Annotated in this window: 53 protein-coding genes and 2 tRNA genes (2 of these 55 running past the window's edge); 24 read left to right on the forward strand and 31 right to left on the reverse strand. The window is 69.8% G+C overall.

Features of this window, described 5'->3' with window-relative positions:
• Together Q7X29_RS29945 and Q7X29_RS29950 are read left to right on the forward strand one after the other, a co-directional pair.
• Positions 1-820, forward strand: partial view of an amino acid permease gene (locus Q7X29_RS29945; RefSeq protein ID WP_218719481.1) — the 3' portion only. Its footprint begins 689 nt before the window's first position; only the last 820 of its 1509 coding nucleotides appear in the window; its start codon lies off the left edge, out of view; its stop codon occupies positions 818-820.
• A 115-nt stretch (positions 821-935) separates the two neighbouring features.
• Positions 936-1009, forward strand: a tRNA-Leu gene (locus Q7X29_RS29950).
• Between the two features lie 45 nt (positions 1010-1054).
• On the opposite strand, the gene Q7X29_RS29955 is transcribed toward Q7X29_RS29950, so the two are convergent.
• Complete coding sequence (locus tag Q7X29_RS29955) at positions 1055-1477, reverse strand: hypothetical protein (protein ID WP_316576050.1); 423 nt, start codon at positions 1475-1477, stop codon at positions 1055-1057.
• A 245-nt stretch (positions 1478-1722) separates the two neighbouring features.
• Here Q7X29_RS29955 and Q7X29_RS29960 point away from each other — a divergent pair, with 245 nt between their 5' ends.
• Entirely contained in the window at positions 1723-2961 is a 1239-nt protein-coding gene (locus Q7X29_RS29960) for a hypothetical protein (protein ID WP_316576051.1), read from the forward strand.
• 115 nt (positions 2962-3076) lie between these two features.
• Here the strand turns inward: Q7X29_RS29960 and Q7X29_RS29965 are convergent, their stop codons facing one another.
• The gene (locus Q7X29_RS29965) at positions 3077-3523 is read right to left on the reverse strand and encodes a cupin domain-containing protein (protein WP_316576052.1); all 447 of its coding nucleotides are present in this window, start codon (positions 3521-3523) and stop codon (positions 3077-3079) included.
• A gap of 43 nt (positions 3524-3566) precedes the next feature.
• Positions 3567-4793 carry an acyl-CoA dehydrogenase family protein gene (locus Q7X29_RS29970; protein ID WP_218719465.1) on the reverse strand — a complete coding sequence of 409 codons (1227 nt, stop codon included), beginning with the start codon at positions 4791-4793 and terminating at the stop codon, positions 3567-3569.
• Between the two features lie 115 nt (positions 4794-4908).
• Between Q7X29_RS29970 and Q7X29_RS29975 the strand changes: the two genes are divergently transcribed.
• Positions 4909-5475, forward strand: coding sequence for a carboxymuconolactone decarboxylase family protein (locus Q7X29_RS29975; RefSeq protein ID WP_218719464.1), 567 nt, complete (start codon positions 4909-4911; stop codon positions 5473-5475).
• A gap of 18 nt (positions 5476-5493) precedes the next feature.
• On the opposite strand, the gene Q7X29_RS29980 is transcribed toward Q7X29_RS29975, so the two are convergent.
• Both Q7X29_RS29980 and Q7X29_RS29985 read right to left on the reverse strand, forming a co-directional pair.
• The gene (locus Q7X29_RS29980) at positions 5494-6078 is read right to left on the reverse strand and encodes a TetR/AcrR family transcriptional regulator (RefSeq protein WP_316576053.1); all 585 of its coding nucleotides are present in this window, start codon (positions 6076-6078) and stop codon (positions 5494-5496) included.
• Positions 6075-7310, reverse strand: coding sequence for a cytochrome P450 (locus Q7X29_RS29985; protein WP_218719462.1), 1236 nt, complete (start codon positions 7308-7310; stop codon positions 6075-6077). Before Q7X29_RS29985 ends, Q7X29_RS29980 begins: the two co-directional genes overlap by 4 nt.
• A 205-nt stretch (positions 7311-7515) precedes the next feature.
• Between Q7X29_RS29985 and Q7X29_RS29990 the strand changes: the two genes are divergently transcribed.
• Positions 7516-8541: a TfoX/Sxy family DNA transformation protein gene (locus tag Q7X29_RS29990; RefSeq protein ID WP_316576054.1), complete on the forward strand. Its 1026-nt coding sequence runs from the start codon at positions 7516-7518 to the stop codon at positions 8539-8541.
• A 155-nt stretch (positions 8542-8696) separates the two neighbouring features.
• Positions 8697-9347 carry a hypothetical protein gene (locus Q7X29_RS29995; RefSeq protein ID WP_218719460.1) on the forward strand — a complete coding sequence of 217 codons (651 nt, stop codon included), beginning with the start codon at positions 8697-8699 and terminating at the stop codon, positions 9345-9347.
• Between the two features lie 127 nt (positions 9348-9474).
• On the opposite strand, the gene Q7X29_RS30000 is transcribed toward Q7X29_RS29995, so the two are convergent.
• The 8 genes from Q7X29_RS30000 to Q7X29_RS30035 all read right to left on the reverse strand — a co-directional run bounded on the left by Q7X29_RS30000 (position 9475) and on the right by Q7X29_RS30035 (position 19161).
• Positions 9475-10425: a Ppx/GppA phosphatase family protein gene (locus Q7X29_RS30000; protein ID WP_218719459.1), complete on the reverse strand. Its 951-nt coding sequence runs from the start codon at positions 10423-10425 to the stop codon at positions 9475-9477.
• 67 nt (positions 10426-10492) lie between these two features.
• Positions 10493-11014: a DUF501 domain-containing protein gene (locus Q7X29_RS30005; RefSeq protein ID WP_218719458.1), complete on the reverse strand. Its 522-nt coding sequence runs from the start codon at positions 11012-11014 to the stop codon at positions 10493-10495.
• Positions 11011-11604, reverse strand: coding sequence for an FtsB family cell division protein (locus Q7X29_RS30010; protein WP_316576055.1), 594 nt, complete (start codon positions 11602-11604; stop codon positions 11011-11013). The genes Q7X29_RS30005 and Q7X29_RS30010 overlap by 4 nt, the downstream gene beginning before the upstream one ends.
• A 49-nt stretch (positions 11605-11653) precedes the next feature.
• Positions 11654-12940, reverse strand: a complete 1287-nt coding sequence (gene eno, locus Q7X29_RS30015; RefSeq protein ID WP_218719456.1) for a phosphopyruvate hydratase — start codon at positions 12938-12940, stop codon at positions 11654-11656.
• A gap of 115 nt (positions 12941-13055) precedes the next feature.
• Complete coding sequence (locus tag Q7X29_RS30020; RefSeq protein WP_316576366.1) at positions 13056-13781, reverse strand: lytic transglycosylase domain-containing protein; 726 nt, start codon at positions 13779-13781, stop codon at positions 13056-13058.
• A gap of 106 nt (positions 13782-13887) precedes the next feature.
• Positions 13888-16590 (reverse strand): ABC transporter ATP-binding protein/permease, encoded by a 2703-nt coding sequence (locus Q7X29_RS30025; RefSeq protein WP_316576056.1) that lies wholly within the window; start codon positions 16588-16590, stop codon positions 13888-13890.
• Positions 16591-16714: 124 nt separating this feature from the next.
• Positions 16715-17653, reverse strand: a complete 939-nt coding sequence (locus Q7X29_RS30030) for an ABC transporter permease (protein WP_316576057.1) — start codon at positions 17651-17653, stop codon at positions 16715-16717.
• Positions 17650-19161 carry an ABC transporter substrate-binding protein gene (locus Q7X29_RS30035; RefSeq protein WP_316576058.1) on the reverse strand — a complete coding sequence of 504 codons (1512 nt, stop codon included), beginning with the start codon at positions 19159-19161 and terminating at the stop codon, positions 17650-17652. The genes Q7X29_RS30030 and Q7X29_RS30035 overlap by 4 nt, the downstream gene beginning before the upstream one ends.
• 327 nt (positions 19162-19488) lie before the next feature.
• Here Q7X29_RS30035 and Q7X29_RS30040 point away from each other — a divergent pair, with 327 nt between their 5' ends.
• The 5 genes from Q7X29_RS30040 to Q7X29_RS30060 are packed head-to-tail and all read left to right on the forward strand — an operon-like array spanning position 19489 to position 25477.
• On the forward strand, positions 19489-20580 hold the full coding sequence (locus tag Q7X29_RS30040; protein WP_316576059.1) for a TauD/TfdA family dioxygenase: 1092 nt from the start codon (positions 19489-19491) through the stop codon (positions 20578-20580).
• Positions 20552-21562, forward strand: a complete 1011-nt coding sequence (locus tag Q7X29_RS30045; protein WP_218716045.1) for an ornithine cyclodeaminase family protein — start codon at positions 20552-20554, stop codon at positions 21560-21562. The genes Q7X29_RS30040 and Q7X29_RS30045 overlap by 29 nt, the downstream gene beginning before the upstream one ends.
• Complete coding sequence (locus tag Q7X29_RS30050) at positions 21553-22977, forward strand: type III PLP-dependent enzyme domain-containing protein (protein WP_316576060.1); 1425 nt, start codon at positions 21553-21555, stop codon at positions 22975-22977. The genes Q7X29_RS30045 and Q7X29_RS30050 overlap by 10 nt, the downstream gene beginning before the upstream one ends.
• A 36-nt stretch (positions 22978-23013) precedes the next feature.
• Positions 23014-24048, forward strand: coding sequence for a PLP-dependent cysteine synthase family protein (locus Q7X29_RS30055; protein ID WP_218716043.1), 1035 nt, complete (start codon positions 23014-23016; stop codon positions 24046-24048).
• A 37-nt stretch (positions 24049-24085) separates the two neighbouring features.
• The gene (locus Q7X29_RS30060; protein ID WP_316576061.1) at positions 24086-25477 is read left to right on the forward strand and encodes an MATE family efflux transporter; all 1392 of its coding nucleotides are present in this window, start codon (positions 24086-24088) and stop codon (positions 25475-25477) included.
• 75 nt (positions 25478-25552) lie between these two features.
• Here the strand turns inward: Q7X29_RS30060 and Q7X29_RS30065 are convergent, their stop codons facing one another.
• The 6 genes from Q7X29_RS30065 to mfd all read right to left on the reverse strand — a co-directional run bounded on the left by Q7X29_RS30065 (position 25553) and on the right by mfd (position 32238).
• Positions 25553-25822 carry a hypothetical protein gene (locus Q7X29_RS30065; protein WP_316576062.1) on the reverse strand — a complete coding sequence of 90 codons (270 nt, stop codon included), beginning with the start codon at positions 25820-25822 and terminating at the stop codon, positions 25553-25555.
• Between the two features lie 161 nt (positions 25823-25983).
• Positions 25984-26424 (reverse strand): prevent-host-death protein, encoded by a 441-nt coding sequence (locus tag Q7X29_RS30070; protein ID WP_316576063.1) that lies wholly within the window; start codon positions 26422-26424, stop codon positions 25984-25986.
• A gap of 243 nt (positions 26425-26667) precedes the next feature.
• Positions 26668-27243: a TerD family protein gene (locus Q7X29_RS30075; protein ID WP_316576064.1), complete on the reverse strand. Its 576-nt coding sequence runs from the start codon at positions 27241-27243 to the stop codon at positions 26668-26670.
• 27 nt (positions 27244-27270) lie between these two features.
• Complete coding sequence (locus Q7X29_RS30080) at positions 27271-27744, reverse strand: hypothetical protein (RefSeq protein WP_255586644.1); 474 nt, start codon at positions 27742-27744, stop codon at positions 27271-27273.
• A 157-nt stretch (positions 27745-27901) separates the two neighbouring features.
• Complete coding sequence (locus tag Q7X29_RS30085; protein WP_316576065.1) at positions 27902-28627, reverse strand: MazG family protein; 726 nt, start codon at positions 28625-28627, stop codon at positions 27902-27904.
• On the reverse strand, positions 28627-32238 hold the full coding sequence (gene mfd, locus Q7X29_RS30090; RefSeq protein ID WP_316576066.1) for a transcription-repair coupling factor: 3612 nt from the start codon (positions 32236-32238) through the stop codon (positions 28627-28629). Before mfd ends, Q7X29_RS30085 begins: the two co-directional genes overlap by 1 nt.
• 151 nt (positions 32239-32389) lie before the next feature.
• On the opposite strand from mfd, the gene Q7X29_RS30095 reads away from it, so the two are divergent.
• Entirely contained in the window at positions 32390-33013 is a 624-nt protein-coding gene (locus Q7X29_RS30095) for a TIGR03085 family metal-binding protein (protein ID WP_218716038.1), read from the forward strand.
• A gap of 8 nt (positions 33014-33021) precedes the next feature.
• On the opposite strand, the gene Q7X29_RS30100 is transcribed toward Q7X29_RS30095, so the two are convergent.
• Entirely contained in the window at positions 33022-33669 is a 648-nt protein-coding gene (locus Q7X29_RS30100) for a TetR/AcrR family transcriptional regulator (RefSeq protein ID WP_218716037.1), read from the reverse strand.
• Positions 33670-33839: 170 nt separating this feature from the next.
• Positions 33840-34466, reverse strand: coding sequence for a TetR/AcrR family transcriptional regulator (locus Q7X29_RS30105; protein ID WP_218716036.1), 627 nt, complete (start codon positions 34464-34466; stop codon positions 33840-33842).
• A 310-nt stretch (positions 34467-34776) separates the two neighbouring features.
• On the opposite strand from Q7X29_RS30105, the gene Q7X29_RS30110 reads away from it, so the two are divergent.
• The 6 genes from Q7X29_RS30110 to Q7X29_RS30135 all read left to right on the forward strand — a co-directional run bounded on the left by Q7X29_RS30110 (position 34777) and on the right by Q7X29_RS30135 (position 39645).
• Positions 34777-34847 (forward strand) — tRNA-Gln (locus tag Q7X29_RS30110).
• Between the two features lie 90 nt (positions 34848-34937).
• Entirely contained in the window at positions 34938-36428 is a 1491-nt protein-coding gene (gene glmU, locus Q7X29_RS30115; RefSeq protein WP_218716035.1) for a bifunctional UDP-N-acetylglucosamine diphosphorylase/glucosamine-1-phosphate N-acetyltransferase GlmU, read from the forward strand.
• Complete coding sequence (locus Q7X29_RS30120) at positions 36425-37405, forward strand: ribose-phosphate diphosphokinase (protein ID WP_218716034.1); 981 nt, start codon at positions 36425-36427, stop codon at positions 37403-37405. Before glmU ends, Q7X29_RS30120 begins: the two co-directional genes overlap by 4 nt.
• Positions 37406-37615: 210 nt before the next feature.
• The gene (locus Q7X29_RS30125; protein WP_316576067.1) at positions 37616-38215 is read left to right on the forward strand and encodes a hypothetical protein; all 600 of its coding nucleotides are present in this window, start codon (positions 37616-37618) and stop codon (positions 38213-38215) included.
• 356 nt (positions 38216-38571) lie between these two features.
• Complete coding sequence (locus tag Q7X29_RS30130) at positions 38572-39216, forward strand: DUF2461 domain-containing protein (protein ID WP_316576068.1); 645 nt, start codon at positions 38572-38574, stop codon at positions 39214-39216.
• 54 nt (positions 39217-39270) lie between these two features.
• Positions 39271-39645 (forward strand): hypothetical protein, encoded by a 375-nt coding sequence (locus Q7X29_RS30135; RefSeq protein ID WP_316576069.1) that lies wholly within the window; start codon positions 39271-39273, stop codon positions 39643-39645.
• Between the two features lies 1 nt (position 39646).
• Here the strand turns inward: Q7X29_RS30135 and egtD are convergent, their stop codons facing one another.
• The 4 genes from egtD to egtA all read right to left on the reverse strand — a co-directional run bounded on the left by egtD (position 39647) and on the right by egtA (position 44284).
• On the reverse strand, positions 39647-40618 hold the full coding sequence (gene egtD, locus Q7X29_RS30140) for an L-histidine N(alpha)-methyltransferase (RefSeq protein ID WP_218717229.1): 972 nt from the start codon (positions 40616-40618) through the stop codon (positions 39647-39649).
• Positions 40615-41457, reverse strand: coding sequence for an ergothioneine biosynthesis protein EgtC (gene egtC, locus Q7X29_RS30145; RefSeq protein ID WP_316576367.1), 843 nt, complete (start codon positions 41455-41457; stop codon positions 40615-40617). Before egtC ends, egtD begins: the two co-directional genes overlap by 4 nt.
• Positions 41458-41605: 148 nt before the next feature.
• Positions 41606-42898, reverse strand: coding sequence for an ergothioneine biosynthesis protein EgtB (gene egtB / locus Q7X29_RS30150; RefSeq protein ID WP_218717236.1), 1293 nt, complete (start codon positions 42896-42898; stop codon positions 41606-41608).
• A gap of 102 nt (positions 42899-43000) precedes the next feature.
• Entirely contained in the window at positions 43001-44284 is a 1284-nt protein-coding gene (gene egtA, locus Q7X29_RS30155; RefSeq protein WP_218717228.1) for an ergothioneine biosynthesis glutamate--cysteine ligase EgtA, read from the reverse strand.
• A 133-nt stretch (positions 44285-44417) separates the two neighbouring features.
• Here egtA and Q7X29_RS30160 point away from each other — a divergent pair, with 133 nt between their 5' ends.
• The gene (locus tag Q7X29_RS30160; RefSeq protein WP_316576070.1) at positions 44418-45596 is read left to right on the forward strand and encodes an aminotransferase class V-fold PLP-dependent enzyme; all 1179 of its coding nucleotides are present in this window, start codon (positions 44418-44420) and stop codon (positions 45594-45596) included.
• Here the strand turns inward: Q7X29_RS30160 and Q7X29_RS30165 are convergent.
• Positions 45593-46147 (reverse strand): TetR/AcrR family transcriptional regulator, encoded by a 555-nt coding sequence (locus Q7X29_RS30165; protein WP_316576071.1) that lies wholly within the window; start codon positions 46145-46147, stop codon positions 45593-45595. The genes Q7X29_RS30160 and Q7X29_RS30165 overlap by 4 nt on opposite strands.
• A gap of 97 nt (positions 46148-46244) precedes the next feature.
• Here Q7X29_RS30165 and Q7X29_RS30170 point away from each other — a divergent pair, with 97 nt between their 5' ends.
• Together Q7X29_RS30170 and Q7X29_RS30175 are read left to right on the forward strand one after the other, a co-directional pair.
• Entirely contained in the window at positions 46245-46907 is a 663-nt protein-coding gene (locus Q7X29_RS30170) for a lysophospholipid acyltransferase family protein (protein ID WP_316576072.1), read from the forward strand.
• Between the two features lie 109 nt (positions 46908-47016).
• Positions 47017-48660: a fatty acyl-AMP ligase gene (locus tag Q7X29_RS30175; RefSeq protein ID WP_316576073.1), complete on the forward strand. Its 1644-nt coding sequence runs from the start codon at positions 47017-47019 to the stop codon at positions 48658-48660.
• A gap of 173 nt (positions 48661-48833) precedes the next feature.
• Here the strand turns inward: Q7X29_RS30175 and pth are convergent, their stop codons facing one another.
• Positions 48834-49412, reverse strand: coding sequence for an aminoacyl-tRNA hydrolase (gene pth / locus Q7X29_RS30180; RefSeq protein ID WP_218717223.1), 579 nt, complete (start codon positions 49410-49412; stop codon positions 48834-48836).
• Between the two features lie 24 nt (positions 49413-49436).
• Positions 49437-50057 (reverse strand): 50S ribosomal protein L25/general stress protein Ctc, encoded by a 621-nt coding sequence (locus Q7X29_RS30185; protein WP_316576074.1) that lies wholly within the window; start codon positions 50055-50057, stop codon positions 49437-49439.
• A gap of 391 nt (positions 50058-50448) precedes the next feature.
• Here Q7X29_RS30185 and Q7X29_RS30190 point away from each other — a divergent pair, with 391 nt between their 5' ends.
• Positions 50449-52089: a peptide chain release factor 3 gene (locus Q7X29_RS30190; RefSeq protein ID WP_218717221.1), complete on the forward strand. Its 1641-nt coding sequence runs from the start codon at positions 50449-50451 to the stop codon at positions 52087-52089.
• 23 nt (positions 52090-52112) lie between these two features.
• Here the strand turns inward: Q7X29_RS30190 and Q7X29_RS30195 are convergent, their stop codons facing one another.
• The gene (locus Q7X29_RS30195; RefSeq protein WP_218717235.1) at positions 52113-52661 is read right to left on the reverse strand and encodes a nuclear transport factor 2 family protein; all 549 of its coding nucleotides are present in this window, start codon (positions 52659-52661) and stop codon (positions 52113-52115) included.
• A 267-nt stretch (positions 52662-52928) separates the two neighbouring features.
• Positions 52929-53801, reverse strand: coding sequence for an Abi-alpha family protein (locus tag Q7X29_RS30200; RefSeq protein ID WP_308248403.1), 873 nt, complete (start codon positions 53799-53801; stop codon positions 52929-52931).
• Between the two features lie 434 nt (positions 53802-54235).
• Here Q7X29_RS30200 and Q7X29_RS30205 point away from each other — a divergent pair, with 434 nt between their 5' ends.
• Together Q7X29_RS30205 and Q7X29_RS30210 are read left to right on the forward strand one after the other, a co-directional pair.
• Entirely contained in the window at positions 54236-55450 is a 1215-nt protein-coding gene (locus tag Q7X29_RS30205; RefSeq protein WP_255587347.1) for a DUF445 domain-containing protein, read from the forward strand.
• Positions 55441-56337 (forward strand): Abi-alpha family protein, encoded by an 897-nt coding sequence (locus Q7X29_RS30210; RefSeq protein ID WP_255587346.1) that lies wholly within the window; start codon positions 55441-55443, stop codon positions 56335-56337. The genes Q7X29_RS30205 and Q7X29_RS30210 overlap by 10 nt, the downstream gene beginning before the upstream one ends.
• A 58-nt stretch (positions 56338-56395) precedes the next feature.
• Here the strand turns inward: Q7X29_RS30210 and Q7X29_RS30215 are convergent, their stop codons facing one another.
• Positions 56396-56643, reverse strand: partial view of an ABC-F family ATP-binding cassette domain-containing protein gene (locus tag Q7X29_RS30215; RefSeq protein WP_218717219.1) — the 3' portion only. 1537 nt of this gene lie beyond the right edge of the window; 248 of the gene's 1785 nt are visible here — the last part of the coding sequence; the start codon falls outside the window, past its right edge — the gene reads right to left on this strand; its stop codon occupies positions 56396-56398.

Below are 56643 nucleotides of genomic sequence, written 5' to 3' on the forward strand. Positions count from 1 at the left end.
AGAGGGCGCCGGCGGCCTGCACCAGTCGCTGTTCTCGTTCCTCACCGGCGCGGGCAACAGCACCTTCGGCTGGTACGGCCTGCTCGCCGCGGCCAGCCTGGTGTTCTTCGCGTTCATCGGTTTCGACGTCGTCGCCACCGCCGCCGAGGAGACCAAGAACCCGCAGAAGGCGGTGCCGCGCGGCATCCTGGGCTCGCTGCTCATCGTGACCGTGCTCTACGTGGCGGTGTCGCTGGTGCTCACCGGCATGGTGCCCTACACCGATCTGGCGGGCGAGAACGCCACGCTGGCCACCGCCTTCGCCATCCACGGCGTCGACTGGGCCAAGAACGTCATCTCCATCGGCGCGCTGGCCGGTCTGACCACCGTCGTGATGGTGCTGTTCCTCGGCCAGACCCGCGTGCTGTTCGCGATGTCGCGCGACGGACTGCTGCCGCGCTGGCTGGCCCACACCGGTTCGCGTGGCACGCCGGTCCGGCTGACCGTCATCGTCGGCATCGTCTGCTGCGTGCTGGCCGGCTTCGTCGATTTCGGCACGCTCGAGGAAATGGTGAACATCGGCACCCTGTTCGCCTTCGTACTGGTCTCGGTCGGCGTGATCGTGCTGCGCCGCACCCGCCCCGACCTGCCCCGCGGCTTCCGCGTCCCGCTGGTCCCGCTGATCCCCATCCTGGCGGTGCTGTCGTGCCTGTGGCTGATGGTCAACCTCTCGGTGGAGACCTGGCTGCGTTTCATCGTCTGGATGGTCCTCGGCTTCGCCGTCTACTTCGCTTACGGCCGCCGCCACTCCGTCCTCGGTAATCGCCCGCCGACCGGCTGACCAGCCCCATCGGCGATAAGGTCGGTTCGGCGCTGTCATCGACGACACGCCGGGCCGACCTTGTCTACCGACACGATTCCGGTACACCCGTACGAGTCGCTAGGCTGTCCCGGACGCCCCTATAGCCCAATTGGCAGAGGCAGCGGACTTAAAATCCGCGCAGTCTGGGTTCGAGTCCCAGTGGGGGCACTCCATCGGGGCTGGTGGACGCCCTGTCGCCCCACCGAGCCCGCGCTATCGGCCCTTCAACGCGCGATCGGCGCGATTGACGAAGGCGGCGGTCGTGAACGTGCCGATGGTGAGCGCGACCATCAGAATCTTCGCGGGCCAGGGCCCTTCGATGAGGGCGCCCACCGTTGCCAGCAGAACAAGGCCACTGATGGTGACCAACATCGTGATCGCCCTGGTCGTTCCGTTGATCTCGCCCCGCAGAATCCGCCGCGACGCCGCGAGCAGGCTGAGGCCGGGGATGCCGGGCAACAGCGCGACCACGCAGACGACGATCAGGTATCGGGTATCGACCAGCCCGGCCACCACGAGCCCGGCAGCGCAGGCCACCAGCACGACACCCAGCGCGATTCCAGCGAATCCGGCAAGGCGGGTCACCCGCCGAACCGCGGGCTCGTTCGCGTACGGCGATGGCATCCCCGCCCGCATCGCATTGGTCTGAGACATTCGAAAACCCCCGTGTGACAAGTGAAATGGCAGGCGAGAACAGCATTCACAGCGCACGCCGATTGCCCGAATCCCCCGCCCGAAGGCTACCGCCCGTTCTCCCCACGAACAACCGGTGGCCGATCGCCGGCATGGGGTGGTCTATGTTGGTCGCGGGCCGACCACGGTGACGTGGACGGGCGGATTCTTCGGCAGTTCGGCAGTTCGAGCGCAGCGAAGGGATCGTCATGCAGTCGGTTGTGGCTTTGATCGTTCGTGTCGGATGTGTGGTGGCGACCGTGCTGGCCGCGGTGGGGTTCGGCGGGTCGGCCGTGGCGGGGCCGCCGGACTCGGCGTTGTGCGCGTGGCGGTTCATGTCGAACGACACCGTGTTGAATGTGGCTTTCCCCGATGCGAACTCGACGTACTGGCTGATGCCGTACGCGCTGGGACCGGGTGACTCGATCGAGTTGTCGGGGACCTATCCGGCCGCGCGGTACTTCTCGGTGAACACCTACGGGACGAATCTCGACACCGTGGACACGTTGCGCGACAACCAGATCGCGCCGGATCCGGGTAGCGGGAACCCGTACACCGACGCCTCCGCCGCCACGCTGCCCACGGCGCAGCAGCGGTGGCACGCCAAGCTGGTCAATGGCCCGGCCGACCACAGCCGCAACGAGATCCAGGCGGTCGCGAGTGGGCAGCGCGCCCCGATCGGGTTCGTCATCGTCCGGGTCTACGTGCCGACCGACCCGGCCTCACTCAGTGGTGGTGTGCCGCTGCCGGAGGTGAAACTCACCCTGGCGGGCAGCGAGGTTCCGACGCAGCCGTGCGCGCAGCCCTTCGACCCGGCCGGCTACACCGGCCCCGTCGCCGACGCCGCGAAAGCGGCCTTCGATCAGGGGATCGCCGCGGCCGCCTCCGGCGCCTTCCCCGGAGGCGCCCCGGAGGCCACCTTCGGCAATCCGGCCAGCACCGCCGGGCTGTTCCCGAACGGTGACAACAAGTACGTCGGGACCCGCGTCAGCTATCAGCCGGGCCGCCTGCTGGTGGTGCGCGGCAAAGCCCCGACCTTTCCGGATACCCGGGCCGGGCAGTCACCGACCGCGCCGACCCAACTGCGGTACTGGTCGATGTGCCAGAACGACCTGCGCACCCCCTACCCCGTCGTCGCCTGCGCCGCCGACTTCCAGACCGCGCTCGACGCGTCCGGCTACTACACCTACGTTCTCGCCGCCCCCGCGGACCTGCCGGCGAACCTCCCGCCGACCGTCACCACGATTGCGTGGGGCAGCACCGACGTGGACAAGGTGCTGTTCCTGCGGAACATGACCCCGAGCGCGGCGTTCTACCCGGACTCGGTCCAGGCCTCCCAGGACTCCGGCAGCGACCCGGCCATCACGATGGGTCCGTATTACCCGCACGCCGCCTATTGCAGCGCCGAGACGTTCTCCGCCGGCGGCGCCGACGCCTGCCTCGCCTGAAATCACCTGGTAGCCAGTCGGGCGGGCGAGCCATTTCGACGGTCGCGGCGAAATCGGCGGACAGGCTGGAGCGTCGACCGGTCGCCGCGTCTACGGAGGCCGTTTCGGCCCGCGGCTACGCGCAGTCCGGCGCCGCGGCGTCGACGAAGAGCGGTTCGTTCGCCCGGTTGATGTAGGCGACGTACAGCTCGGCGGGCCCGGTCCCGAGATTGCGGCCGACGTGGACATGGTCGGGGCCGACGGTCTCGGACAGCCCCTGACCCGCCGCGTACGTCGTCGGCACGCAGTCCGACTCGTAGCGCGTCACCTCGCCCCTGGTCACGAGGGCCAGCACAGTGCCGTCGTGATAGTGCCAGCCGAGGGTGCCGCCCGGCGCGATGGTGATACGCCGGAAGGTGAACACGCTCGGCAGTTCGGCGAACGGACCGAATCCGCTCACATCGACCTCGGTCAGTTGTTCGACAGTCACGCCCGAGGGCGGGGTGGCCGACGTCGAGGGCGCGAGAGCGACGATCGCGGTGGCGACCACGGCGCCGGCGAGGGCATTCCGGTGGTTTCGCATCTTCGTAGTATACGAGCGCGACCACCGGACCGACCCGCCGTTTCTACCCCGCGACCAGCCCCTTCGCGATGTGGGTGACCTGGATTTCGTTGCTGCCCGCGTAGATCATCAGCGACTTGGCGTCGCGGGCGAGCTGCTCGACCTTGTACTCGGCCATGTAGCCGTTGCCGCCGAACAGCTGCACGGCCTCCATCGCCACCTCGGTGGCGGCGCGCGAGGAGTAGAGCTTCATCGCCGAGGCTTCGGCGAGGGTCACCTTGTCACCGGCGGCGGTGCGCTCGATGGCGTTGAAGACCATGTTCTGCACATTGATTCGCGCGATCTCCATCTCGGCCAGCTTGAGCTGGATGAGCTGGAACTGCGCGATCTCCTTGCCCCACAGCGTGCGCGACTTGGCGTAATCGACGCACAGTCGGTGACATTCGTTGATGATGCCCAGTGCCAGCGACGCGATGCCGATGCGTTCGGCCGCGAAAGACTCCTTGGCACTGTCCTTTCCGTCGCCCTTGGCGGGGTTCTCGGTTTCGCCGAGCAGCCGGTCGGGGGTGATGCGGACGTTCTCGAAGAACAGTTCGCCGGTGGGCGAGGAGTTCATGCCCATCTTCTTGAACGGCGGGCTCTGCACGAAGCCGGGCATGTCCTTGTCCAGCACGAACGCGAGCACCTTGCGGTCGCGGCGGTCGGTGCCGTCGCCTTCGTCCAGCTTGGCGTAGACGACGGTGACGTCGGCGTACGGGCCGTTGGTGATGAACGTCTTGCGGCCGTTGAGGATGTAGTCCGCGCCGTCGCGGCGGACATAGGATTTCATCCCGCCGAAGGCGTCGGAGCCCGAGTCCGGCTCGGTGATGGCCCAGGCGCCGACCTTGGCCATGGTGACCAGCTCGGGCAGCCAGCGCTTCTTCTGCGCGAGGGTGCCGCGGCTGCGGATGGTGCCCGCGGTGAGGCCGAGGCTCACCCCCATGGACGCCACCAGGCCCAGGCTGACCCCGGCCAGCTCGCTGTTGAGGATGACGCCCATGCTGCCCGCGCCGCTGAAACCGCCGCCCGACTTGCCCGCACCGGTGGTGCCGGACTCCTCACGGGCGAGCGCCTTCTCCAGCCCCTCGCGCGCCATCTCGTCCAGCCCGAAGGTGGCGTAGAGCTTGCGGATGATGTCGAACGGCGGCAGCGCGCCGCTCTCCAGCTGGTCGACGTGCGGGGTGATCTCCTTGGCGATGAACCCGCGCACGGCGTCGCGGAACATCAGGTCTTCGTCGGACCACTGGTACATCTCTGGACTCCCGAGGGATAGCCGGAACTTTGACTCGAATATAGAACACGTTCTAGTCGACTCGGGGGCGTAGGTTCGGAGGCAGGGGAATCGTCGACACGAAGGGGTGTGAACGATGCGAGTGGTCGAACGGATCAGGGGATACGCGACCGTGATCGGACAGGCGCGACGTCATCGCGGCGATCTGGCCGGATGGCTGGGACGCCGGCCGCAGATCGGGGCGGCGACCATGGCCTATGAGACGGCCTTGCTCTTCAGCAACAAGCTCGATCCCCGGCTCAAAGAACTCGCCGAGCTCAAGACGGCGGGACTGGTCGCCTGCCAGTTCTGCCTCGACATCGGGTCGGCGCTGGCGCACACCTCCGGACTGACGCGGGAACAGATCACCGAGCTGCCACGCTACCGGACCAGCGACGCCTACACCGAGCTGGAGAAGCTGGTCATCGCGTTCGCCGAGGCGATGACGGCGACGCCGGCGGTCGACCTCGAGGAGCTGCGCACCACCCTGCTCACCCACCTGTCCAAGGCCCAGCTGACCGAGCTGGCCGCGACCATCGCGTGGGAGAATCAGCGGGCGCGGCTCAACCAGGGCCTCGGGGTGCAGCCGACCGGCATGGCCGACGGCATGGTGTGCGCGATGCCGGAGCCGCGCGTCGCCCACCTCGCGGACAAGCGCGGGTGATCGGCCCCGGCCGGTGATTCAGTGGTCGGTCAGGGTCGGGGCGGCGCGGGTGATGATCGGGGCGACGTACTCCCGCAGCATCGCGCGTTCGTCGGCGTCGTCGCGGCCGGGAGTGGCCAGGAACGAGACGATGACGCGGGTCAGCCAGCGGGCCAGCCTGCTGCGTTCGGGATCGCTCAGGTCGATGTCGGCGAAGATGGTCGCGGCCAGGGACTCGATGACGTCGGAGTCCTGGCTGATCCGACCGGCCGTGCCGGAATCGCCGGGGCGGAACCAGGCGATGAGCAGCGGGTCGGCGCGCACCGCGGCGATCGCGCCGAGCATCGCGGCGACGATCCGCTCCCCCGGGTCGGCGATGTCACGGACCTGATCGGTGAGCCCGGCGACGATGCGCCGGGTCTCGCGGTGCACGAACGCGATCCGCACGGCCTGGCGATTGTCGAAGTAGCGATACAGCGTGGCTCGCGAGCACCCGGCCGCCGCGGCGATATCGCGCATGCCGACCGCGGCCACCCCTCGTTCGGCGAACAGTTCGGCGGCCGCGTCGAGAATGCGCTCGGCGGCCAGGTCGGCGCGGTCGGTGGCCAGCCAGTCGCCGCTCATGCCACGGCCCGGAACGGCACCGCGACCGGCCAGCGCACGTAGTTGCCCTGCGACCAGCGCACGCCGTCGAGGTCGACGGTGAAGTCGGGGCAGCGGGCCAGCAGCTCCTCGAGCGCGACGCGCGCCTGCATCCGGGCGGCGGCCGCGCCGAGGCAGTGGTGATGCCCGTGGCTGAAGGTGAGGATGCGCTTGGGGTTGCGCCGGATGTCGAGTTCGGCGGCGGTCGCGCCGAACTCGCGCTCGTCGCGGTTGGCCGAGCCGTAGAGCAGCAGCACGCGCCTGCCGGCGGGGATGGTGGTGTCGTGCAGTTCGACGTCGCGGGTGGTGGTGCGGGCCAGGCCCTGCACCGGCGAGGTCATCCGCAGGAATTCCTCGATGGCGTCGGGGATGAGCGACGGGTCCTCGACGAGCAGTCGGCGCTGGTCGGGGTAGGCGGTGAGGAGCTGGACCGCGCCGCCCAGGTTGCCGGTGGTGGTGTCGTTGCCGCCGGTGATCATGGTGAAGGCGAAGCCGAGAATCGCGATCAGGCCCTCGTTGTCGCCGTCGGCACCGAGGCCGGAGGCCAACAGGTGCGAGATGGTGTCGTCGCCCGGTTCGACCCGGCGGCGGGCGATCAGTTCGGAGAAGTAGCCGACCAGCTCACCGACCGCGGTGAAGGCGTTCTGGTCTCCCGCGGCCAGCCCGGCCCCGGCGACCGCGCCGCCGACGATGTTCTCGGTCCACTCGTCGAACTTGCCGTGATCCTGTTCCGGCACACCGAGATAGTGCGCGACGACCATGGTGGGCAGCGGCTTGAACAGCTGCTCGACGATGTCACCCGCCCCCGCCGCGCGCAGCCGCTCGATCCGCTCGACGACGAACCGCCGCACCGCCGGTTCCACCGAATTCACCTGGCGCGGGGTGAATCCTGGCGCGACCCGGCGACGGAAGTCGGTGTGCTCGGGCGGGTCCATGAAGACGAACGGCTTGACGGCGCCGAACCCCGCGGCCGCCAGGTCCACGTAGTCGACGGTCAATCCCGCTGCGGAGGAAAAGGTTTCGGGCTCCTTGGCGGCAGCCCAGACGTCGGCATGGCGGGACAGCACGTAGAAGTCGTCGGCTTCCCGCCCCTCGGGAATCACCCGGTGAACCGGGTCCTGGTCACGCAGCGCGGAGTACATGGACCAGGGATCGCGCCAGGTTTCCCCGGACCGCAACTCGAACCCGACCGCATGAGACGTCGTTGAACTCATGCCTCCACGGTAAGACATCTTCCACCATATGTCTAACATCGGTTTCCGGCGGCGCCAGGACGCCGAGGGCGGGCGGAAAAGCGATTGCCCGCCCGCCCGGCGATGTGGCCTCCTTGGAGGGATGAAACGACAACGACCGGGGAACGCCCGGGATATCGGGGACGGGTTGAAACTGCACCGGTACGCGGTGCGGGGAGGTCGTGGCGTGCGGACGGTGATCGTGCCGCGACCGGGTACGCGTGCCCGGTTCAGCACCAATCGGTTCCACGAGACATGGCATGTGCTGTCGGACGATCACGGCGCGAAGCTGCTGGCCCGGCTGCTGTGGGGGCTGTCGTATCAATCCCGCCCGGGGACGGTGATCCTGCTCGACCGGGAGTTCCTGGTGCCGACGCCGTTCGACGCCGACCCGGCCGATCCCCTCGTGCTGGTGCCGGGCTGGCACACCCACCTCGACGATCAGTCCCTCACCGCCCTGCGACAGCGGGGGCACGCGGCCGCTTCGACGGGGACGGTGCGCTGGCGGACCTTCGGACTTGATCGGACGATGGAGCCGCGAGCGATGGAGCGCTGGGCACAGCAGCGGTATAGATGGGCAGGCGGCGAGATCACGCGCCGCCGCGGGATGCTCGTGCTGAGCGCGCGCACGCCCGACGATTGCCGCCGGTGGGCGCTGGCCGCGGCGCGGCTCGACTCCGCCGGATTCGGGAGCGATCACGTGTATCTGGACGAATGGCGGCGCGGCCACGACGGCGAGATCCAGATCTTCCGGGCATTTCGCCCGATGGTCGGTATCGCCCGGCGGGCGCGGGCTCGGGTTCTCGCCGGCGGCGAAATACCGTCCTCCCCCGACGAGTTGCGCGCCGCCGTGTGGCGCACGGCCGAAATCGTCCGAGGCGACGCTCATGTGCGCATTCGCGTCTATCGCGGACGCGGTGCCGAACTCGGCGACGCGGCGGCGGCGATGCTCGCGCACGCCGACGTGCATTCGCTCGACGAACTCGCCGAACTCGGCGCGGTGGAAACCTATCGGCGATTGCGCGCGGCGGACGTGCGCGGCCTGAATCTGGAAATGCTCTGGGCGATGGAGGGCGCGCTCACCTATCGCGACCCGCGGTTCATCGAGCCGCAGCGGCGCCGGGAATTGGTCTCCGCCCTCGGTCCGCCGCCCCGCCCCGAGCGGGTGTCGCGCCCGCGCTATCGCGCGCCGGTCCGGCCGCGTCCGCGCTGACCACTCCGCGCCACGCCCGGGATGAATAGAGCGGGCAGGAATTCCATCCAAGGCGGCAGGGCAATCCGAATCATCTGTGTTCATCGACCACGATATTTCGGATTCACCGGGGGCCGATTTCTTCGGGCGAATTCGGAAGAGGGAGTTTCTCCGATATGTTCCAGAACTCGAGTTCCGGCCTCGGCCGGCGTCTGCTCGCCGGCGCGCTGCCGTTCGCCGTCGCCGTCGCGTGCGCCGGGGTGGCCTCGGCCGATGTCGATGCCGATCAGCAGGCCCGGTTCGTCCAGGGCCTGGCCTCGCAGGGGCAGGCCGAGGGCATCGGCTACCGCACGGAAGTCACGCCGGACATGCGGACCGTGTCGGCGACCGTCGACGACGGGCGATTCGTCCTCGGCCAGGACGGCACGCTGACGGTCGAATCGGCGACCGGCAGCCCGATCGCGCAGGTGCCGACCAGTTTCGGCACCGTCGGCGGCAACACCATCACCGTGGCCACCGAGATCTCCGCCGACGGGCGCACCCTGAAGGCGACGCCGCAGGTGTCCCAGGGCGCGGCCACCGAGCTGAAGACCATCGCCACCAATCCGGCCGCGCAGTACTCCGATCCGGTGCACAACGCCGCCGCGATCGGCGCGGGCGTCGGCCTGATCGCCGCCGCGGTGGTGTGCGTGCCGATGATCACGACCATGATCCTGTACCTGCCGTGCGTCGGGCTGATCGGCCTGCCCAACGCCCTGGTCGGTGCGCTCATCGGCGCGGCCGTCGGTGCCGTGGCGCCCGACGTCATCCCGCAGGTGCTGCCCTGATCCGACACCCGCTGGGTCGCCGCGCGCCGGAGAACGTTCCGGTGCGCGGCGCTGTCGTTTAGTCGGCGGCACACCGACAGCGCGGCGGAGAACAGCTCGCGTCAGGTCGTGCCCCGGTGTGCCCGGCTCAGGCGAGGATCGACATGGCGATGCCGTCGAGGATGTCGTGTTCGCTGACGACCAGTTCGGAAACCCCGGCGCGCCGGGCCAGTTCGTCGGCCAGCACCTCGGTGATGACCGCGCCGCCGCCGATGACGTCGACCCGGCCGGGGTGCATCGGGCCCAACGCCGCGCGCTGGTCGTGGTCCATGCCGATCAGCCGGTCGCAGACGTCGTGGACCTCGGCCAGGCTCAGCCGGGTCAGGTGGACCCGGGTCGAATCGTATTCGGGCAGGTCCAGGGCGACGGCGGTGATGGTGGTCATGGTGCCCGCGACGCCGACCCAGGTGTGCACCCGGTCGACCGGGACCTCGGCGAACGCCTCGTCCAGCTTGGTCTGCGCGAATTCCCGGGCCGCGGCGACCTGCTCGGCCGTCGGCGGGTTGCCCGCCAGACAGCGCTCGGTGATCCGCACGCAGCCGATGTCGGCGGAGTAGGCCGCCTGCACGCCGTCACCGTCGCCGACGACCAGTTCGGTCGAGCCGCCGCCGAGGTCGACCACCACGAAAGGCCCGGCGTCGGCGGACAATTCGCCGACCGCGCCCGCGAAGGACAGCCGGGCCTCCTCGTCGCCGGTGATCACCTCGGCGACCGCGCCCGGCACGACCCGGCCCAGTTCGGTGCGGGTCATGTCGAAGAAGTCGTCCCGGTTGGCGGCGTCGCGGGTGGCGGAGGTAGCGACCATGCGGACCCGCGAAACACCCTGGGCGAGCATCACATCGACGTAGTCGGCCAGCGCGACGCGGGTGCGCTCGATCGCCTCGGGCGCGAGCCGGCCGGTCGCGTCGACACCCTGGCCGAGCCGCACGATGCGCATCTCGCGGTGCACGTCGGTGAGGCTGCCGTCGGCGCCGACCTCGGAGATCAGCAGGCGAATCGAGTTGGTGCCGCAGTCCACCGCGGCGATGCGCTCGGTCATGAGGTTCCTCCTGGTCGGGCCGGTCGCCCGGCGCCGGTGCGATACCGGCGCCACGCGCTGTCCGCGATTATGCCGATTCTTCGGGCGTGCGTGCGGCGGGCCAGTCGGCGGGAATGGCGGTGCCGCGCAGGCCCGCGTCGGCGGCCAGGGCGACGGCCTCGTCGCCGAAGGGGTTCACGCCGGGGCCCTTGGCCAGCGAGTGCGCGATCAGCACGTGCAGGCACTTCACCCGGTCGGGCATGCCGCCACCGGTGAAATCGGTGCCGAGCGACTCGATCTCGTCGCGTTCGGCCAGGTAGCTTTCGTGCGCGGCGCGGTAGGCCGCGGCCAGCTCGGGATCGGCGGCGAGGCGTTCGGTCATCTCGCGCATCACCCCGGCCGACTCCTGCCTGCTCGCTTCGGCGGTCAGCCGGGGGTCGGTCAGGTAGTAGAGGGTGGGGAACGGGGTGCCGTCGGGCAGTCGCGGCGCGGTCTTCACCACGGCGGGCAGGCCGTCGGGAGTGCGGTAGGCGACGGCGAGGACACCGCGCGGCTCGCGGCCCAGCTGCTGGGCGATGATCTCGAGGTCGCGCTCGTTCGGTGCGGTCACCTTGGTCCTTCCGGGGCCGGTTCGGAGATGCTGCGCCACAGGTCGGTGTACCAGGGGTCGGGCGCCGCTGTGCGGGTGCTCATCGGCGGCGGCGCCGGTGCTTCGATGCCGGGAATCTGCACGATGTAGGGGGTTTCGCCGGGCATCACCAGGCGCAACCGGTCGCGGGCCTCGGAGCGGATGTAGGCCGGGTCCTGCTGCTGGGCCCGGCGGTCACGCAGGGCGGCCAGATCGGCGTCGAGTTCCGCGCGCTGCTGGGCCAGCGCGGCCGCCTCGGCCCGCTGACTGAAGTAGGTGCGGGTCGGCACGGCCAGGGTCAGCGCCAGCCCGCACAGCACGGCCGCGAGGATCACCGCCTTGCCGGTCGAGAGACCGAGGATGGTGTGCTCGCTGCGCTCGAGCTTGCCGGTGGGCTTGCGCTTGCCCGTCGTCGCGCCGGTAGCGGACTCGGGGCGGCGCCGGGTGGTGCGTTTGGCCGCGGCGGGGCGGCCGGGGGCGTCGAGATGACTGGGGCGGGAGCGAGCGGCCCGCGACGTGCGGCGGTCGCCTCGTCCACCCGGACTGGTTCCACGCGCACGTCGCTCGGTCATTCGCTACCGCCCCGTCATCTCACTGCCTGTCTTGCGGTACTGCTACTGCTCAGAACTCGCCGGTGAACCGCGGGAAGGCCACGTCACCCGCGTAGCGTGCCGAGTCGCCGAGGGCGTCCTCGATGCGCAGCAGCTGGTTGTACTTGGCGACCCGCTCGGAACGGGCGGGGGCGCCGGTCTTGATCTGGCCCGAGCCCACCGCGACCGCGAGGTCGGCGATGGTGGTGTCCTCGGTCTCGCCCGAACGGTGCGACATCATGGTCTTGTAGCCGTTGCGGTGCGCCAGCTCGACGGCGTCGAGGGTCTCGGTCAGGGTGCCGATCTGGTTGACCTTCACCAGCAGCGCGTTGGCCGCGCCCTTGGCGATGCCCTCTTCCAGGCGCTCCGGGTTGGTGACGAACAGGTCGTCGCCGACCAGCTGCACCTTGTCGCCGATCGAGTCGGTCAGCGCGACCCAGCCGTCCCAGTCGTCTTCCGACAGCGGGTCCTCGATGGAGACCAGCGGGTAGCGGGTGAGCAGGTCGGTGTAGAACTCGCCCATCTCGGCGGCGGTGCGGACCTTGCCCTCGAACTTGTAGCCCTCGCCGGGGGTGTAGAACTCGGTGGCGGCCACGTCGAGCGCGAGCGCGACGTCGGTGCCGAGCTTGTAGCCCGCGCGCTGGATGGCCAGGCTGATCAGGTCCAGCGCCTCCACGGTGCCCGCGACGTCGGGGGCGAAGCCACCCTCGTCACCGAGACCGGTGGACAGGCCCTTCTCCTTGAGCACGGCCTTGAGCGAGTGGTAGACCTCGGTGCCCCAGCGCAGCGCCTCACGGAAGGTGGGGGCGCCGATCGGGGCGACCATGAACTCCTGGACATCGACGCCGGTGTCGGCGTGCGCGCCACCGTTGAGGATGTTCATCATGGGCACGGGCAGCACGTGGGCGTTCGGGCCGCCCAGGTAGCGGAACAGCTCCAGGCCCGAGGACTCGGCCGCGCCGCGGGCCACGGCCAGCGAGACGCCGAGCAGGGCGTTCGCGCCGAGACGGGACTTGTCGGGGGTGCCGTCCAGATCCAGCAGGACCTGGTCGACGGTGCGCTGCTCGACGGCGTCGAGGCCGATGATGGCGGGCGCGATCTCGTCGAGGACGCCCTCGACGGCCTTGGTGACACCCTTGCCGTTGTAGCGGTCGCCGCCGTCACGCAGTTCGACGGCCTCGTGCTCACCGGTGGACGCGCCGGACGGAACGTCCGCCCTGGTCAGGGTGCCGTCGTCGAGGGCGATCTCGACCTCGACAGTGGGATTGCCGCGCGAATCCAGAATCTCGCGCGCTCCGACCTGTTCGATGATGGCCACGAAAACGACTCCTTACGACTGAAAGGCACGGTAGGTCTCACGGGATGGTCCGTGCGGTGCCGAGCCTATCGTCTCGGCGTGACGTGGAGTAACCGGCACTCCGGCCGGCCGGTAACTACACGCGGCGGCCGATGCTGTAGGTCGCGGCCCGGTCGCGCACGACCCGCATGTACTTGTTCGACTGGTTGTAGGCGAACAGGGCGCGCTGCCAGCCGTCGGCCGAGGTCAGGTCGCCGCCGCGGACACACAGGTACCGCGCGGCGGTGAGGGCCGCGTCGTCGATGTTCTGGGGGTCGATGACCCCGTCGCCGTTGGCGTCGACACCCCAGCGCCGCCACGTCTCGGGGATGAACTGCAACGGACCGACCGCCCGGTCGTAGGTGGTGTCGCCGTCGAGGGTGCCGCCGTCGGTGTCGCGGATGTCGGCATTGCCCCTGGTGCCGTCCAGGGCGACCCCGATGATCGCCGGACGCACCGTCCCGTCGGCGTCGACGCCGGCGCCGCGGTGTGTGCCGTGCCCGCTCTCGACGCTGGCGATCCCGGCCAGCGTGGTCCAGGCGATCCCGCATTCGGGCTTGGACCGGGCCAGCACCGCCGCCGCGTACCCGTAGGCCTCCAGCGCCACCGGCTCGATCCCGACCGACCCCGACTGCTCGTCGGCCCAGCCACGCAACTGTTCGGCCGCCCGCCCCGGCGCGTCGACGTCGATCGCGGGCAGCGCGGCACCGGGACCGGGCGGCATGTCACCGGGAATCGACGCGAGCGAGCTACACCCCGCGAGCAGCGCGGTCACCGCCACGGCGGCGAGCACGCCGACTTTCTGCACAGACACCCCACCCATCATCCAGGTCACCGACACCTCTGGCACCTCTCACAGCGACTTCTCAGAGTGCGGTGGGACCGACTCGTCGCACCCTCCCGCGCGAAAACGCCTGCTCGCGAGCGGTTCAGCCCAGCAGTGCCGCGGTCGCGGGGTGGGCCGGATCAGCGAAAACGGCGGCTGGGGTGCCGGATTCGACGACCCGGCCGTGGTCGAGCACGACGAGTTCGGTGCAGTGCGTGGTGATCAGCGCCATGTCGTGGCTGATCAGCACGAGGGCGGTGCCGCGCGCGGCCCGCAGGTGGTCGAGCAGGGTCATGATCGCGGCGGCGGTGGCGCCGTCCAGGGCGGTGGTGATCTCGTCGCAGATCAGGACGGCCGGGTCGGCGGCCAGGGCACGGGCCAGGGCGACGCGTTGACGTTGTCCGCCGGAGAGTTCGTGCGGATGTCGGGCGGCCAGCTCGGTGGGGAGTTCGACCGCGGTGAGCAGGCATTCGACGCGGCCGCGCAGCTGCGTCTTCGGCACCCGGGCGATCCGGCGCAGCGGACGCGCGAGGGTCTGTTCGACCGTGCGGCGGGGATTCAGTGCCGCGAGCGGGTTCTGGGTAACCAGTTGAATACCCCGGGGAGCCGCCGTGATTCGGCGGCGGCGATCGACGGTGACGCGGGCTCCGGCCACTTCGAGCGAGCCCGCACCCACGTGCAGTCCCGCGATCACCCGGGCGAGTGTCGTCTTGCCCGCACCCGACGGACCGACCACCGCGAGCGCTTCCCCGGCGCGGACGGTGAAGTCGACACCGGCGAGGATCTGATGTCCGTCGGCGACCGCGCCGATTCCCTCGACGCGCAGGGTCGGCGGCTCGGTTCCCGCGGCCGCTACGGCGGTCACCCGACCGACGCCGGCGGACCCTGACGGACCGGGCTGATCCGCCCTCGGGCGCTCGATCGGTTCCAGCCCCCGGTACCGCGACACCGGCGCACCGCCGGACCCTACGCCCGAGAGCACGGGCTCCTGTGGTGCCTCGACGCGGTCGACCCCGGCCACAGCGAGGTCGGCGTCGCCGGGAACGTCCGGCGACGAGTCCTGGCCTGCCGACGCGGCGACGGCCACGGGTGCGGGGCTGCGCCCGGAGCGGCTCACCCGATCAGCTGCCGGGTTGCCGTGGTGCCCGGGTGCCGTGTCGACCGGCGACGTGCCGTCGAGGACTGGCCCACCCCCCGGCGGGTGCACCTCGACCACGGTGTCGGCGATGGCGTGCACGGTGGTCGTGTCATGGCCGGACAGCAGGACGGCGGTGGACGCACGGGCGGCCAGATCGGCGATGAGGCGGGCGATGTCGGTGCGAAGGGCGCCGTGCAGGCCGGCGAGAGGTTCGTCGAGGACGAGGACCTGGGGTTTGCGCAGCAGGGCGCGGGCGAGTGCGACCCGGCGTTGCTGGCCCCCGGACAGGCGGGCGCAGCGGCGGCGCAGGTGGGTGGCGTCGAGGCCGACGAGTTCGAGGGCGGCGCGGCGCTCGGCGTCGGTGGCGGTGGGCGCGGCCTCGGCGAGCAGGGCGCGCACGCGCAGGAGCGGGTTCAGTTCGGAACCGGGATCTTGGCCGACGTAGGCGACGCGCGTGCGCCGGAACTTCCGCAGCGCACCGGAATCGAGCGTGAACACGTCGTGCCCGGCGACCAGCACCGCCCCTTCCTGCCTGGCACCGGCGGGAAGATGACCGAGCAGCGCGCGCATCGCGGTCGACTTGCCCGCACCCGACGGCCCGGTCAGCGCGGTCACCGTCCCGGCCTCCAGCCGGAAGGACAACGGCGCCAGCAGGATCGCACCGGTCTCGGCGATCACCGTCAGCCCCTCGACGACCGCGGCGTTCCCGGCGTCGACCACCGAGATCCCACACTCCTGACCCCCTCCACGCCGCTGTCCCGACGCGCGGTCCGCGGAATCGGGGGACGTACGGCTCACCTGCGCACCGATCGCGGTCCGGTGGCCGGGTTTGCGCGCTCCCCCACCCGTGACCACCAGGTTCACCCCGACCGCGACGACGGCGATGGCCGCGCTGGGCGCGAGCACCGCCCAGGGGTTGAGCAACAGTCCGGAGGCGTTGTCGCGCACCATGTTCGCCCAGTTGTCGGCGTCGAGGGCGGGCAGGCCGAGGAAGGAGACGGTGCTGACGAGGTAGATGGCGACGACGAAGCGCAGGCCGAGCTGGGTGGTGAGGACCGAGCGCAGATTGGGCAGGATTTCGCGGAAGACCAGGTGTGACAGCGACTCTCCGCTGGCGATCGCGGCCTCCACATAGCCACCGGCCGCGATGGTGGCCGCCGCGGCGGCGAAGATCCGGGCGCAGTACGGGACGCCGAAGAGCAGCGAGACCCCGATCAGCGCGGCCACGCCGCCCTGCGGCCACGCGGTGAGGACGAGCAGGATGCCCAGCACCGCGGGCAACAGGATCACCAGATCGCCGCCGAGCTCGATCACCGCACCCGCGCGGGGCCGGACCGCGGCGATCGCGCCGAGCACCGCGGACAGCACGGTCACCGCACCCGCGATCACCGCCGCGACCACCAGCAGCTCGGTGCCGCCGGTGAGCAGATGGCTGAGCACATCCCGTCCGAGCCGATCGGTCCCGAGCACCGCTCCCCCACCCGGCGGAGCGAACGGCATCCCCACCGCTCGCTCCGCCGGGTAGGGCGCGAGCAGTGGTCCCACCACCGCGACGAGCACCACCAGCCCCACCCCGGCCGCCGCCGACCACCGCCACCATCGGGACCCACGCGGCGTGGGCACCGGCCGCGCATCGCCCGACCCGGAATCTTGCTCGCGAGAACTCACCACACCTCCTGCGCTCGAGGACTGCCACGGTGCGGGATCTCGCGTTCGCCGCGGTTCACCGGCGCCTCCTGTGGTTCGCGCACCACCACGAGGCGTGGTGGCCGAAACATTCGCTCCCCGTGGCTCATCGCGTGCCGCCCGACGCCCAGGTGCGCACGAAGTCGGCGACAGCGAGCAGCATCATGATCACGATGGCCGTGAGGGCGACGACCGCGGCGACGGTCGCGGTGTCGCGGTCGGCGACCGAACCGGCGAGGACCGCACCGACGCCGGGATAGTTGAACAGGGTCTCCACGACCAGCGCGCCGCCGAAGAGCATGCCGACGGAGGTGGCGTAGCCGGCGACGATGGCGGGAGCCGCGAAGGGCAGCATGTGCCGCAGCAGCACGGTGCGCGGCGCAAGGCCCTCCAGCACGGCGTTCTCCACGTGGGGCGCCGTGGCGACATCGAGCAGCGCCGAGCGCACGACGCGGGCGTTCCAGCCGATCTGCGGTATCGCCAGCGCCAGCACCGGCAGGATCAGCATCTCCGGTCCGGCGGGGAACCCCGAACGATCGGTGATGGTGACGGCGGGCAGCCAGCCGGTGGCCAGTGAGAACACCAGGATCAGCAGTGTGCCGCAGACGAATTCGGGCACGGCGACGGCGACGGTGCTGGCCGGTTGCAGCAGCCGCGCCCCGAACGCGGTCGGTCGCAGCGCCCACCAGCAGCCCAGCGCCAGCGACACCGTGACGGTGAGCGCCAGCGCGATGCCACCGAGCAGCAGCGTCTGCGGGAACTTGTCGGCCAGCAGATCCCCGACCGAGGTGCCGCGCGCGGTCTGCCCGAAGTCACCGGTCAGCACGCCGGTGAGCCAGTGCCAGAACTGCACCGGCAGCGCGCGATCCAGGCCGAGTTCGTGTTCCTTCGCGGCCAGCTCGCCCTGCCCGGCATCGCGGCCCAGCGCCGACCGGGCCGCGCTGCCGGGCAGCAGGTCCACCGCGACGAACACGATGGCCAGCAGCGCCACGAGCAGCGCGATCCGCCGGAGCAGCGGCAGGGCGAAGGTCCGCACGACGGTCACGCCAGCCAGGCGCGTTCCAGCTGCACGCGAGCGAAGCCGCCGAGGGTCGGCAGGCCGCGCACCGGTGCGGCGGCGATGTCGACGCCGTCGGCCATGCCCCACACCAGATAGCCGCCGCGCTCGAACTCGATGCGCTGGATGTCATGGCAGGCCTTGGTGAACTCCGCGCCCGAGGACGCCAGCGCCTTCGCGGTCGCGGCATCGAATTCCGGGTCGCGGAACGCGGTTTCGTTGCGGTTGGTCGTGGAGGTCATCAGCTTGTCGGCGAAGAAGAGCACCGAATCGTTGGTCCCCCACGACACCGTGTACAGCGGGGCGTTGAGCCAGGTCGTGTCATAGAAGGCGGCGGGTTCGACCACCTGCACGTCGAGCCGGACACCGATGTCGGCGAGCTGGGCGGCGATCACCTTCGCCGACTCCACCTCGCCCGGCACCTCGGCCTTGGTGACGAACGCGTAGCTGCGGCCGGTGTCGAAGTTCGCCTCGCGCAACAGAGTCTTGGCACGCTCGACATCCCGATCGCGGCGCGCGAGCGCGGCGTCGTAGAGCGGGTCGGCGGTGCCGAGGACATCGCCTGCCACGGTGCCGTAGCCGGAATGCACCTGGTTGACCAGCGCGGTCCGGTCGACGCCGAGACGCAGCGCGGTGCGCACCCGCGCGTCGGCGAACGGTCCGTCGGCGGCGCGCATGGCCACGCCGAGCATGGTGTCGTTCGCGCGCCGGACCACCTGCAGGTCGCCCCGGGTCGCGGCGGTGCGGCCCGCGATGGCGCCGACATTGGAGGCGAGGTCGATCTGCCCGGCCAGCGCGGCGTTGCCCAGCGCGGTGACGCTGTCGAACATGGTCACCTCGATCGCGTCGAGCAGCGGCGGGGTGCCGTGCCACTGCTCGTTGCGGACCAGCCGGGCGTTGCCGCCCTGGTAGGACTCGAGCCGGAACGGGCCGGTGCCGATCGCGGCGGCGAAGTCGGTGGTGCCCTGCGGCACGGTGAAGGTCATCAGCCGCAGCAGCAGCGGCAGTTGGGCATTGGGCGCGGCGACGGTGAACACGACGCGGTTCGGCCCGTCGGCGACGATGTCGTTCTCGGCCACCGGCATCTTCGACGCGCCACCGACCGAACGCAGCCTGCGCATCGACCACACGACGTCGTCGGCGGTGACGGGCGCGCCGTTGTGGAACTTCGCGCCCTCGGCGATCGTGAAGGTCCAGCGCCGGTTGTCGGCGGAAGCCTCCCAGCGCGAAGCCAGTCGCGGCGCGACGGTCGGGTCGGCGCCGGGGACGGTCAGCGCGTCGTAGACGAGCGAGGCGATCAGGAAGTCGCTGTCGTTGCTGAGATTGGCGTGCGGGTCGCGTTCGGCGCGGGCGGTCGTGCCGAGCGCGCCGACCCGCAGCGTGCCGCCCTGCTTCGCGGGCCCGTCGGCCTCGTCGTCGCTCGTGCACGCGGCTACCAGAAGTAGTGCGGTGACGCCGAGCCCGGATTGCAGGAGCTGCCTGCGCGTGAAACCCATCGTGTTCCTCCCTCGAACCGCGTGCGCCGCACCACTTCTCCTGGCGCCGCAAACTAGGCGAGGCTAGCCTAAAACAATCGCCGGCTGGGGAGCTTCCCGGCGACCGTCATCGAACCGCAGCCCGTCCCGGGACCCCGGATGATCTCCGTTTCGTCCGTTCCGGTAGAACTCTGCGTTATATGAATCAGCTATTTCTCGGACAACACATTAGGTAAGTCTTGCCTAATCAAAGCACAGGCACTACCTTCGCACATCGAGTCTGAAGTTCACCCGCGTTCGACCGATGCGAAGAAGGGATGGCCGGTGAAAAGCGTTCTGTCCGAACGTATGACGCTTCACCTGCACGACATCGAACATCGCGAGCTACCCCCCGACGCCGCCTCGGCCGTCCGTGCGCTCGCCACCGACATCCGCCACCGATTAGGTGACGAACCCCACACCGACACCCTGCACGACCCGGTGCTGCTGGCACAGATCGAGGAGCGGGTCGGCGAACTCCCCGCCGCCGTGCGCCACGCCGTGCGGCCACCCGCCACCGCCGCGGGCGCCACCGTGGTGCGCGGGCTGCCCGTCGACGACGCCGAATTCGGCCCGACACCGCCGCACTGGCAGGCCGCGGCCACCGCCGCCGCCGATCCCGGACACACCGGCTCGCTGGACCTCGACATCGCCATGCTGCTGCTGGCGCGGTGCGCGGGCGAGCCGTTCGGGTGGGCGGGCCAGCAGAACGGCAGACTGGTCAACAACATCCTGCCCGCCGTCGGCCACGAGGACGAGCAGTCGGGCGCGAGTAGCTCCACCCTGCTCAGCCCGCACACCGAGGACGCCTTCCATGCCGCCCGCGCCAATCTGCTGATGCTGACCTGCCTGCGCAACCCCGACCGGGTGGCCACCACGGTGTCGTCGGTCGGTCAGGTCCGCCTGGCCGAGGACGACCTGCGGACCCTGGCCGCGCCGACGGTGCCGATCCTGCCCGACGTGTCCTACGGCACCGGCTTCGATCAACCCGCCCCGGCGCTGCCGACCGTGTGGTTCGACGAATCCGGCAGTGCCACACTGCGTTACGATCCGGCCTACACCCCGCTCGACGACGCCGACCCGACGTTCCGGGCGGCCTATGCCCGGCTCACCGCCGAGCTCGCCAGGGTCTGCCACGCGCCCGCGCTGGCACCCGGGGAGATCCTGCTGGTGGACAACGACGTCGCCGTGCACGGGCGGGTCCCGTTCCGCGCGCGCTACGACGGCACCGATCGCTGGCTCAAGCGCGTCAACATCCGGTTGCCCGAACGTCGCAGGCGCGCGCAGGAGTCGTCCGAGAATGGGTATGGGCAAAGGGTGGTCGCGCCGTTCCGGGCGAGCACCGATCGGACGGCAGAGCGGGGCAGCACAGATGAACGAGGATCCGTTGAACAACCGTGACCGGAGCATCCCGCTGCGGGTGCTCTCCCGCAGCGACCTGGCCGACGTGCCGATCACCCCCGCCGAGGTGGTCCGGGCCGTGGAGGAGGCGTATCTCGCCTTCGCGGCAGGCGAATCCGACAACCCGCGCAAGCTGAGCGTCGCCGATCCCGGCGGCTCCTCGGTGTCCTACGCGATGCTGGGTCGCGACGGCAGGCGCCGGGTGGTGGCCATGAAGACCTCCTACAAGTTCGATCCCGGCCACGACCGCAGCACCAAGCGGTACTACACCACCATCACGCTCTACGACGACACCACCGGCGCACCCATCGCGATGATGGACTGCGCTCGGGTCGGCGCGTTACGCACGCCCGCGGTCTCGGCGTTGCTGGTGCGCGAGACCGTGCGGCGCGGCGCGGAGAGCGCGCTGCTCATCGGCACCGGCACCCAGGGCCGCAACGCCCTGCCGCATCTGCTGGCGGTGAATCCGCAGCTGCGCAAGCTGATGGTGTTCGGCACCCACCCCGAGGGGCTGGCGGCGGTGCACGCGCACCTCGCCGACGCGGTGCCGCACGCGCTGCTCGAGGTGGTCGACGATCCGTACGCGGCCGCGGCCAACGCCGATGTGGTGCTGGCGACGGCCGGACCCGGCACCGAGGTGGCGCTCGAATCCGCCCATCTGGCACCGGGTTCGGTGGCGGTGCTGGTCGGCTACGGGCTCGCGCCCTCCACGCTGGTCGACGCCGATCGGGTGGTCGCGACCAGCGCCGCGCAGATGGCACTGACCGGCACCGACATGGTCGGACCGGACGGCACCCTGCGCAGCGTCGACGCCGAACTGCCGCAGATCCTCACCCGCAGCGCGCCCGCGCGGCGCAGCGAGGACGAGAAGATCTTCGTCTACAACAGCGGGCTGGTGCTCACCGATATCGCGGTCGCGCACGCGCTGGCGGCCCGTGCCATCGCCGAGGGACGGGGTGTCGAGGTGCCGTTGTGGGACTGACGGACACAGCGTCCGGTGGCGGCGTCGGCGGTTCTGCCGTCGACGTCGCCGTCCCGCGTCGGGTGGACGCACCGGCCACCGCCCGTCCCGGCACGACCGCCGACCGGCCGAGTCACTGCGCGCCACCGATGCCCGCGCCGATCGACGCGCTGGAACAGCGGCTGATCGACGATCCGCAGCTGCTCGGTGACCTCGCCGACGCCGTCGGCGGACCGTTCCACGTGCTGTACCCCGACCGGGTCGCGCTGAATATCACCGCTTTCCACACCGCGTTCACCCGCGCCGGGGTCGACGGATTCGTGTACTTCGGGAAGAAGGCGAACAAGGCCGCGTGCGTGGCCCGGGCCTGCGCCGAGAACGGGGCCGGCATCGATGTCGCCAGCACCGGCGAGCTGGTCGCGGCCCTGGCGCAGGGCGTGCGCGGCGAGGACCTGATGGTGACCGGGCCCGCGAAGTCCGACGAGCTGCTGTGGCTGGCGGCGCGGCACCGGGCGCTGATCGCCGTCGACGCGCTCGACGAACTCGACCGGCTGCGCACCCTCGCGCTGCCCGCCCGCATCCTGCTGCGGGCGCTGCCCGAGGGCTCGACGAGTCGCTTCGGACTCGACCCGGCCGAGCTGGAACAGGCCATGCAGGTGGTCGACGGCCGGATCACCTTGTCCGGCTTCAGCTTCCACCTGTCCGGCTACGACGCGACGGCCCGGGCCGAGCAAGCGATCACCCTGGTCGGACACTGCCTGCGGGCCAGGGCGCACGGGCATCCGGCCGACACGATCTCGATCGGCGGCGGCTTCGGGGTCGACTATCTGGCCGCCGAAACCTGGGCGGAGTTCCGGGACACCCTGAGCGAGAGCTGGTTCCACGCCGACCCGCCCGCCGGTGGCTACTACCCGTACCACTTCCCGGTCCCCGGCGCGGACATGCTCACCGCAGTCCTGGCCCACCACGATCTGGCCGGGCTGGTGCGCGACAACGGCATCCGGCTCGCGGTCGAACCCGGCCGCGCGCTGCTGGACCGGGCGGGCAGTTCGGTCTTCCGGGTGCAGGGCGTGAAAAGGCGTACCGCGCACGGCGATCCGTACGACATCCTCACCGTCGACGGCACCAGCCTGAGCCTGTCCGAGCAGTGGTTCGCCAGCGAATACCTGCCCGATCCCGTGCTGTGGCCCGCCCACCCCGGCGACCGCACGCCCACCTGTGTCGGCGCCACCACCTGTCTGGAGTCCGACCTGCTGAGCAGGCGGCGCATCCCGCTGCCTCGCCGCGCCCGCGTCGGCGATCTGCTCGTCTACCCGAACACCGCCGGGTACCAGATGGACTCCAACGAGTCCCCGTTCCACGAACTCCCGCTCCCGCCGAAGGTCGTGCTGCGCGCTCGCGGCGACCGGTTGCGCTGGAGTATGGACGCCCGCTGATCCACCCGAGCTCCCAATCCGATGGAGGAACACCCCATGGCTCTCGTCACGCGCGTGACGGATCTGATCGGCCGCACTCCGCTGTTCGAACTCGCCGTCACCGACTCCGGAACCCGGCTGCTGCTCAAGCTCGAGCAGTTCAACCCGACCGGCGCTGCCAAGATCAGAATGGCCCGCTCGATGGTGCTCGACGCGGAGCGGCGAGGTTTGCTGCGCGATGGCGGGCATATCATCGAGTCGACGTCCGGGAACACCGGACTCGGCTTGGCGGTGGTCGCGGCCGAACGTGGCTATCGATTCACCGCCGTGGTCGACAACCACGCCTGTAAGGACAAGTTGCGCGCGATGCGGGCCATGGGCACCGACCTGGTGTTCGTCGCCGACGACGGTGACGACGAGCTGGCCACCTCGGCCCGGGAGGATCTCGCCGAGGCGATGGCGGCCGCCCGCGACGACGCCTACTTCACCGAACAGCACAACAACGACGCCAACGCCGTCGGCTACTACGCGGTGGCCGAGGAATTGCTGGCCGAGGTCGAGCGGGTCGACATCCTGCTCTCCGCGGTCGGCACCGGCGGCTCACTGTTCGGCACCGCCACCCGGTTGCGCGAACTCGGCAAGCCCGCCCGGGTGATCGGCGTGGAACCGGTCGGCTCCATCGCCTTCGGTGGCGAGGGCGGGCCGTACTGGCAGTCGGGCACGGGCACCCCGCCCGGCGCGACCATCGGCACCGCCGTGGACTACGCCCAGCTCGACGAAGGCGTGAAGGTCAGCGATACCGACGCCTTCGCCACCGCGCGCGCTGTCGCCAGGACACACGGTCTGCTGATCGGCGGTTCCGCGGGCGGTTCGGTGCACAATGCCTTGGCGCGGCTCGCGGAATTCCCGGCTGGGTCGACCGTGGTGACCATCGTGTGTGACGGTGGCGAGAAGTATCTCGATACCGTGTTCGACGACGATTGGATGGCCGCGCGCGATCTGCTCGACCCCGCCGCCGAATGCGAGGTCACCACCCTGCTGCGCCGCTACTCGCCGCTGCGGCGACACGACGAACTGATGGAGGTCAGGTGAGCGCGAACGCGCGCGGAACGAACCGCGGAGTGGGTGGGTGAGTACGCGGCCCACCGACAGCAGCGCGCTGGCGAGGCTGGCGACGCCGATCGCGCTCACCCAGCTGGCGCAGATCGCGGTCTCGACCACCAACTTGGCGTTGATGGGCACCCTCGGCGTGCGCGAAGTCGCCGCGGGCGGCCTGGCGCTGGTGCTGTTCAACCAGATCCGCACGATGTGCGTCGGGTTGATCACCGGCACCGGTAATCAGATCGCGGGTGCGCTCGGCGCCGCGGGCAAACGCGGCGACTCCGCCGACGACGAGATCCGCGGGGTGGTGCGCGCCGCGTTCGTCATCGCCACCATCGCCGGTCTGCTCGGCGGCGCCCTGCTGATCGGGCTGGGGTGGATACTGCCCTGGCTCGGGCAGGACGAGGGCGTGCTCGCCCTGGCCCGGCCGATGATGATCGCGCTCGCCCCGGGACTGCTGCCCTGCCTGTGGTTCCAGGTCTTGCGGCAGTACACCGTCGGCATGCAGCGCCCGCAGGCGCTGCTGCTGGTGACCCTCGGCTCGGTGGCGCTGAACCTGGTGCTCGCGCTGACCTTCATCCACGGCTGGGCCGGCGTCCCCGCGTCGGGCCTGACCGGCGTCGGCATCGCGACCTCGCTGGTCTTCCTGATCACCTTCGGCGTGTTCTGGGCGATGGTCGCTCGCGACCATCGCCTCGGCCCGACACTGCCGCGCACCCCGTGGCCGGTGCGCTGGTCGATCGTGCGCGAGGAACTACGCCTGGGCACCCCGATCGCGCTGACCTACGGGTCCGAGGCGGGGATGTTCTCCGTGCTGGCCCTGGTCATGGGCAGTTTCGGGCCCGCCGCGCTGGCCGCGCACAATGTGGTCTACCAGATCATCTACATCGTGTTCCAGGTCGCGATCGGCATCTCCCATGGCGCGTCGATCCTGGTCAGCCATGCCGTTGCGCGCGACGAGTACAGCCACGCCAGGGCACTGGCCTGGCTGGCGCTGCGCCACGCGGGCGTAGTCGCCGCCGTCACCGGCGCGGTCTACGTGGTCGCCCCGAACCTGGTGCTGGCCCCGTTCCTGGACTCCGGCGACACCGACACCATCGCGATCGCCCACACCCTGCTACTCATCGGCATCGTCCTGCAATTCTTCGACGCCGCCCAGAACATCGGCACCGGCCTGCTGCGCGGCCTGAAGGAAACCGCGGCGGGCTTCCGGCTGTCGCTGATCGGCTACTGGGGCGTCGGACTCCCTGCCGCCCTCCTGTTCGCCTTCCCGCTCCACCTGGGCGCGGCAGGCGTCTGGTGGGGCCTCACGGCCGGCCTGGCCACCACCGCGATCCTCATGCTCCGCAAGTACTTCGCCCTGCTGAACCAGGCGAGCACGGTCCGGCCACGCCGGATTCCCGCGACCCAAACGAGGTGAGCGGGCGGCGGTCGCACGAGACCGTCGCCCAACCCTGAGACTCAGGCCTCCGAAACCGGAGTGACCCAACGGGTTCTACTGCTCAGACCAGAACTGATTCAAACGAGCAACAGCCTGGTCTTTGGTCATCTTCTCGATCTCGGCCGGACCAAGTTCGACCAACCGGACAAGCTTCTCGACGACACCCAGCGGGATCGGCTCCTTGTCCGGGATTTCGACAGTGCCCGACAATCGCGCAGGACGAGTTCCTACCTGCACGCATTCCCAGAACTGAGCTTCGCTTACTTCCAGCTGGTCCTTCAGGATCTGCGCCCAGAGCCTGGGGCCGTAGTCGGTGTTGTCCACCGGTCGTGAGATGCGTGTGCGCAGAATGCGCCCATCCGGTAGCGGAAGATGCCAGGTTGAATGGTGGCGCACCACACCGCCCCTAGCATTTCGAACCTGGGTCCACATGTCATTCCGACAGAACGCTTCGTGAACCTTCTTGCTAGCGACCGGGAATTGGCTCACCGCTCAGCCGCCGTCATCCATTCTCTCAGCTGGTCGTCGGTAGATAGCTCCACAAACTGCACAAAATCGACGTTGTCCCGGTGGTTGACGGCCGCGTGCAGGTGGTCTTCCCAGTCCGAGACGTATTCGCGCGTTGCTTCGATGAGAGCATCGACTGCGGTGACCAAATCCGACTCTTCCACTGCGAGTGGTAGGCCAGGCAAGTACGCGACCCAACTCCCGTTCTCCAGAACAACCTGCGGCTCGTGCCGTCGAATCACTTGCGCCAGCAACGCGCGCAGTCGACCTACCTGTACGAGCGCAGAGTCGACACCACGACGCGAGACAACAGACAGATTGCCCTTTTCGGCAGCGTTCAGCATCTGCCCGAAGTGTTCCCGCGCACTGGCCATAGAGTTGTACCGGGTCACCGATTCGATGCGCTCGACGGTCGTCATGGCTACCTCGATTTCGAAGAATGTACAGTACGTACATCATGTACATCTAGGCCGAGACTCGCCAAAACGAACACGCCGATGAATCGATCACATCCGGTCAGCTCCGCTTGGTCTCGAATCCAGCCGACCTGACGGTTCGCGACGGCCGTACCTAGCCCGAACAGACTGGACGACAGAGGTCCACGACTCTGCAACTGCTGGTTCGCGGGGGTCACCCACCCCGCAAACCAGCGCGGCGGCCGCCTAGATGTTCACGCCGTAGTCTCTGGCGATGCCGGCCAGGCCGGAGGCGTAGCCCTGGCCGATGGCGCGGAATTTCCACTCGTTGTTGTGGCGGTAGAGCTCGCCGAAGACCATGGCGGTCTCGGTGGAGGCGTCTTCGGAGAGGTCGTAGCGGGCCAGTTCGACACCGGTGATCGCGTCGGTGACGCGAATGTAGGCGTTGCGGATCTGGCCGAAGGACTGGCCGCGGGCCTGGGCGTCGTGGATCGAGACCGGGAAGAAGATGTTGGTGATCGTCGGCGGCGTGGCCGCCAGGTCGACGTTGATCACCTCGTCGTCGCCGTCGCCGGCGCCGGTCAAATTGTCACCGGTGTGCTCGATGGTGCCTTCCGGCGAGCGCAGGTTGTTGTAGAAGACGAAGTGCTGGTCGGAAAGCACCTTCAGGTTGGCGCCGGTCGCCAGCGCGCTGGCGTCGAGATCGTGGTCGGCGCCGGTCGTGGTGCGCACGTCCCAGCCCAGACCAACCGCGACCTTGGTGAGGTTGTCGGTCTGCTTCGACAGCGAGACATTGCCACCCTTGGCGAGTGTGACGCTCATGGAAACCCTTCTATCTGATGATGTGTGTCAGTCCTCGGCCCAGGTCCGCAACGTCTCGACCCGGCCTTCCAGCGCGCGCAGTTCGGTCTCGTCGAGCACGGTGCGCTGGATGCCCCGATCCACCGCGAAAGCCGACTGGCGATGGTCGTCGATCACCTCGACGTCGAGTTGCACGGCGGTGTAGTCCTCGGCCGAGGGCATCTGCTCGGCGATCACCTTCGCCCGCCCGCGCGCGCACAGCGCGACATTGCCGCCGCCCAGGATCAGCAGGGCCACCTCCGGCCGCGCCCGCAACCGGGCCAGCGAACCGCGATCGGACTTCAGGCTGATCAGGATCCGGCGGTCGCCCGCGCGCACCGGCCACGAAACGGGAATCGCGTGCGGCGCCGGATCGGTCGTGACCAGCACGGCGATCGTCTCCTGCGGCCATACCGGCAACACGTCGAGCTCGGGGTGATCGGTCATGTAGTCCTGCCCTGCCGGATCGACTTCTGTTGCCATCTACCTCACCTCGACGATCGTCGGACACCGCTGCGCCCACCGCGGACGGCGAGCCACCTCCGAGTCTAAATCGGTGTGCCCCTTGCTCGCTGGCTCGCGCCGGATTGTCCGGCAGATCTCAGCAACGTCTCAGCCGCCACCTGCGCGAACGATCCGATTAGCTGACCGATAACTCGTGCGGCCAGAACGCGCGCCACTGCGCCGCCGTCAGCGCGGCCCGCTCGCCCCGCGCGGCTTCGGCCGCGTCCTCGGCGACCCGGATCGCGGCGGCGAAATCGATGGTGGCCTTGCGCAGCCGCTCCTCGGCGGAATCGGGCCCGCCGAGCTCGACCACCCGCAGCGCGCGCGGCACCAGATCGTCGGGCAGGCCCGCTCTGGCGCTGCGCGAGCGCACCTTCTCGGCCAGGGCCAGCGCGGGCTGGGCCATCGCGATCCCGTCGAGGCAGGAACGCCGCGACTTCTCCGCGGATTTGCGTTCCTCCCAGGCCCTTTCCTGCGCGGCGATCTTGTCGGCGACCGAGGTGCCCGCGGGCAGGTCGGCATCGATCAGGTGCGGGCTGCGGTGCACGAGCTTGCCCACCAGCGTCGCCGCCACCTCGTCGACGGTGAATTCGCCTGCGGCCTCGGCGATCCGGGAGTGGAACAGCACCTGCAGCAGCAGGTCGCCGAGTTCCTCCTTGATCGTCTCGTAGTCGCCCGCCTGGATCGCGTCGAGCAGCTCGTAGGTCTCCTCGAGCAGGTACGGGCGCAGCGAGTCGTGGGTCTGGGTGGTCTCCCAGCCGCCGAAATGCCACAGCCGGTCCATCACCTCGACCGCGCCTGCCAGACCGGCCGCGACCACCGCGGCGTCGGCCGCCTCCTGCGCGCGGACCTCGCCGCCCATCAGACCGGAGTCGCTTCGGTCGGCACCGAGAGATCCACCATGCCTTGGGGTTTGCCGTCGAGCGCGAGCAGCAGATCGGCGACGAACTGCAGCACGGCCACATCGCGCACCCGGTCGGCGCCGACGCTGTCGGTGATCCGGGGCAGCGGCAACTGCACCAGGCCGCTGGCCGCGCGGTAGGTGGCGCTCGGGTAGAGCCGCTTGAGCCGGAGCTGTTTGGAATCGGGCAGCGTCAGCGGCGCGATCTTGAGTGTTGTTCCGGTGACCACGATCTCGGACACGTCGTAGGCGCGGGCCAGCAGCCGCAGCTTGGCGACCGAGACGAGCCTGCCGACCTCCACCGGCAGCGGGCCGTACCGGTCGACGAGTTCCTCCACCACCGCGGCCAGCGCCGCGTCGTCCTGGGCGGCGGCGAGCTTGCGGTAGGCCTCGAGCCGCAGCCGGTCGCTGGCGACGTAGTCGGGCGGGATGTGCGCGTCCACCGGCAGGTCGATGCGCACCTCCTTGGTCTCCTCGGTGACGATCGGCTTGCCGTCGGCGGCCGCGCGATAGGCCTCCACGGCCTCGCCGACCAGCCGCACGTACAGGTCGAAGCCGACGCCGGCGACGTGACCGGACTGCTCGGCGCCGAGCACGTTGCCCGCGCCGCGGATCTCGAGGTCCTTCATGGCCACGGCCATGCCCGCGCCCAGATCCGAGTTCTGCGCGATGGTGGCGAGCCGGTCGTAGGCGGTCTCGGTCAGGGGCTTCTCCGGCGGGTACAGGAAGTAGGCGTAGCCGCGCTCCCGGGAGCGCCCGACGCGGCCACGCAGCTGGTGCAGCTGCGACAGGCCCAGGGAGTCGGCGCGTTCCACGATCAGGGTGTTGGCGTTGGAGATGTCGAGGCCGGTCTCGATGATCGTGGTGCAGACCAGCACGTCGTATTCGCGCTCCCAGAAGCCCTGCACGGTGCGCTCGAGCTGGTCCTCGTTCATCTGCCCGTGCGCGACGACGACCCTGGCCTCGGGCACCAGCTCGCGAATCTTCTTGGCCGCCTTGTCGATCGAGGAGACCCGGTTGTGCACGTAGAAGACCTGGCCGTCGCGCATCAGCTCGCGACGGATGGCGGCGGTGACCTGCTTGTCGTTGTAGGCGCCGACGTAGGTGAGCACCGGGTGCCGTTCCTCCGGCGGGGTCAGGATGGTCGACATCTCGCGGATGCCCGCCAGGCTCATCTCCAGGGTGCGCGGGATCGGGGTGGCCGACATGGTGAGCACGTCGACGTGGGTGCGCAGCGCCTTGATGTGCTCCTTGTGCTCGACACCGAAGCGCTGTTCCTCGTCGACGATGACCAGACCCAGGTCCTTCCAGCGCACGCCGGTCTGCAGCAGCCGGTGGGTGCCGACCACGATGTCGACCTCACCGTCGGCCATCCCGGCCAGGATCTCCTTGGACTCGGCGGCGTCGGTGAAGCGCGACAGGCCCTTCACCTTCACCGGGAACCCGGCGACCCGTTCGGTGAAGGTCTGCAGGTGCTGCTGGGCCAGCAGCGTCGTCGGCACCAGCACGACGACCTGCTTGCCGTCCTGGACCGCCTTGAACGCGGCGCGCACGGCGATCTCGGTCTTGCCGTAGCCGACGTCACCACACACCACGCGGTCCATCGGGACCGCCTTCTCCATGTCGGCCTTGACGTCGGTGATGGCGGTCATCTGATCGACGGTCTCGGTGAACGCGAACGCGTCCTCCATCTCCTGCTGCCACGGCGTGTCCGGGGCGAAGGCGTGCCCGGGCGCGGCCTGCCGCGCCGCGTAGAGCTGCACCAGCTCGCCCGCGATCTCGCGAACAGCCTTGCGCGCCTTGCGTTTCGTGTTCGCCCAGTCCGACCCGCCGAGCTTGGACAGGCTGGGCAGTTCGCCGCCGACGTAGCGGGAGAGCTGATCGAGCGACTCCATCGGCACGAACAGCCGGTCGCCGGGCTGGCCGCGCTTGCTGGGCGCGTACTCGATGACCAGGTACTCGCGCCGGGCCCCGCCGATGGTGCGCTCGATCATCTCGACGAAGCGGCCGATGCCGTGCTGGTCGTGCACCACCATGTCGCCGGCCGACAGCGCCAGCGGGTCGACCTGATTGCGACGCTTGGCGGGCAGCCGCTTGCCCTCGGTGGGCGCGGTGACCCGGTTGCCGGTGAGGTCGGACTCGGCGACGACGACCAGGCCCGCGTCGTCGAATATCAGGCCGTCGTGCAGCGAGCCGCACAGCACCCCGACCACGCCCGCGTCCGGCACCGCGCCCGCCGCCAGCGCGGTCGCGGGCACCTCGGCGTCGGCGAGGCGTTCCAGAATGCGTTGCGCCGTCCCGTGTCCGGTGACCACGACGACGGCACGACCGCCGGTGGCGACGTGCGCGCGCAGCGAGGCGAAGATGGTGGCGACCAGTTCCTCGGACCCGCGTGCGGTCGGACCGGCCAGCACGGGCAGGTTCACCTCGACCGGATCACCGGAGCTGAGCGGGCTCAGCGACCACCACGGCAGCCCGAGTTCGTCGGCGCTGGTGTGCAATTCCGGCAGGCTGCGGTAGCCGGAGGCGGCCAGATCCAGACCGTGCGCGCCCAACGGCGCGTCGCTGCCGAACGAGGCGGCGGTCCAGGAGGCTTCGAGGAATTCCTCGCCGGTGCGTACGAGATCGGCGGCGCGGGTGCGGATCTTCTCCGGATCGCACAGCAGCAGGTGGGTGCCCGCGGGCAGGGCCTCGGTGAGCAGGCTCAGCTTGCCGGGCGCGAGGACCGGCAGCAGCGCCTCCATGCCGTCGACCGGGATACCCTCGGCGATCTTGTCGAGCATTTCGACCAGGGCGGCGTCGGCGGCGTTGTCGACCGCCACGGCGGCGGCGCGTTCCCGCACCGGCGCGGTGAGCAGCAGCTCCCGGCACGGCGGCGCGACCACGGTGTCGACGGTGTGCTCGCCCAGCGAGCGCTGGTCGGCGACCGAGAACGGGCGCAGCTCGGTGATCTCGTCGCCCCAGAACTCCACGCGCACCGGATGATCGGCGGTCGGCGGAAACAGGTCGAGGATGCCGCCGCGCACCGCGAACTCGCCGCGCTTGCCGACCATGTCGACCCGGGTGTAGGCGAATTCGACCAGGCGGGTGAGCAATTCGTCGAAGTCGTAGTCGGCGCCGGTGCGCAGCACGATCGGTTCGATGTCGCCCAGGCCCGCCGTCATCGGCTGCATCAGCGAGCGCACGGTGGTCACGACGACGCGCAGCGGCTCCGGATACACCGGGTCCTCGGGGTGGGCCAGCCTGCGCAGCACCTCGAGCCTGCGGCCGACGGTGTCGGGGCCGGGCGAGAGCCGCTCGTGCGGCAGCGTCTCCCAGGACGGGAACATGGCCACCGAGGGCCCGAGCATCTCGGCCAGCTCGACGGTGAGGTCGTCGGCCTCGCGCCCGGTGGCGGTGACCACCACCAGCGGCTGCTGGGCCGCGATCGTCGCGGCGACGAACAGCCGCACGGCCGACGGGGCGACCAGTTCCACCCCGGACTTGCCGACCAGGTCGGCAACCGTCCGCAGCGCGGCGTCACCCCCAGCCGCCTCGGCCAGACCGGCGAGCGGAGGACGAAGGGAGGACATGAACGCTCCTGAATACGCAGACGGGATGTTCCGCGTCGAGTCTAATCACCGGCCCCGACACCGTCGGCGCACGCCTCCTGACCGGCGCCGGTGCGGTCCGGGGGCGCATCCGACGAGGCGTTTTCCGCCGCGCGGGCGTACCGTCGAGGTCGTGAGTCTGGCTCAGCGGGAACGCCACGCCCTGGTGGCGACAATGATCGAAGCGGGGCCGTCGGCGCCGACCCTGTGCGGTACGTGGACGGTGCACGACCTGGCCGCCCACCTGGTGGTCCGGGAGCGCAGGCCCGACGCCTCCCTCGGCATCCTGATCCGGCCGCTGGCCGGCTACCTGGACGCGACCCAGGACAAGATCGCGCAGCGGCCGTTCGCCGAACTGGCCGAGCTGGTGCGCACCGGGCCGCCGTGGTGGTCGCCGCTGCGCCCGGTCGACGCGTTCGCCAACCTGTCCGAGATGTTCGTCCACCACGAGGACGTCCGCCGGGCCGAACCCGGTTGGACGCCACGGGAATTCGTGGCCTCCGACGAGGCGCGGCTGTGGTCGGCGCTACGCATGGTGGCGCGCACCGCCTACCGCAAGTCGCCGGTCGCCGTGGTGCTCGCGACGCCGGACGGCGACCGGGTGACCGCGCATCGCGCGGCGGGCACCGAGGTCGTGCTCACCGGCAAGCCGTCGGAGCTGCTGCTGCACGCGTTCGGGCGCGACGAGGTCAGGATCGAGACCACCGGCGCCGAGGCCGACGTGCGGGCGGTGCTCGGCACCGACCGCAGCGTCTAGGCCACCGGCTAGAGCACGTAGCGACGCAGGCGGCGGGCGGCGAACTCGCGGAAGTACGACAACTTCTCCGTCGGCACGATCGAGGGCAGCAGGAAGTACCAGGCGCGTTCCATCCTGGACGCCATCTGATCCATCGACTCGGTTCCGACCGCGACGATGTGCACGCCCGCCGTCAGCTCGTGCAGCAGCAGCCCGACCACCTCGGGATCGAGGTCGGCGTGCAGGTCGCCCTGGGCGATGGCCCGCTCGGCCAGCACCCGGTAGGTCTCACTCCAGACCTTGGCGATGTTGTCGCCCTGGGCGCCGCGATAGTCGCCGATCTGGTGGGTGAGCTTGAGCATCGCCCCCACCATCGGATCGTTCATCGACAGATCGGCCACCACGTAGGTGATGCCGATGCACGCCTCCAGCGCGGGCACCCGGGAATCGAAGAATCCCTGGCACGAACCGACCAGGCGCTCGTTGCCCTGATCGACCACCGCCCTGGCCAGCTCCTCCTTGGAGCCGAAGTGAAAGTACAAGGCGCCCTTGGTCACATTGGACTGCGCGATGATTTCGCTGAGGCTCGCGTTGGCGTAGCCCAAACGGAGAAAGACATCGGCAGCGCCAGCAAGGACGGAGTCGCGGGTGATCTCCGCGCGCGCTTGCCTAGCCATCAGATCCGCCTGTCATCCAATAATCCAGCCATCCTGAAGTAGACCGACATCCCGAAGTTTGATCGACTTACCGCCCGGCAGCACCCAAAAGGATGGGTGAACCGTACCACCAGGCGGCTACGCGGCAGCCGAATCCTGGATTCGCTGTGGCCGCGGGCGCTATCGTCCGGTTACCCCGCCGATCCGCCTGCCTGTCCCGTATTCCATTCGGAGCTGAGCCCCGGTTCGGCTTCCAAGTGGCTCAATCCGTTCCAGCACAGGTTGACCAGATGGGCCGCGACCACTTCTTTCGAAGGCGTGCGCTCGTCGAGCCACCAGGTCGCCGCGGTCGAGACCATACCGACGAGCGCCTGCGCGTAGAGCGGAGCCAGGCTCGGGTCCAGATCGCGCCGCGCGAAATCACCGGCGAGCAGATGCGCGACCTGGTTGACCGCCTCGTTGAGCAGGCTCGAGTAGCGACCGTCGGCGTTCACGGCGGGCTGGTCGCGCACCAGGATCCGGAACCCGTCGGTGCGCTCCTCGATGTAGGCCAGCAGGGCCAGCGCCACCTGTTCGAGCCGGACCCGCGAGCGGTTCTGGGTCAGCGAGGAGGTGATCATGTCCAGCAGCATCGACATCTCGCGGTCGACCACGACCGCGTAGAGCCCTTCCTTGCCACCGAAGTGCTCGTAGACCACGGGCTTGGACACCTGGGCACGCTGGGCGATCTCCTCGATCGATGTCGCGTCATATCCCCGCTCGGCGAACAACGCGCGACCGATCTCGATCAGCTGCTGCCGTCGTTGCGTACCGGTCATCCTCGGTCTACTGGGCCGCCCCGCATCACTCACCAGATCCCGCCTCTCCTACCGCCCGACAGTCCCCCCAACTGTCTCAGACCGCCCCACCCGTCCACAGACCCCACCCCGCCCGCCGACCAACTGATTTCGCGAGCACAGGGGTAACTCACCGGGGACGGGCCGACCTGCCACCTCGGCAAGGCTTGCCGCGTTCACGACTCACCCCGCACCTAGGTCCGGCCAAAATTTACGGAGAGGCGGAACTGTGCGAGGATCATGGCCGTGCCGTAGCACAGTGGTGGGCTCTCACGGCCCACTGGTGTGGCGATCCGCCGTAGTGTAATGGCAGCACCTCTGATTTTGGTTCAGATAGTTCAGGTTCGAGTCCTGGCGGCGGAGCACACGGACACAGTGACGTATCGTCGGCCCGCACCATCACCGACCGAACCCGCCACAGCACACTCGCTGACAGGCAGCCGAGGGAGATCCATGCCACCGCAGACCGCCGTCGTCGTTCTCGCCGCTGGTGCCGGGACGCGAATGCGGTCGAAGACCCCGAAAGTGCTGCACCCATTGGCCGGTCGGTCGATGCTCTCGCACGCGCTGCACGCCGCCGACGAGATCGACCCGACCCACCTGATCACCGTGGTCGGCCACGACCGCGACAAGGTCGGCGCCGCCGTCGCCGAGGTGGGCAAGGAGCTCGGCCGCGAGATCGTCTGCGCGGTACAGGAGGAGCAGCTCGGTACCGGCCACGCGGTGCAGTGCGCACTGGACTCGGTGCCGACGGACTTCGACGGCGACCTGCTCGTCACCTCGGCCGACGTCCCGCTGCTGGACGGGCACACCCTCGCCGCGCTGCTCGACGAGCACCGCAGCTACGCCGAACGCCCGGCGGTCACCGTGCTGACCTTCGTCCCCGACGACGCCAACGGCTACGGCCGGATCGTGCGCGACGCCGACGGCCAGGTCGCCGAGATCGTCGAGCACGCCGACGCCACCCCGGAACAGACCAAGATCAAAGAGGTCAACTCCGGCGTCTACGCCTTCGACGCCTCGGTGCTGCGCACCATGATCGGGCGGCTGTCCACCGCCAACGCCCAGCACGAGCTCTACCTCACCGACGTGCTGCGCCTGGCCCGCGAGGCTGGGCACCCGGTGCACGGCGCGCGCCTGGTCGACGCGAACAAGGTCACCGGGGTCAACGACAGGGTGCAGCTCTCGCAGGCGGGCGCCACCCTCAACCGCTACATCCTCGAACGGCACATGCGGGCCGGCGTGACGATCATCGATCCGGCGACGACCTGGGTCGACGCCGGCGTGCGGATCGGGCGCGACGCCGTGCTGCGGCCGGGCACCCAGCTCTTCGGCGAGACCCACATCGGCGAGGACGCCGAGATCGGGCCGGACACCACGCTGACCGACGTCGTCGTCGGCGCGGGCGCGAGTGTGGTCCGTTCCCATGGTGAGCGCTCCGAGATCGGCGACAGCGCGACCATCGGTCCCTTCAGCTACCTGCGGCCGGGCACCGTCGTCGGCGAGCAGGGCAAGCTCGGCGCCTTCGTCGAAACCAAGAACGCCTCGATCGGAGCGCACTCGAAGGTGCCGCACCTGACCTACGTCGGTGACGCGACCATCGGCGAGTACAGCAACATCGGCGCTTCCAGCGTTTTCGTGAACTATGACGGCGTCAACAAACACCACACTGTGGTCGGTTCCCATGTGCGGACCGGTAGCGACACCATGTTCATCGCTCCCGTCACCGTGGGTGACGGCGCCTATACGGGAGCGGGTACTGTGCTGCGTAGAAGCGTTCCACCGGGGGCACTTGCGGTGTCGGGTGGACCACAGCGCATCATTGAGAACTGGGTGCAGCGTTACCGTCCAGGAACCGCTGCGGCGCGCGCGGCGGCGGATGCCATCGCGGCAAACGAGACGTCTGATCAGACAATCGAGCAAAAGGATGGCAACCAGCAGTGACCGCGTTCTCGATCGACAACCAGAAGAACTTGATGCTCTTCGCCGGCCGGTCACATCCTGAGCTGGCCGAGCAGGTCGCCAAGGAACTGGACGTCGACATCACGCCGCAGACCGCGCGCGACTTCGCCAACGGCGAGATCTTCGTGCGGTTCGAGGAGTCGGTGCGCGGTTCCGACGCCTTCGTGCTGCAGAGCTTCCCGGCCCCGCTGAACCAGTGGCTGATGGAACAGCTCATCATGATCGACGCGCTCAAGCGCGGCTCGGCCAAGCGGATCACCGCAGTGCTGCCGTTCTACCCGTACGCCCGCCAGGACAAGAAGCACCGCGGCCGCGAGCCGATCTCGGCCCGCCTCGTCGCCGACCTGCTCAAGACCGCGGGCGCCGACCGCATCATCACCGTCGACCTGCACACCGACCAGATCCAGGGCTTCTTCGACGGCCCCGTCGATCACATGCACGCGCTGGTGCAGCTCTCGGAGTACATCCGCACCAACTACCCGTCCGACAACCTGGCCGTGGTCTCGCCCGACGCGGGCCGCGTGAAGGTCGCCGAGAAGTGGGCCGACTCGCTCGGCGGCACCCCGCTGGCGTTCATCCACAAGACCCGCGACCCGCTGGTGCCCAACCAGGTGAAGTCCAACCGCGTCGTCGGTGACGTCGAGGGCCGCACCTGCGTGCTGATCGACGACATGATCGACACCGGTGGCACCATCGCCGGCGCGGTCAAGGTGCTCAAGGAAGCCGGCGCGGGCGATGTCATCATCGCCGCCACCCACGGTGTGCTGAGCGATCCGGCCGCCGAGCGCCTCGCCAACTGCGGCGCCAGGGAAGTCGTCATCACCAACACCCTGCCGATCAGCGAGGACAAGAAGTTCCCCACGCTGACCGTGCTGTCCATCGCGCCGCTGCTGGCCCGCACCATCCGCGAGGTCTTCGAGAACGGCTCGGTCACCGGCCTGTTCAACGGCAACGCCTAGGCTGGTCCGCCTCTCCGCACATTCTGGCCGGACTCAGGTGCGGGGTGAGCTGGGGACGCGGCCAGAATTTCGGAGTGGGGGGTTCGCCCGCACCCGGTGAGTTACCCATGCGCTAGCGAGAGCAGTCGGTGCGCCTTGTCTTCGGACGTGGCGCACCGACTGCTCTTCGGGCATGGTGGGTCCTGTAATGCGGGACGTGGCAGGGGGAACATGAGTACCGAACCGGAAAGGCCGGTCGAGCTGGGTAAGGACCGGGTGGTGCCGCGGGTGCAGGACGCTCCGGCGCCCACCGAGCGGATGTGGAACGACGGCACGCCGCCCGCTGAGTTGCCGCCGCACCCGGACCAGGCAGCCGTTCCGCCCGCCCCGGCACCGCCGCGCGCCGAGGCGCCGTGGGCCGGGGTCGAGCGGCCCGCGCCGCCGGTGGAGCTGCCGCCGTATCCTCCGCCGCCACCGGTCGCCGGCCCGATGTTCCCGCGCCCCGCGTATCCGCCCGCCGTGGGCTATCCGGGGTATGCCCGGCCCGCTTTCGGCCCGCCCCAGCCGCTGACTCCGCGCTACGGCTATGTCGACAGCACGCCCATCTGGTCGATCCTCAGCTTCTGCTGCGTCGCCGCCTCGGTCCTGGGCGGACTGCTGCTGTGCGGGTTGCCCGTGCTGGTCACCGCGCCGACCGGGATCGTGCTCGGCGTCGTCGGCCACGCCAAGGGCGAGCAGATGGGCAAATGGGCGGCGATCGCCAACGGCGCCGTAGCCGCCCTCGCCGTTCTAGCGTTCGTGCTGTTCGTCGCGGCGATCGGCGGATCCTGACCCGCGGCGGGCGATACTGGTATCGGTAGCCGCAGGATCGCCTCGGGAGGTATCGATGAGCACGCCCCAGCAGCCGACACCGAACCCCGAGGAGTCCGCCGAATACCGGCCCCGGCACGCCGAGCCGGAAGCACCCGCGAAGACCGGGCCGTCGAACCCGGACGACACGTAAGGCAGGCCCCCGGTGTCGTACTCCCGCGAGACCGACGACGCGCCCGCCACGGGCGGGAGACCGACGGCAGACAGCCCGGTGGTCGCCCCGATGTGGTGACCGCGCTGCTTGCCGGAGTGGCCCTCCGGGTGTTCTTCTTCGATGCCGACCTGATCCCCGCACAGAACTGAGACGCACTCCCACCATGGACGCTTTCACTGGTTTTCCGCTGGCGGCCCTCGACTTCTACGAGGACCTGGAAGCCGACAACTCCAAGGCCTTCTGGACCGCGCACAAGCAGACCTACGACGAGGCGGTGCGCGCGCCGATGGCCGCGCTGACCGCTGAGCTGGAGGCGGAGTTCGGGCCCGCCAAGATCTTCCGGCCGTATCGCGACGTCCGGTTCTCCGCCGACAAGGTGCCCTACAAGAACCATCAGGGCGCCGTCGCGGCCACCGCGCCCGGCGTCGGCTGGTACGTGCAGATCGGCGCGGCGGGGCTGTTTGTGGCGGGCGGCTGCTACATGATGTCGCCCGCCGCCCTGGCCACGCTGCGCGCCACCATCGACGACGACGTGCGCGGCGCCGAACTGGAGTCGATCCTGGCCGACGCCACCGCGGCGGGCTTCACCATCGGCGGCGACCGCCTCAAGACCAAACCGAAGGGCTACTCCGCCGACCATCCCCGCATCGAGCTGCTGCGGCACAAGTCGCTGACCGCGCACCGCGAGTTCGGCGCGCCCGACTGGCTGGGCACCCCGGCGGCTGCCGCCGAGATCCGGCGCGCGTGGACCGAGCTGCGGCCGCTGGTCGAATGGTTCACCGGCGTCCTCGAGGGCGTCGCTCACTGACCCGGCGGGCGTGGCACCGGTGACGGACGCCGACCGGAGGCCGATACTGGACCCATGAGCCGTGAACCGCTGGACATGGACATGGGCGACGACGATCAGGCCGACGACATCGTCGAATACGAGCGGTACGTCGAGGACCCGCCGCAGGACTACGTCATCCGCAATCACGAGGCCGACGCCGACGGTTTCCTCGGCATCACCGAGGAAACCGACGAGGAGTGGTCCGAGTCCGGCGCCGAACGCGAGGCCGTCGCCGAGGACGAACGCCCCGCCGAGGTCTCGGCGGTCCGGGTGGTCGGTGACGACGCCGTCGACGGCGACCTCTACGACGACGACGCGATCGACGGCGAGGAGGGCGTCGAACGCGACCTCGAGGGCGACGAGAACCTGACCGACGGCGAGTACCTCGCCGACGAACTCGATCTGTAACTCAGCGTCGTTCGGCCAGCACCAGGGCGAAACGGTTGTCCTGGTCGGTCCAGGTACGCAGGGTGGCGAAACCGGCGGCGTCGAGTTCGGCGCGCAGGCCCTCGGGCCGGAACTTGGCCGAGATCTCGGTGCGCATCTGCTCACCGGCCGCGAAGTCGACGGTCAGGTGCAGGTCGGTGACGGTGGCCGTCATCGCCTCGGTGGCGCGCAGGCGCATCTCGATCCACTCGTTCTCGGCGTCCCACAGCGCGACGTGCTCGAACTTGTCCGGGGCGAAGTCGGCACCGAGGCGGTGGTTGAGCACGTGCAGCACATTGCGGTTGAACTCGGCGGTGACGCCCGCGGCGTCGTCGTAGGCCGGGACCAGGACCGCCGGATCGATCACCAGACCCGCGCCGAGCAATAGCAGTTCCCCGGGTTCGAGGACGTCGTTGATGCCCGCCAGGAACTCGGTCCGTTCGGCGGGTACCAGGTTACCGATGGTGCCGCCGAGGAAAGCGATCATCCGGCGGCCGCCGCGCGGCAGGTTGTGCAAGGTGTCGGTGAAGTCGCTGACGACACCGTGCACGCTCAGCTGCGGGTACTCGGCCGCGATCTCGGCGGCGGCGCCACGCAGGGCCGATGCCGAGACATCCTGCGGGACATAGGTCTTCAGTGACCCTTCGGCGGTGAGCGCGTCCAGCAGCAGCCGGGTCTTGGCAGCCGAGCCGGATCCCAGCTCCACCAGGACCTCGGGACGGGCCGCCGCGGCGATCTCGCCGACGACGCGCGCCAGCAGGGCCCGCTCGGTGCGGGTCGGGTAGTACTCGGGCAGTTCGGTGATCCGCTCGAACAGCTCGCTGCCTCGGGCGTCGTAGAACCACTTGGGCGGCAGCGACTTCGGAGTGGCGGTGAGACCGGCGCGGGCGTCGGTGCGCAAGGCCGCGGTGAGATCGTCGTCGGTGAGATGGATGTCCAGCAGCGGCGCGGTCATGAACGGACCCTTTCGGTGACGGGAAGCTCGCGGGCGGTGACGGTGCAGTGGCCGGGCGTGGCGATCACCAGCTGGTGATCGGCGATCGGCTGCCACCGTGGATCGGCGTCGTACGGTTCGGAACAGAGCACGGTGTAGTCGTCGGCTACCAGGACCGACAGGGCGTGCCAGCAGGTCGTGGCCCACAGCTCGGTCCCGTTGCCGAGCAACAGGTTCAGCCGGGCGGTGGGCTGGTGGCGCAGGACGGCGGCGACCAGCAGGCGTAGCGCGTCGGCGGGCGAGGTGATCGGGCCGTCGGGGGTGATCGCGCCGAGCAGGCCGCGCAACAGCACCCACAGGGCGGCGGAGTCGGTGAGCGCCTCGGCCCGCAACAGCACCTCGGCGGAACCGAACAGCGGACCTGCGGCGAACAGTTCGTCCAGGTCGGCGCGGACTCGCGCCAGCGTCGTCCGCCACGCGGGGACGACGCCGTTGTGGCTGAAGGCCCAGTGCTCGTCGACGAACGGCGCGCAGGCCGCCCGCTCGACCGGCATGCCCACCGTGGCCGACCGCACGGCGGCGAGCACGGCGCGCGATTCCAGCTGACCGAGCACCTCGACCACCGCCGGGTCGGTCCAGATCGGCGCGGCGTTGCGGTATCGGCTGGCGGCGTCGCGTTCCCCCTCGACGCCGATATCGGCCCGGCGCCACCAGGCCACGCCGAACCCGTCGGCGTTGATGGTGCCGCCCGCCCGCATGTCGGTGGGCGCCCAGGACTGCGTGTACAGCGAATGGGGGCCACGCACGACCAGCTCACCGACCGCGACCGGTGGGCCCACGTAACCCAGATGACGGCACATCAGCAGCCCGCCCCCGGTGCGATCCGGGCATGGCCGGACTCCGGCGGAACCCGCGTCGGTGCGCCGGCCCCAGAACGCGCCGGACACGCGCCCACTGCCGTTCGGCGGGCCGGTTCCGGGCGCCGAACGGTGAAGTCACCGCCGCGCATCAGATCTCGTCCGCTCGCAGGTCGCGGGCCAGCCGGAACCCGGCGAAGATCTGTCTGCGGATCGGGTGGTCCCAGTTGCGGAAGGTGCCGCGGCAGGCGACCTCGTCGGTGCCGAACGAGCCGCCGCGCAGAATCCGGTAGTCGCCGCCGAAGAAGACCTCCGAGTACTCCCGGTACGGGAAGGCGCGGAAGCCCGGGTAGGCCTCGAAGCCCGAGGAGCACCACTCCCAGACGTCACCGATCAGCTGGTGCACGCCGGTCGCCGAGACGCCGGCCGGATAGGCGCCGACCTCGGCGGGTTCCAGGTGCCGCTGGCCGAGGTTGGCCCGGTGCTCGTCGGGGGTGTCCTCGCCCCACGGATAGCGGCGCGAGCCGCCGGTGGCCGGATCGAACCGGGCCGCCTTCTCCCACTCGGCCTCGGTCGGCAGGCGCTTACCCGCCCAGCGCGCGTACGCCTGCGCCTCGAACCAGCACACGTGCACGACCGGCTGCCGCGGCCGGAGCGGGGTGCGCACTCCGAAGGCCACCCGCGTCCACCGGGCGCCGTCGCGCTCCCAGAACTGCGGCGCGACGAGCCCGGCCTCCTGCCGGTGCGCCCAGCCCCGCTCCGACCACAGTTCGGGGCGTTCGTAGCCGCCGTCGTCGATGAAAGCCAGGTACTGCTCGTTGGTCACCGGCGCGATGTCGATGGCGAAGCCGGGCACGTGCACCGGATGCGCGGGGCGTTCGTTGTCCAGGGCCCACGGGTCGGCCGAGGTGCCCATCAGGAATTCGCCCCCGGGAACGACCACTTCGCCGGTGACCGGACTCGGCGCGGTGGGCGCGGGCGGTGCCGACAGCACCGGGGCGCCGAGGCGCAGCTGATGGGTGGCGAGCATGGTCTCGTCGTGCTGCTGTTCGTGCTGGGCGATCATGCCGAAGGCGAAACCGTTGTCCACCAGCGGATCGCCGGACAGCGCGCTGGAACCCAGCACGTCCCAGACCTTCTCGCGGACGGTGCCGACATAGCCGCGGGCCTGATCGGGATCGAGCAGCGGCAGCGCGGGGCGGTTCGCGCGGGCGTGTTTGAACGCGTCGTAGAGCTCGTCGATGTCGGCCCGGACCGCCTCGCGGCCACCGACATCGCGGACCAGCCAGAGCTCTTCCTGATTGCCGATGTGGGCGAGGTCCCAGACCAGCGGGCTCATCAGCGGCGAATGCTGGGCGATGAGGTCGGCCTCGTCGACGCTGTCGGTGAGAACGGCGGTGCGGCGGCGGGCCCGCTGCAGCACCTCGGCGATCCGCTCGCGCATGCGGTCGCGGTCGCGGTGATCGGCGGGGGCGGAAAGGGTCACGGGATCAACTCCGGAAGGGTGTGGGCGACAACGTCATCGGGCCGGTGGGAGCGGTACCTGTCACGAACCGCCCGACCCGTTGCGCGCACGCGCCACGGTGAGGGGACTGTCGCCGGACCGACATCGGCGCGCGGCCAGGGCCAATTCCTGTGCGGCCGGGGCGGATCGGGCGTGCTGGGCGGCGAGTTCGAGCAGGTCGACCGCGACCCGGCGGACCTGCGGATCGAGCAGGCCGGTGCGGGCCGCGCCAAGCCACTCCCCCGCGGTCGGCGCGGCCAGGGCGGTCGCCTCGGCGACGACCGCGGGCGTGGACAACAGCGCGTCGAACAGGTGGATCGGGGTGGTCCAGGTGTCGCCGGGCTGGGTGTCGAGGTAGCGCACCTCGAGGTGGCCCGCGGCCCGGACCGGCGGGAACAGGGTGGTCAGGTGATAGTCCAGGTCGGCGGTGCCGGGGCGGCGGCCGACCTCGTCGTCGAGCGCGCCCGCCAGCCAGTCGGCGAAGGTGGCGCCGGGCGGCGGTGACCAGTCGGCGTCGTGCTCGGTGCAGCGCACGCACAGCAGCGGCACGTCCAGCGCCCAGTGCGCGTAGGCGGTGATCGGATCGGACCAGTCGGCCACCGGCGGGCGGGTGCGCGAGGGGTCCAGTCGCAGCCAGGTGCGCATGCGCTGGGATGCCCACGCGCCCTGCGGTGCGCCGTAGAGCCGGGGCGAGCAGGCGAAGGCGGCGATCAGTGCCGGTCCGAGGACGTAGAGCGCCGTCCAGCGGGCCCTGACCTCGTCGGGATCGGCACCCGCGTCGACGCTGACCTGGGTGGCCGCGGTATTGCACATCATGAGCGCCCCGAACGGCCCGACGCCGGCGAACCGGCGTTCCATGGCCGCGTAGCGGGGTAGGCGGAGGAGCCGTTCGGCCGGGCGACGAGCGTCGGCGGCGGCCGATTCGATACCGATTCCGTGGGCGGCGAGCAGGTCCCGCAAACGGGCCGCATCAGCCGCCAGCTGCTGCGTCAGCGCCGCCGGATCGGCGAACGGTGCGCTGGATAGTTCTATCTGACCACCGGGTTCGATGGTGACCCTGCTTCCGCCGGGCAGGGGGGCCGCGGCCGAGGCCGGGGCGATCGAGGTGGGTGCGTGGGGCCCGAGGGCCGCTGCCATCAGCTCGAGCGAGGGGCGCGCACCGGTGGGCCCCGCGGTGAGCCACTCCAGTTCCGCACCGATCAGCGCCGGTGGCCCGAGTTTGAAGCAGACCCCGCCGACATAGGCCTCCGCCGCCGCCCTGGACGATAGTTCGCCCTGGTCAGTGGCGGAATCGGGCCACGAAGAACGTTCCAGAGTGACCGCCATGCCAACCTCCGCGTACTGGGTGCCGCCGTGGAAACCGCGTGCTCGTGCAACCGACTCATTCCAGAGTAGCGACGAGTACCGACAGAAAAAGTGACGAAATGGGGAACAGCTCGGCGGCGGTAGGGTCGTCGCCATGATGGACCTCGCCGCGATCAGAGCCGACACTCCCGGACTCGCGTCCGGGCAGGTATTCCTCGACAGCGCCGGATCGTCGCTGTCGCCGCGGGTGGTCACCGACACCGTGATCGCCCACCTGCGCCGGGAAGCGGAGATCGGTGGCTACCGTGCGGCTAACGAACGACTCGACGACCTGGCCGCGGTGAAGACCTCGATCGCGAGCCTGATCGGCGCCACCCCGGAGACCATCGCGCTCAGCGACAGTGCGAGCCGGTCATGGGCCGATTTCGCCTATGCGGTGGCGCTGCGTCCCGGCGACCGCATCCTGATCTCCGGCGCCGACTACGCCAGCAACGCCATCGCCGCGCTCCAGCGGGCCGGGCGGACCGGTGCCGTGGTCGAGCACATTCCCAGCGACGACACCGGCCGTCTCGACACCGACGCCCTCGCGGCCATGCTCGACGAGCGGGTGAAGCTGGTCTCGCTGCAGCACGCGCCGACCAACGGCGGCCTGGTGAATCCGGTCGGCGAGGCCACCCGGGTCGCCCACGAGGCGGGCGCGCTGGTGCTGCTCGACGCCTGCCAGTCGATCGGGCAGTTGCCCATCGATGTCGGCGCGCTCGGCGTCGACGCGCTCTCGGCCACCGGGCGCAAGTGGCTGCGCGGGCCGCGCGGCACCGGATTCCTCTACGTCCGAGACGAACTGGCGCGCACGATGGAACCGGGACGGCTCGATCTGCACAGCGCGCAGTGGGTGAGCCCGAACGAATACCGGCTCGCCCCCGACGCGTCTCGCTTCGAGTTCTGGGAATGCGATGTCGCCGCCCGGCTCGGGCTCGGGGCCGCCGTGGACTACCTACTCGCCCTCGGGCCGGACGAGGTCTACGCCGCCGTGGCCGACCGAGCGGGTTACCTGCGCAAAGCCCTGCCCGGCGTGCCCGGGGTGACCGTGCGCGACCTCGGCACCGAGCACAGCGGGATCGTCTCGTTCACCGTCGACGGTCACGACCCGCTCGCGCTGCGCGACCGGCTCGCCGAGCACGCCGTCACCGTGACCGTCAGCCACGCGGGCTCCACCCTGCTGGACATGACCACGCGCGGCCTGCCCGCGATCGTGCGGGCCTCCCCGCACTACTTCGTCGACACCGACGACCTCGATCGCTTCGTCGCCGCGCTGGCGGAGGTCACCCGTTAACCCGTGAGGTGCTCGCCGACGATGCGGTCGGCGAGCACGCGCGGGTCCGCTTCCGGGGCAACGACTTCGAGTGTCCGGTTGGCCGCGAGGGTGGCCAGGCCGTGCACATTCGTCCACAGCAGCAGGGCCGTGGCGGTGGCATCGGCGCCCGGCCGGGCCGCGGCGACCAGCGCGACGATCTGCCCGTACAGCGGCTGGGTCGTCGCCCGGAGGTTCTCACCCGAGCCCGCCAGCAGGTCGTGCCGGAACATCAGCGTGAACATCTCGGGCCGGGTGAGCGCGAAGTCGACGTAGTCGATCGCCATCCGGCGCAGCCGTTCGCGTGGGTCGGCGATCGTGGCGAGCGCGCCGAAGCGGTCGATCAGGTCGGCGAAGCCCCGCGCGGCGATCGCGGCCAGCAGGGCGGCATGGGTGGGGAACCAGCGGCGCGGGGCACCGTGCGAGACGCCGGCCGCCCTGGCGATGGCCCGGAGCCCGAGTTCGCCGACGCCGTCGCGTTCGAGCAGGTCGACACCGGTGTCGATCAGGCGCTCACGCAGCGATTCGGGCATAGGGGCAATTCTGCACACCCGGTGGGCCACGCGCGCCCTCGCCTGCGTAGACAATGTCTACTATCGTCGCGTAGACACTGTCTACTCTGGAGGTCCCATGTGGTACCAGCTGTGCAAACACGTCCTGATCGGCCCGCTGCTGCGATTGCTCGGCCGCCCGCGCGTGGAGGGTCTCGAGCACGTGCCGCGCACCGGGCCGGTGATCATCGCGGCCAATCACCTGGCCTTCATCGACTCGCTCTACCTGGCGCTGGTGATCCCGCGCCCGCTCACCTTTCTCGCCAAACAGGAGTACTTCGCCGGCACCGGCCTGCGCGGACGGGCCAAGCGGTGGTTCTTCACCGCCGCCGGACAGGTACCGGTGGACCGCACCGGGGGTGACGCCGCCGCCGACGCCCTCGCGGCTGCCACCCGGATCCTCGAAGCGGGCGGCGTCTGGGCAATTCACCCGGAGGGCACCCGGTCGGTGGACGGCAGGGTCTATCGTGGTCGCACCGGGGCGCTGCGCGTTGCCATGGCTACAGGGGCGCCGGTGGTGCCCGTGGTGCTGGAGGGAACCGACCGCATGAACCCCCGCGGTCGGAAACTGTTGCGTTTCACCAAGGTGCGCATCAGCGTCCAGCCGGTGCGGCGGTATCCGGCAGCGGTGCACCGCGCCCAGGTCAGAGTGGCAACTGACCAGCTGATGCGGGAAATTGCGATGCAATCGGGTAGACCATATGTGGACCGCTACGCTGCCTCCTTTGCCGCCGAACGTTGATCGGCGAGGACGCTCGGTTGTCAGTCGGGGTTAACACCGGGTGGGCGGGGCGGGATTTTCTGTTGGGAGCACGGCCGTAACCGATCGTTGGCGTAAAGGGAGTCCGACGTTGAGCAGGTTCACCGACGAAATGTTTGCCACAGCGCTGACCAGCCACAGGGGGCTGGTCACCGGGGAGCCGGAGGCGCCGTTGCGGCAGACCTGGGGGGATATCCACCGCGTGGCGCGGCGGATGGCGGGTGGCCTGGCGGCCGCCGGGATCGAGCACGGTGACGCGGTGGGCGTCCTGGCCGGCCTGCCCGTCGACATCGCCCCTGTCTGCCAGGGCATCTGGATGCGTGGTGCTTCGATCACCATGCTGCACCAGCCGACTCCGCGGACCGACCTCGCGGTCTGGGTACGCGACACCGAGACGGTGCTCGACATGATCGAGGCCAAGGCCGTCGTGCTCGGCGCGCCGTTCGCCGCCGCCGAACCCGTGCTGCTCGAGCGCGGGATCACCGTGGTCAAGATCGAGGACCTGCACGAGGGCCCCGACACCGACCCGGTGCCGACCGCCGAATCCGATATCGCGCTGCAGCAGTTGACCTCCGGATCGACCGGATCACCCAAGGCCGTCCGGATCACCCACGGCAACTTCAACGTCAACGCGCACGCGATGTTCAATCGTGTGAAGTTCCAGCTCGACGACGACGTGATGATCAGCTGGCTGCCGCTGTTCCACGACATGGGCATGGTCGGATTCCTCAGCGTACCCATGCAATTCGGCGCCGAGGTGGTCTGCGTGACCCCGCTGGATTTCTTGGCCAGGCCGCTGCTGTGGGCCGAGCTGATCGACAAGTATCGCGGAACCGTCACCGCGGCACCGAACTTCGCCTACTCGCTGCTGGCCCGGCGGCTGCGCCAGGCCGAGCCGGGCTCGATGGATCTGTCCAGCGTGCGGTACATGTGGAACGGAGCCGAACCAGTCGACCCGGACACCATGATCGCGCTCGCGGACGCGGGCAAGCACTTCGGGCTCAACCCGATGGCGCTGACCCCGGTCTACGGCATGGCCGAGACCACCCTGGCCGTCTCGATCCCCGACCCCGGCCACGGCATGGTGCTCGACGTCATCGACGCCGATCTGCTCGAAGCCGTCGGCAAGGCGGTGCCGGTGGCCGAGGACGGCCACCACGGCACCCCGCGCAGGTTGCCGACGCTCGGCCACCTCGTCGACGACCTCGAGGGCCGGGTGGTCGACGCCGAGCGGCAGCCGCTGCCGGTGCGCACGGTCGGCGTCATCGAATTACGCGGCCCCGCGGTGACTTCGGGCTACGTGACCGTCGATGGATTCCGGCCCGCGCAGGACGAGGAGGGCTGGCTCGACACCGGCGACATCGGCTACCTCACCGAGGCCGGGCTGGTCGTGGTCTGCGGGCGGATGAAGGACGTCATCATCATGGGCGGGCGCAACATCTACCCGACCGACATCGAGCGGGCCGCGATGCGGGTGCCCGGCGTGCGCCCCGGCAATGCCGTGGCCGTGCGCCTGGACGCCGGCGAGAAGCGCGAAAGCTTCGCCGTGGTAGTGGAATCCAACGACTATCAGGATCCCGACGAGGTGAAGCGAATCGAGCGCGAGATCGTGCACGAGGTGTTCGCCGAGGTCGGCGCCCGCCCACGCACGGTCGCGGTCCTCGGCCCCGGTGCCCTGCCGAAGACGTCGTCGGGCAAACTGCGCCGAGCCGCCACCGCGGTACACCTGAGATAGGACCGACCCGTCGCTGCCGGCCACGCACGCCCCGACCTCGAGGAGGGGCCGCCGCGCAGCGGCGGTTCGCGGCCGTCCCGCCGGTCAGGCGCCGTTGCGCAGGCGACGTAGGAGCAAGCAACGGTGCCTGACCGGCGGGACCGGAAGGGCCGCGAACTCGAGCGCACCAGCGCTCAATGTAATTGGTTCTGGGCGGTTTCCAGCCCGACCTTCAGCAAGAGCTCGACCGCGTCGGCGGCCTGCTCGACGATCACCGGGACCTCTTTGCGCTCCGGGGCCGCGAACGGCTTGAGCACGTAGTCGGCCGGGTCCTGACGACCGGGCGGGCGGCCGATGCCGATCCTGGTGCGCAGGTAGTCCTTGGTGGTCAGGGCCTGGGAGATCGAGCGCAGGCCGTTGTGGCCGCCCTCGCCGCCGCCTTGCTTGAGCCGGATGGTGCCGAACGGCAGATCGAGCTCGTCGTGGACCACGATGACCTGGTCGACGGGCACCGAGAAGAACTTGGCCAGCGCGGCCACCGGCCGACCGGACAGGTTCATGTAGGTGCGCGGCTTGGCGATCAGGATCTGGCGCCCGTCCAGGCGGGCCTGCAGCAGATCCGCGCCGGACTTCTTGTGCACGGCAAAACGGCCGCCGACGCGCTCGGCGAGCACGTCGGCGACCAGGAAGCCCACATTGTGGCGGGTGCGCTCGTATTCGGGGCCGGGGTTACCCAGCCCCACCACGAGTGCGGGCCCAGAGGATTCGGTCATGCGCCGAACCGTAGTGCAGGAGTCTTACTCGGACTCGGGAGCCGACTCGGCGGTCTCCTCGGCGGCGGTGCCTTCGCCCTCTTCGTCGAGCTGCGCGGCCGACGGCGCGGCGATGACGTTGACGATCAGGGCCTCCGGGTCACCGGCGAGGGTCACGCCCGCGGGCAGCTCGATGCTGCGGGCCAGGATCTGGGTGCCCGGCTCGATGCCCTCGACCGAGATCTCGATGGACTCGGGCAGCTTCAGCGCATCGGCCTCGATGGACAGGGTGGTGGCTTCCTGGGTGATCAGGGTGCCGGAGGCGGCGTCGCCGGTGACCACGACATTGACGTCGGTGGTGACGCGCTCGCCACGCTTGACGATCAGCAGGTCGGCGTGCTCGATGTAGCGGCGGATCGGGTGGACCACGACCGACTTGGTCATCGCGAGCTGCTGCTTGCCGTCGACGACGAGGTTCAGGATGGCGTTGGTGCCGTGGGTACGCAGGATGGCGGCGAAGGCCTTGGCGTCCAGGCTCAGGTGCTGCGGCTCGGCCTGGTGGCCGTACAGCACGGCGGGCACGTTGCCGTCGCGACGGGTACGGCGAGCGGCGCCCTTACCGAATTCGGTGCGGACGGCGGCTTCGATCTGGTTCACGTCGGACATGACTGAATGCGCTCCTACGGCTCTTCCGGGCTGGTCAGGTGGGGCGACCCATCTGCGGGGTCAACGTCTACTCGTCGGACGAAGAACGAACGAGGACGACCGGGAAGGCCGAGCCGCGTCGATCACGGTGAGTACAACCACTAGGGGCAACTCACCCTCGCCGAGACAACCCGACCACCATACCGCATCGGCATATCCACAGAAAAACGGCCCCACCTGCCGCCGCGAAGCCGCGCGACACCATCCACCGCGACGACCACGGGTTTGCGGCCGCCTCGCATCCGAGGCTCGAAGCGTAACGCCGAAGGCGTAGTCTCGAGCCTCGGATGCGAGGCCCGAAGGGCCGCAAACCCCGCGGCACCAGCCGCCATAAACACAGTGAGGTTCTGCGTTGACCGAGTCCGGAGAGAGCGCCGCCCCCACCCCGCGCGGACTACCCGCCGAGGTCGCGCGCCGCCGCACCTTCGCCGTGATCTCGCACCCCGACGCGGGTAAGTCGACGCTGACCGAGGCACTGGCACTGCACGCCAAGATGATCTCCGAGGCGGGCGCCATCCACGGTAAGGCCGGGCGCAAGTCGACCGTGTCGGACTGGATGGAGATGGAGAAGGCGCGCGGCATCTCGGTGAGCTCGACCGCGCTGCAGTTCAACTACCGCGCCGCCGGGTCCGACGTCGACAATGTCATCAACCTGGTCGATACCCCCGGCCACTCCGACTTCTCCGAGGACACCTACCGCGTGCTCACCGCGGTCGACGCCGCGGTCATGCTGATCGACGCGGCCAAGGGTCTCGAGCCGCAGACGCTGAAGCTGTTCCAGGTCTGCCGCCACCGGGGCATCCCGGTCATCACCGTCATCAACAAGTGGGACCGCCCCGGTCAGGCGCCGCTGGAGCTGCTCGACGAGATCAGCGAGCGCATCGGCCTCACCCCCACCCCACTGTTCCTGCCGGTCGGCATCGCCGGCGACTTCCGCGGCCTGCTGCGGCGCGGCCCCGAGGGCGAGGCGAGCGAGTACATCCACTTCACCCGCACCGCGGGCGGCGCGACCATCGCCCCCGAGGAATCGCTGACCCCGGCCGAGGCCGAGGCACGCGAGGGCGAGGCCTGGACGACCGCCGCCGAGGAGAGCGAACTGCTCTCGGCCACCGGGCAGGACCACGACCAGGAACTGTTCCTGGCCGGGCAGACCTCACCGGTCATCTACGCCTCGGCGATGCTGAACTTCGGTGTGCGCCAGCTGCTGGAGACGCTGGTGGCGCTGGCCCCCGCTCCCGGCCCGCGCGCCGATGTGGCGGGCAAGGACCGCGCGACCGGCGACCCGTTCAGCGCGGTGGTCTTCAAGGTGCAGGCGGGCATGGACACCGCGCACCGCGATCGGCTGGCGTTCATGCGGATCGTCTCCGGTGAGTTCGAGCGCGGCATGGTCGTCACGCACGCGCAGACCGGTCGTCCGTTCGCCACCAAGTACGCGCTGACCGTGTTCGGCCGCGAGCGCACCACCGTCGACACCGCCTACCCGGGCGACGTGGTCGGCTTGGTGAACGCCACCGCGCTCGCGCCGGGCCACACCCTGTTCGTGGACAAGAAGGTGGAGTTCCCGCCGATCCCGAGCTTCGCCCCCGAACATTTCGCGACGCTGCGCGCGCAGAGCGCGGGCAAGTACAAGCAGTTCCGCAAGGCCATCGACCAGCTCGACTCCGAGGGCGTGGTGCAGGTGCTGCGCAACGACGCCCGCGGCGACGCCTCGCCGGTGCTGGCGGCGGTCGGCCCGATGCAGTTCGAGGTCGTCACCGCTCGCATGCAGGCGGAGTTCAATGTGGAAACCCAGCTGGATTTCCTGCCCTTCACTTTGGCCAGGCGCACCGACGCGGAATCGGCGCCGGAATTGGATCGCCAGCGCGGCGTCGAGGTGTTCACTCGGACCGACGGCGCGATTCTCGCGCTGTTCAGCGACAAATGGCGGCTGCAGTACATCGAGAAAGAGCATCCGAAGCTCACGCTCGAGCCACTGGTCGCGACCGCGGACTAACTGGTCGACTGTCTGAGTCGGCGTCAGGCGGCCGGTCCGGGGTTGCGCTCCACCGAGGAGATGTGATTCTCCTGGGCGATCATCCCCCAGCGGCTCGCGGTCAGCCGCAGACTGGGCAGATCACTGAGCGAGAGCACCACCTCGTAGGTGCGCTCGTACCCGGTGTGCGCGATGCGCCAGTGACCGTCCTCGCAGCGGACGTAGCGGTCGGTATAGAAAGCCGCGCCGCGCAGGCACATGTTGTGCTCGGGGATGATCACCGTGTCGGCCAGGTACCAGGTGCCGGTCGCGGTGTCGCCGTCGACATCGATCTCCGGATGGTCGCAGCGATGCTCGGTGATGACGTGCGGGCCGAGGGTGTTGCGCAGGAAGGCCAGGAAGGCCTCGCGCGACTCGAACTGCAGGTATTCGCTGTAGGTGGCGGTCGCCTCGGGGATCAGGGTGTCGGCGAACTCGTCCCAGGACTTGGTGTCGAGGGCCCGCAGATAGCGGAATTTGAGCCGGCTGATCGCGATGAGGTCGTCAGGGTGATCGGGCGGGCGCTGGACCGGTTCGGGCTGCTGTTCGTCCATCGCGTCCGCGGGCGGCATCTCGGCCATCCGATCCTCCCCCGTCTCCATCCCGGCGACCAGTGGAGCGTCGTCACCGGGCAGCAGCGGACCGGGCCGCGCCGAGGTGGGCGCGACGGGATCGTCGACGCGCACGCTCGGAGATCCGGGACCCTGCTCCATCCCTCCACGATCCCACTGAAACGAGCGCAGTGCCGGATCTGTATCTGATCGCTATCACTGCCGACACCGGAGCGTGACCTCCGGCGCCGCCTGCCCGCGCTGTCTCAGCTACCCGATGGTGAAGCAGGTGCGACAGAAGTCCTCGCCGAATTCCGACAGGCGCAGGCTCTTGCGGACGATCTTCGGCGCGCGGCCGGCCTTCTTGAGCGCCTCCTCGACCACCGGCTGCACTTCGAGCACCATGTAGCGGCTCAGCACCACCGGATCCTCGGAGGTGAACGTCAGGCCGAGGCGGTTGAGGTTGATCAGATAGGAGCGGGCCCGATCGGGGTAGCGCACGCCGGCCTGCTCGGGCACCGAGGTCAGATCGCCCTGCACCAGCTCCGAGCCGATACCGAGCGGGCGGTTGGTGCGCACGTCGACCGAGGGCTGCGGACCGTTGAGCGCCATGAACCGCAGGATGCGGGCCTCGTCGGGCGCGATCTCGTCGAGGATGCGGTCGTAGGCCGGGTGCACGTCCTCGGTGAAGTAGACGTCGGCCGAGCGGGCCAGCAGCGCGTCGCCGCGGCGACGCAGGTCCTCGGTGCTGGCCGAGCGCAGGTAGGGACCGACGGTGATGGCCTGCTGGGTGGACCCGTTGGGCGTCGGCACGTAGCTGACGATCTCGCGCACCGACCCCTCGGTGACACCGAGCGCGCTGCGCGCGATCGAGCGCAGGGCGTTGCCCGTGCGCTCGGCGATGTCGGCCGAGGACTCGCCGTCCAGGGCCGCCTGGGCCAGTTCCTTGGTCACCTCGTAGGTGGTGCCGACCGCCCATTGGCTGCCGCGCACCGCGGTGCCCGCCGCCAATCCGGCGGCGCGGAACACCCCGCGGATCAACCGGGCTTCATTACTGATCTGTCGCTGCTCGACATCCGAGCTGCGCTCGACGGCGCGGGTACCGGCACGGGCCAGGTCCTGTCCGGTCCTGTCGTCTGTCACGTCCTACTCCGAAGTCTCGCATGGGAACGATCGCCCACAGATTATTGCCCGACCACGCTCCAAGCACAGTGCGTACGCAGCGCGCCCCCTGTACGCGCTGGTTGTGGCCTGTCACCAAATGTGGTGGTGCTCATTGTTCCGACTCGCCTGGGCGAATACGGCATTCGGGACAGGTTCTGTGACTGATGTCTCAGACACTACCCTGTGGCCTGGCGCACGACGAATGGACCCAGTTCCGCACCTCACAGTAGGGTCACCGCGGCACGGGGGTGCTAATTTTGGGTGCCGGTGAGGCGGTGATCACCGGGTTACGGCAGGAGGGTGTCGTGTTGGAGAGTGTGTTCGGGTTACATCCGACACTCCTGCTAGAAATTCTGACCATTCCTCTTTTCACAGGAATAATCGGCTACATCACGAACTGGACCGGCATTCTGATGCTGTTCCAGCCGATCAAGTTCCACGGCGTGAAGCTGCCCGGCTTGCGCGCGATCTTCCCGTATCTGCCCAAGCGGATCCAGGTGTTGCCGCTGCTCAGCTATGACGGGCGGATCGGCTGGCAGGGCATCGTGCCCTCGCGCGCCGACAAGATGGCCAGCATCGCGGTCGACAAGGGGCTGTCCAAGCTCGGCAGCGTGTCCGACTTCTACCGCGAGCTCGATCCGGAGAAGCTGGCCGAACATCTGGCCGAGGTCGCCGACGCCCAGATCAGCGATATCGTCGAGGTGATCCTGCGCCGCGAGCACCCGCAGCTCTGGTACAACCTGCCCACCCAGGTGCGCGAGATGGTGCATCAGCGGGTGCGCTCGCAACTGCCGGAGATCCTGCGCGAACTCACCATCGAACTCGGCACCAATATCGATCAGCTGCTCGATGTGAAGCAGATGGTCATCCGATATTTCCAGGCGCGACCGCAATTGCTCAACCAGTTGTTCCAGGTGCTCGGCGCCAAGGAACTGCGGTTCATGCAGAACTTCGGCTTCTATTTCGGCGCGCCCTGCGGTCTGCTGCTGGTGCTCGCGCTGCACACCACCGGCCTCTCGCCGCTGATCGTGCTGCCCATCGGCGGGATCATCATCGGCTGGGTGGTCAACTGGGTCGGCATCAACATGATCTTCGCGCCCGCGACGCCCAAGTGGTGGTGCCCGTGGCGGCAGGGTCTGCTGATCAAGCGCCAGCCCGAGATCACCGCCGGCTACGCCGAACTCGTCTCCACCGAGGTGGTCACCGTCGCCAATATCGGCGACGAGCTGCTCAACGGCCCGCGCTCGGACCGCACCCTGCAGATGCTCGAGGACACCCTGCGTCCGGCCGCCGACCGCGCGCTCGGCCCGGCCCGGCCCGCGGTGAAGTTCATGCTCGGCAGCCGCGAGTACGACTCGCTACAGTCCACCCTCACCGCCGAGGCGATGACGATCGCGCCGATGGCCTTCGCCGACCCGGCGTTCAACGTCCAACAGGGCAGGCAGGTCAACGAATACATCGCCCGGCAAATGTCCGCACTTTCCCCACACGACTTCGTGGACATGCTGCGTTCGGCCATCAAACAGGACGAATGGTTGCTTTTCGTCCATGGCGGCGCGCTGGGGCTGCTCGCCGGATACGCTCATATCCTGGTCTTCGGAACTGGAGTGGCGACTACATGGATATAGACGACGGGACCCCGTCCACCGAACTGGTGCGACGCGCGGTACCGCCGATCGAAGCCATCGGTGACCGGCGCGGCGTGCTGCCCGTCTCGCCGGTGCGTACGGTACGGGCGGCGACCGGGGTCGCGCGGGTCGCGCTCACCGCGGCCTCGGGGATGACCCTGTGGACCCTCGACACCGCCCTCGGCGTGACGGTCACCGTCCTGCGCGGCAGCATGGCGGGCGCCCCGCCCAAGGATGTCCTCGCCGAAGCCGAAGGCGAAGTGCGCGACCGGCTCCGGCACGCGCTCGGCCTGCCCGTCGGCACCGAGCACTCCGGCGACGGCGGCATGCCGACGCTGCGCGAACAGGGCGCCGAGCTGCTGCGCCTGTCGGCCAGCACGCACGCGGCCCAGCCCGATACCCACCCCGCCTACCCCGGCATCCTCGCCGAGATCACCCCCGACGAGGCCCGGATCCTGCGGTTCATGCACGTCGACGGACCGCAGCCCGCGCTCGATGTGCGCACCGGACGCCAGCGGGCGTTCGGCGGTGAGCGCCTGATCAGCGGCCTCACCCTGATCGGCGAGCATGCCGGTCTGCGCTTCCCGAACCGGGTGCCGCAATACCTGCCCAACCTGCGCAGGCTCGGGCTCATCGAGTCCACCCGCGAACCGGTCGGCAATCCGAGCCGCTACCAGCTCATCGAGGCGCAGGAGCAGGTGCGCGACGCGCTCAAGCGCGGCTTCGGCACCAAGGTGAGCTACCGCAGCATCATCCTCACCGAATTCGGCGCCGACTTCGTGCAGACCTGCCTGCCCGTCGTCATCGCCGAAGGGCGCGAGACTGTCCCGCCTCCCCGCGATTTCGGGCCGGACTCAGGCGCTGGGTCACGACGCGTCGGCGGCTGACGGTCGCTCGCCGGATCGGTCAGCCCGTGCCCGGCGAGTTACCCCTGTCCCTCCGTGATCAGTGGTCCTCGGCCAGTTCCAGCCATCGTTCTTCGGCGGCTTCCTTTTCCGCGACGACCTCTTTGAGTTCGGCGCCGAGCTTGACCAGCTTGTCCGGGTCGGTGGCGGCATCGGCCAAGGCGACGTGCAGTTTCTGTTCGCGCTCGTCGAGTTTGGCGATGCTGCGCTCGAGCCGCGACAGCTCCTTGCGGGCGGCGCGGCGGTCGGCCGAATCCGTGGTCGCGGCGGACGGTTTCGCGGCGGCGG

This window comes from Nocardia canadensis (assembly GCF_032656385.1).
Classification (GTDB): Bacteria; Actinomycetota; Actinomycetes; order Mycobacteriales; family Mycobacteriaceae; genus Nocardia; species Nocardia canadensis.

Excerpts from the sequence above, each read along its gene's own strand:
- egtC (WP_316576367.1), bottom strand. The coding sequence starts at position 41,457 with ATGTGCCGTCATCTGGGTTACGTGGGCCCACCGGTCGCGGTCGGTGAG.
- Q7X29_RS30165 (WP_316576071.1), bottom strand. The coding sequence starts at position 46,147 with ATGCCCGAATCGCTGCGTGAGCGCCTGATCGACACCGGTGTCGACCTG.
- Q7X29_RS30170 (WP_316576072.1), top strand. The coding sequence starts at position 46,245 with ATGTGGTACCAGCTGTGCAAACACGTCCTGATCGGCCCGCTGCTGCGA.
- egtD (WP_218717229.1), bottom strand. The coding sequence starts at position 40,618 with ATGACCGCGCCGCTGCTGGACATCCATCTCACCGACGACGATCTCACC.
- Q7X29_RS30185 (WP_316576074.1), bottom strand. The coding sequence starts at position 50,057 with ATGTCCGACGTGAACCAGATCGAAGCCGCCGTCCGCACCGAATTCGGT.
- Q7X29_RS30080 (WP_255586644.1), bottom strand. The coding sequence starts at position 27,744 with ATGGCAACAGAAGTCGATCCGGCAGGGCAGGACTACATGACCGATCAC.
- Q7X29_RS30100 (WP_218716037.1), bottom strand. The coding sequence starts at position 33,669 with ATGGCTAGGCAAGCGCGCGCGGAGATCACCCGCGACTCCGTCCTTGCT.
- Q7X29_RS30135 (WP_316576069.1), top strand. The coding sequence starts at position 39,271 with ATGAGCCGTGAACCGCTGGACATGGACATGGGCGACGACGATCAGGCC.
- Q7X29_RS30205 (WP_255587347.1), top strand. The coding sequence starts at position 54,236 with ATGCTGTTCCAGCCGATCAAGTTCCACGGCGTGAAGCTGCCCGGCTTG.
- Q7X29_RS29995 (WP_218719460.1), top strand. The coding sequence starts at position 8,697 with ATGTTCCAGAACTCGAGTTCCGGCCTCGGCCGGCGTCTGCTCGCCGGC.
- Q7X29_RS30130 (WP_316576068.1), top strand. The coding sequence starts at position 38,572 with ATGGACGCTTTCACTGGTTTTCCGCTGGCGGCCCTCGACTTCTACGAG.
- Q7X29_RS30035 (WP_316576058.1), bottom strand. The coding sequence starts at position 19,161 with ATGGGTTTCACGCGCAGGCAGCTCCTGCAATCCGGGCTCGGCGTCACC.
- Q7X29_RS30000 (WP_218719459.1), bottom strand. The coding sequence starts at position 10,425 with ATGACCGAGCGCATCGCCGCGGTGGACTGCGGCACCAACTCGATTCGC.
- pth (WP_218717223.1), bottom strand. The coding sequence starts at position 49,412 with ATGACCGAATCCTCTGGGCCCGCACTCGTGGTGGGGCTGGGTAACCCC.
- egtB (WP_218717236.1), bottom strand. The coding sequence starts at position 42,898 with ATGCGCGAGCGGATCGCCGAGGTGCTGCAGCGGGCCCGCCGCCGCACC.
- Q7X29_RS30020 (WP_316576366.1), bottom strand. The coding sequence starts at position 13,781 with ATGGGTGGGGTGTCTGTGCAGAAAGTCGGCGTGCTCGCCGCCGTGGCG.
- mfd (WP_316576066.1), bottom strand. The coding sequence starts at position 32,238 with ATGTCCTCCCTTCGTCCTCCGCTCGCCGGTCTGGCCGAGGCGGCTGGG.
- Q7X29_RS29980 (WP_316576053.1), bottom strand. The coding sequence starts at position 6,078 with ATGAGCGGCGACTGGCTGGCCACCGACCGCGCCGACCTGGCCGCCGAG.
- glmU (WP_218716035.1), top strand. The coding sequence starts at position 34,938 with ATGCCACCGCAGACCGCCGTCGTCGTTCTCGCCGCTGGTGCCGGGACG.
- Q7X29_RS30045 (WP_218716045.1), top strand. The coding sequence starts at position 20,552 with ATGAACGAGGATCCGTTGAACAACCGTGACCGGAGCATCCCGCTGCGG.
- Q7X29_RS29955 (WP_316576050.1), bottom strand. The coding sequence starts at position 1,477 with ATGCGGGCGGGGATGCCATCGCCGTACGCGAACGAGCCCGCGGTTCGG.
- Q7X29_RS30055 (WP_218716043.1), top strand. The coding sequence starts at position 23,014 with ATGGCTCTCGTCACGCGCGTGACGGATCTGATCGGCCGCACTCCGCTG.
- Q7X29_RS29985 (WP_218719462.1), bottom strand. The coding sequence starts at position 7,310 with ATGAGTTCAACGACGTCTCATGCGGTCGGGTTCGAGTTGCGGTCCGGG.
- Q7X29_RS29965 (WP_316576052.1), bottom strand. The coding sequence starts at position 3,523 with ATGCGAAACCACCGGAATGCCCTCGCCGGCGCCGTGGTCGCCACCGCG.
- Q7X29_RS30160 (WP_316576070.1), top strand. The coding sequence starts at position 44,418 with ATGATGGACCTCGCCGCGATCAGAGCCGACACTCCCGGACTCGCGTCC.
- Q7X29_RS30085 (WP_316576065.1), bottom strand. The coding sequence starts at position 28,627 with ATGGGCGGCGAGGTCCGCGCGCAGGAGGCGGCCGACGCCGCGGTGGTC.
- Q7X29_RS30070 (WP_316576063.1), bottom strand. The coding sequence starts at position 26,424 with ATGACGACCGTCGAGCGCATCGAATCGGTGACCCGGTACAACTCTATG.
- Q7X29_RS30210 (WP_255587346.1), top strand. The coding sequence starts at position 55,441 with ATGGATATAGACGACGGGACCCCGTCCACCGAACTGGTGCGACGCGCG.
- Q7X29_RS29975 (WP_218719464.1), top strand. The coding sequence starts at position 4,909 with ATGCGAGTGGTCGAACGGATCAGGGGATACGCGACCGTGATCGGACAG.
- Q7X29_RS29970 (WP_218719465.1), bottom strand. The coding sequence starts at position 4,793 with ATGTACCAGTGGTCCGACGAAGACCTGATGTTCCGCGACGCCGTGCGC.
- Q7X29_RS30010 (WP_316576055.1), bottom strand. The coding sequence starts at position 11,604 with ATGACCGAGCGACGTGCGCGTGGAACCAGTCCGGGTGGACGAGGCGAC.
- Q7X29_RS30040 (WP_316576059.1), top strand. The coding sequence starts at position 19,489 with ATGACGCTTCACCTGCACGACATCGAACATCGCGAGCTACCCCCCGAC.
- Q7X29_RS30125 (WP_316576067.1), top strand. The coding sequence starts at position 37,616 with ATGAGTACCGAACCGGAAAGGCCGGTCGAGCTGGGTAAGGACCGGGTG.
- egtA (WP_218717228.1), bottom strand. The coding sequence starts at position 44,284 with ATGGCGGTCACTCTGGAACGTTCTTCGTGGCCCGATTCCGCCACTGAC.
- Q7X29_RS30075 (WP_316576064.1), bottom strand. The coding sequence starts at position 27,243 with ATGAGCGTCACACTCGCCAAGGGTGGCAATGTCTCGCTGTCGAAGCAG.
- Q7X29_RS30195 (WP_218717235.1), bottom strand. The coding sequence starts at position 52,661 with ATGGACGAACAGCAGCCCGAACCGGTCCAGCGCCCGCCCGATCACCCT.
- Q7X29_RS29960 (WP_316576051.1), top strand. The coding sequence starts at position 1,723 with ATGCAGTCGGTTGTGGCTTTGATCGTTCGTGTCGGATGTGTGGTGGCG.
- Q7X29_RS30105 (WP_218716036.1), bottom strand. The coding sequence starts at position 34,466 with ATGACCGGTACGCAACGACGGCAGCAGCTGATCGAGATCGGTCGCGCG.